Consider the following 56,787-nt stretch of genomic DNA (forward strand, 5'->3'; position numbering starts at 1 on the left):
CACCCGTTTCGGGTGATCAAGCGTCAGTTCGGCTTGGCAAAGGTGAGATTCAAGGGATTAGCCAAGAACACTGCGCACGTGATCACGCTGTTTGCGCTGTCGAACTTGTGGATGGTCAGAAGGAAACTGATTGCGATGATGGGACAGCTGCGCCCGCAGGCAGCGTGAAGGGGGCATAGAAGCCCTCAAACGCATCGGATGCTCGGTGCAACGAGCCTGCGAGTGCAGCGGGACCGCACGCACCCTCTTCAGCCGGCCAATTTACGACTTGATCAGACGTTCCCTAACGATGAACCCGGACATGCTCGGGCTGGTGTAAGCGATCGAATCGTTCCACACGCTGTCGCCGGTCACCGTGCCGCTTCTGTAGTAGTGCCGAATGGTTGGTGAGTAGCCGAACGATCCTTCTACTGCATTGAACAGGACGGAGTTGGAAAACAGCGAGGTCGCGCTTCGGCCGAAGGTCAATCGACCCCATTTCGGGTTCGAGATGCCGACAAAGCTGCTGCGGCTCCAGAAGGCGTCGCCTGCGTATCGCCCTTGTTCACCGTCGTCGGCCCGAAAAAAGGTCTCGAGCTGGAAGATGGCCGCCCAACCGCCGCCAAGGTCTTCTGCGCCCTTGAGGCCATACCAGCTGGTCGTCAGGCTGCCGCTTGAAACATTGCTTGTAGCGTGCTTCGATCCGGCCGCTCGGGTGCTTCCGATACTGATGTCGACAAGCCCGTTGAACGTAACTGACGACTGGGCGCTTGAGGAGTTCGCATGAAGCAGCGATGCCGCACACAGGGCGAGGGCGGCGGATGCGCGCGATGGGATGAAGGCGCAGGGCTTGGGGGTAAGCGGGTTGGAAGTGTGGCGCATGAGGCATTCAAGGTCGTTGAGCCGCGGATGCTAGGAACAACGCATCGCCCGCGATAGCAGCAAATTCGTTCCATCCCGTTGCGCATTTCGCATCGGGCACGAATATCGCGGAGCCGGTGAATCGCGCGCACGGTCGCGCCTACGCTCCCGAGCCCAATGCCATGCACATCCACGCAAGAACCCTCAAATACTTCGACATGATCCGCCGGTGCAAATCCATCAGGGAGGCCGCTCGACACCTTCATGTCTCGGCGTCCGCGGTCAACCGCCAGCTACTTCAGCTCGAGCAAGAGATCGGTTCGCCGCTTTTCGACCGGCTGGTCGGCGGAGTCCGGTTGACCGCCGTGGGCGAATTGTTTGCGCGCCATGTGACGACGGTTCTCCAGGACCAGAACCGACTCCTCAGCGAACTGGACGCACTGCGCGGAATTCGCAGGGGCGAGGTGAAGATTGCAGCCGTCGAGGGCGTGAATGCCGACGTACTTCCGAATGTCCTGGAAAAAATGGCGACCCTGCATCCCATGGTCAAGATATCTGTCGTGACCGGAGGGTCGAGCCAAGTCGCGCAGGCGGTGGTTGATGGCGATGCCGACCTGGCTCTTGGTTACAACGTCCAGCGATCCGAGCTGCTGCGCCAGTATGCGGTTGGCAAGTTCAAACTTGGCGTCATCATGCCGACCGCACATCCACTTGCGACGCGCAAGAGCGTGACGTTTTCCGACTGCTCGGGCTACCCATTGATCCTGCCCGGCCAGTCGTTATCGATGTACCCCCAGATGCGCTCCTTACTCATCAATCACAAGCGGCCACTGACGGTGGTGCTGGAAAGCGCCTCGATCGAGCTTGCCAGAACAATGGCTGTCAGGGGTGTCGGCCTTGCTTTCCAGACCCGGATCGGTATCGAGAAGGAGATGATGGAAGGCTCCATGGTGCACGTTCCCCTGGCCGGGCCCAATCCGGTTTTTTCGGAGCTCGGCGTGTATGCCCGTGAAGGACGATGGATTCCCCCGGCCCTGGATGCTCTGCTTCGCGTGCTCTCGGAGGAAATCGTCCGGTGCGAGGCCGAGGAGGTTCGACTGCCGAGTTCGCTCGATGGTGCATCGGCGCGGTGAGATTTGCCAAGAAAGCCCTGGGCTGGTGCATTTTTATCAGATGGCGTTGCTCTCGCGCACCTGTCTGGTGGTCGGATTTTTCGACCCGCTGGTGTTGCGCATCAGGCAACGCCACGAGCGATATTCAGTGCTATCTGATGCACCGAATCGTTCCTAGGATGGCGGCACGTTCCATCCTCACAGGCAATCATGAATCAACCTATCGACCATGCCACGGTCCCCCTGATTGATATCGGGGGGCTGCATTCGCATGACATCGCTCAGCGCAGGGCGGTTGCACAGAACCTGCGCAAGGCGTGCGAAAACAGTGGCTTCTTTTACATCAAGAATCACGGGATCGAGGCTGAACTGATCCGCAAGGTTCTGGCGGAGACCGCGACGTTCTTCGACCAGCCGGAACCGAAGAAGCTTCAGGTATCGAAGGCGCTTTCTCGATGCAATCGAGGCTACGAGCCTCTGCGTGCGCAGACGCTGGAAGCCGGCGCGCCTCCGGACCTCAAGGAAAGCTATTACCTGGGCATCGAACTTCCCGATGACCACCCATCGGTGATAGCCGGCAAGTTCAATCACGGACCGAATCAATGGCCTGCCGACCTGCCGAACTTCAGGGCGGTCGCTACCGATTACTTCAGTGCCTTGTATCGCCTCGGGGGCGTCATGATGCGCGGATTGGCCCTTTCGCTGGAGCTGCCCGAAGACCATTTCGACGGCTTTCTTGATGGTGCGGCCGCCAATCTGCGGTTGCTTCACTATCCGCCACAGCCCGCCGTAGCGCAGCCGGATGAGAAAGGTTGCGGTGCGCATACCGACTTCGGTGCCTTGACCTTCCTCCTTCAGGACGAAGCAGGCGGGCTGCAGGTGCAACCCGCGAACACGGGCAGATGGACCGACGCACCGCCGATACCTGGAACCTACGTCGTGAACATCGGCGACCTGATCGAACGCTGGACCAACGGCCGCTACAAGTCGACCCTGCATCGGGTCATCAACCGGTCGGGCCGGGAGCGGCACTCTGTCCCGTTCTTCTTCACGGGCAACTACGACTGGGTCGTCGAGTGCATCCCTGCTTGCCTGAAGGATGGCGAGGCACCGAAGTACGCACCGATCACGGTCGAGCAACATCTCATGAACTGCTACAAGCGCACGTGCGGGTGAGCATGCACCACCATCTCGTACTTATCCACGGCGCTTGGCAGGGAAGCTGGGCGTTCGACGCCTGGTTGCCATATCTGCACGCCAGAGGTTGGCATGCACAGGCACTGGATCTGCCGGGCAACGGCTGGGGAACGCCTGGCCCGGCAAGCCTGCCTGCGTACGTCGACCATGTCTGCGCAACGGTCGATTCGGTCGGGGAACGGGTCGTTCTCGTGGGCCATAGCGGAGGCGGGCTGATCGCGACCGCGGTGGCCGAGCGCATCCCCGGGAAAATCCAATGCCTCGTATACCTCGCGGGCATGATGCTGCCGTCGGGCTTGAGCTACGCAGAGCTGCTCAGACACGCAGCCTGTGATTATCCCGGGCAAGATCTTCGTGGCATCGGACCCCACCTGGTATGGACGCCAGATCGCCGCTTCAGCTGCGTGCCCGAGGCGGCTGCGCTTTCCTTCTTCCTGCAAGACTGCGAAGAAGGCGCTGCCCGAAGGGCCGCTTCCTTGCTCAGGCCGCAGGCGGAGGCCGGCCGGGCAATCTCCGTGGACTGGACTGCCCAACGTGCAGGACAGGTGCCCCGCGTCTATGTCGAAGCGCTGCGGGATCGCTCCATCCCGCTTGTGATGCAAAGGCGCATGCAAGCACTTGTGCCGGGCGCACGTCGTATCGAACTGGATTGCGGGCACGTCCCCCAACTTGCGAATCCCGAAGAACTGACGCTACAGCTGGCGGCGACCCTCGCGACCGTCCCTGCGATCACGCGCACTTAGCTTAGATACACGATATCCCACCGAAAGCTCTCTCATGCACTTCAAGACATTCCTTACGGCGGCTTCTATTGCGCTGGCGTCCGTCACAGCCGGTGCTGCCGAGCGGCTCACCTTTCAGCTGGACTGGCTGCCCAACGGTGACAAGGCCTTTGCATACGTGGCGCTCAAGCAGGGGTTCTACGCGGCGGAAGGCCTGGATGTATCGGTCGTTCCCGGCCGGGGATCTTCGGACGCAATCACGAAAGTTGCGACTGGCGCTGCGGACGTTTGCAACGGTGCCATTGCGTCATTGATGATGGCGGCCGCCGAGTCGCCGGTCCCCGTCAAGGCTGTGATGTCGGTCTACTCCGTGCAACCCGACGCGCTCTTCACCATCGCCGGAAGCGGAGTGAACGAACTCAAGGACCTGACGGGAAAGACCGTGGCGATGCCCACGTTCTCGTCCTCCAACGTGCTGTGGCCCGTCATTCTTCGGGCCAATGGCATTGACCCCGGCAAGGTGAAGACGGTCAAGGTCGACCCGAGCGCACAGGCACCTATGCTCGCGCAGGGGCGGGTTGATGCCACCATCAATTGGACCACCGTGGTCCCGCAGTTCGACGAAGCCCTGAAGCAGGCCAACAAGAAGCTCTCGGTCATCGAGTGGTCGAAGTACGGGTTGGACGGCTATGGCATGAGCATCTTCGCTTCGGACAAGCTGATCAGGGAACGCCCTGAGGTTCTCGCGAAGTTCCTGCGGGCGACGGCCAAGGCCATTCGCTTCTCGATCGAGAATCCCGACAAGGCGGCGGCCGATCTCAAGGCGGCAGTGCCTGAGACGGACATCAAGGTGGCTGCGGCGATGTTTCGCGCCTCCATTCCGCTGATCGACAACCCAATCTCGAAACGCGATGGTTTTGGAGCATTCGAGCCGAAGCCCCTCGAGGCAACCTGGACCTGGGTGTACAGGTCCATGAACTACCCTGCGGACAAGGTGAGGCCGGAATCCCTGGTCGATCGCTCGTTCCTTCCGAAGCTCGGCCGATGAACGACGTCATCAGCGTCCACGGTGTTGGACAGACTTTCGTCGGCCGCGACGGTTCCAAGGTGACTGCGCTGCAGAACGTCGACCTGAAGTTGCGCCGCCATGAGTTCGTTTCTCTTATAGGTCCATCGGGCTGCGGAAAGTCGACGATCCTGCGCTTGATCGCCGGACTTCTGCAGCCTTCGGAGGGGGAGGTCAAGATCTACGGCATGCCGGTCCTGGAACCTCGCGATGAGATCGGCATGGTTTTCCAGCGACCTACGCTGCTTCCATGGGCCAATGTGGTCGACAACATCACTTTTCCCATGAAACACAAGCATGGGCGAGTCGATGACCGCGACCGCAAGCGCGCACGCGAATTGCTGTCGATGACAGGCCTGGCTGATTTCGCCGAGCGAAACCCCAGCGAGCTGTCTGGTGGAATGCAGCAGCGCGTTGCCATCGCGCGCTCCTTGCTGCACGACCCGGACATCCTGTTGATGGACGAACCATTCTCTGCACTGGACTCCTTGACTCGTGACGAGATGAGTCTGGAGCTGTTGCGTATCTGGACGGAGCGTCCGAAGACGGTCGTCTTCGTGACGCATTCGATCCAGGAAGCCTTGCTGCTGTCGGACCGCATCGTGGTCATGAGTGCCCGGCCGGGGCGAGTCTCGGAGATCATCGACGTGCCCTTCGCGCGTCCAAGAACCATCGACACGCTTGCCGATCCTGCATTCAATGCCATGGCAAACGAGATGCGGATCAAACTTTTCAGCCGCAGCAAGGAGTGACCATGACCGAACGCAGAAATAATCTGCTGCTTGCAGCCATGGACCGGCATCTCGCAATCGTCGTGTTCATTGGCGTCGTGGCGGTGTGGGAGATGATCTGTCGGACGCTGCAAGTACCCCAGTTCATACTGCCTGCGCCCAGTGCGATCGGCGCAAGCATGGTCGAGATGAGTTTGCATCGATGGATCGAGCACGCCTGGACGACGCTGTCGGTCGCATTGACCGGCTACTTCTGCGCGATCCTGATTGCACTTCCTTTGGCCATTGGAATCGTCAAGTCGAGGTTGCTGTCCCGTCTTGTCCTTCCTTGGCTGGTGGTAATTCAATCCACGCCCATCATCGCCGTCGCACCTATCCTTGTGGTCACTCTTGGAACTGGCAGCTTGCCCAAGGTCGTGATCACCATGCTCATCACCTTTTTTCCGATCGTGATTGCAACGGCAACCGGATTGGCGGCTGTTCCTCCCGAGTTGGTGGAGTTATCCCGGTCCCTGCGGGCGCCAGTCCGCCGCCAATACCTTCAGATTCGCCTTCCCTATGCGGCCCCCTTCATATTCGCTGCGCTCAAGGTTGGGGTGACGCTGAGCATCATTGGTGCCGTGGTCGCGGAGTTCGTTGCCGCTGAGACGGGGTTAGGCTACCTGATCCTTTTCTCGACGTCTTCGTTCAAGGTTCCCACTGCTTTCGCTTCTCTCACTATCCTGGTCGTAATTTCTCTTTTGCTCTACGGATTGGTCGATCTTCTGCATCGTCGACTTGTCTCCTGGCAGTGAGGACTCACGAAATCACCAGTTGGGCTGGAGGGTATTCGGGGCTTCAAGCCAGTCGTGATCGTCAGGCTGGCCCGGTTCGCTTTTCGTAAGCGGCTGGGTATCCCCTCTTGACCGAACGTCTGCATGTCGCCGCATGGACTAGACTTCGGCGCCGGGGATTACGCGCTCTATGAGTGAATCGCGAGGTCCGATGGAAACGGAGTCAACATGAATATCGCGTTCGCTTTCCTTGTCGGTACGCTGCTATGGATCCCCACTTTGATGCTGGTTGTCTCTGGTGTATCAGGGCTTGGACCTGGTATGGGGTGGCCTGATCAACTGTCTGCGTGGGCACCTCTTGTCTTCATTGCAATTCCGACTGTTGTGCGGAGCCCATCAGCGGCATCTGCTTGGTGGATCGCCCTAGCGCCCTTGCTCATCTGGGCGAGCATCCTTGCCACACAGGTTCTCCATAGGGCCTTGTTCAATGGTCGGTACGTTGCTGGCGGTGACCTTATCTGCAATTTGATTGCCGTCGCGTTCTGGGCGGCTATCGGAGGCTGGACACTATTTCATGCGACCAGGGCACGCAGGCTTGCAAAGACCACCTCCTCCCAGTGACCGTGCATACGCAACACATTTACGTTTGCAGGGAGTGCCTAGCACGCAATGGGATGAATGCCCCCACGCATCGGCATCAACACGTCAAAGTGAACACCACTTGGACCGAGAGGACGTGAGTATCTTGTCATTTCGACTTGATCGAGCTCTAACTCGTGATCAGCTTTGACAGCTGCCGCCCTGCAGGAGGTATGGCCTGCTTCAGGCCAAGAGTGCGCAGATAGAACCGATAGGAGTCGAGATGACTGGTTACTTTGAGATGGAGGTGATCGAACGGAGTGAAGAGGCCTGTGATGCCCTGAAAGTGCTTTTCCGGTTCATCGTGAATAGCGTCGACAAAGCAGAAGTGGTAGCGACCACGTTCGACAAAGCGCTGGGCAACTCCACTGCCGAGACTCTTGTCGTGCCAGATGCGGAGCAATTCGACCGCCTCGAAGCCGCACTCCGAGCACTGGACACATTGCGTCAACCGGCGGCGTACGGGGCGGAGGAAGATAGGCCGCCGCTTTTAAGACTGACCTGCTACCGCGATCAACGCTCAAGCAGGCATGCAGTAAGCGAGGACGACCTCGCCATTGAATACTTCAACGCCCGCCCCCACAGCGACAACTTCATGTTCCACAGCGACAGTGCGGCGCGACTAACTCACGAGGCGACGGGCATCACCACAGTCAGCGATGGGGCGCGATCACGGCATCGCAATCTCGCCCAGGCACGTGACATGCTCAACGCGAAGCTTGCGGAGAATCCTGCTCCCCTGCATCTAAACGAGCGCTCTGTCCGAGCCCTTCGTATGCGGCTGGCCACCCTATCTTGACGTTGGGCGCAGACGGTCCGAGATGAGGTGATCGCCGACGCTCAGGCCATCCGCTGCCAGCGATGAGGCAGCAGCTCGTCAATGCAGCTGTTCAGGTGCGTCGGAAGCCGCTGCAGCACATCGCGCAGGTAGGCATGAGGATCGTGGCCATGCAGCTTGGCCGAGTGCACGAGGCTCATAACCACGGCGGCGCGCTGGCCCGCCAGTTCGCTGCCCGCGAACAGCCAGGCCTTCCTTCCCATGGCCCATGGACGCAGCAGGTTCTCCAGATGGTTGTTGTCCACGCTGACTTGGCCATCGGTGAGATGGTGCGCGAGCGCGTCCCAACTGTTCAGGGTGTAGTCCAGCGCACGGGCCGTGGCGCTGCCGTCAGGGACACGGCGACGCTCGACGTGCAGCCACTCATGCCACTGCTCCCACAGCGGCTGCGTGCGGCGCTGCCGCTGGGCTAGCCGCTGGTCGCCGTCCAGGACTGCAATCTCGCGCTCGACGCGGTAGAAGGCCGCGATCCGGGTCACTGCCTCGGCCGCCACGGCGCTCTTGCCGCCGTCTCGCAGCAACTCATCGAACTTCCTCCTTGCGTGGGCCAGACACCCTGCCGCCAAGCGCCCGGGCACCGAGCGCACCACCTGGTCGTACGCAGCGTATTCGTCCCGGATCAGCGTACCCACCCATGGCGGGCGCTCGTGTTCGCCGGCAAGGAAGGCCAGCGGATACTGCGCGCCGCGCCCTAGGCAGAAGTCGTACACCACGCCCGGCGTTGCATCAAAGGCGCCGCGTGCATACCCCCAGACATAGGCCCGCTTGGTCTTGCCTGCGCCAGGGTCGAGCATGGCCACCGGGGTCTCGTCGGCATGGAGGTAGCGAGCCTGCAGCACGAAGTGCCGGTGCGCGTCGTACAGCGGCTGCAGTGCAGCACCGGCCTGGCCCGCCCACTGCGCCAGCGTCGAGCGCGGCGTGTGCACGCCCGAGCGTGCGTTGATCGCCTCCTGTCGGTAGTACGGCAGGTGGTCTACGAAGCGGCTGATCAGCGTGTGGGCGACGAGCCCGCTCGCTGGGATGCCGCCTTCGATGATCGAGGGCTCGGCCGGTGCCTGCGTCAAGGTCTGACAGCAGCGGCAGGTCCACTTGCCGTAAACATGACGGTGCACGAAGAATTCGGCCGGCACGACGTCCAGCCGTTCGCTGATGTCCTCGCCCACACGCACCATCGGCTGGCCGCAGCCGGGTTGGGCGCAGGTTGTGTGGTCGGGTTCATGCCGGTGCTCGATGCGCCGCAAGTGGTCGGGCAGCTTCTCGCGCCGCGGCGTGCGCCGCCTCTCGCTGGCTTCGGCGGGCGGCGCCTCGCCTTACAGTGCCTGCAATTGCGCCTGCAGGTCGGCTTCGTCTTCGGCACAGGTCTCCTCGAACAGGCGCCTTTGCTCGGCGCTCATCGCCTCGGCCTTGGCGCCGAACTTCCAGCGCTTCAGGCGTACCAGCTCGAAGGTGATCTTCTCGATCTTGGCGTCCTTGAGCTTGATCGCCTGGTCGCGCTGCTCGATCTCGCGGGCCTTGTGAGCCAGAGCCTGTTCCTGCTCGCGCAGCCGCTGGAGCATCTGTTGGGCGAGTGCCGCGACGGCCTCTGGGCCGAGGCCCTTGAGCGTGTCGTCGGTCAGGTCACCCAGATGCAGCATGTGCGCATCACGCCGCCGACAACACGCAAGCTCACCCGGACTTGCGCTGTCAACGCGCTGATGAAGTTACAGGCGCGTGATCTCGCACATCTGGGCCAGGCGCTGCCAGGGCAGGCCGACCACCAACGCGTCGAACTGCGCCTGCGTCAGTTGCAGCGGTGTGGTCGCGTCGGCCTCGGTCGGCCAGGCGAAGCGGCCGCTGTGCAGGCGCCGCGCGGCGCACCACACGCCGAAGCCGTCGTGCACGAGCAGCTTGACGCGGGTGGCCCGGGCGTTGGCGAAGAGGTAGCCGTGGTGAGTCTGGGCGCGGCCCAGTGCATGGACGACCTGCCTCAACAGGCGCTCGGCGCCTGCGCGCATGTCCTGCGGCTGCGCACACAGCCACAACGCATCGATACGAATCAACGTAGGACCTCGCGCAGCCAGGCCGCACACTCGGTGGCGGCCGACATCGGCCACGTCACGCTGACCTGCACAGCGCCACGTTTGAAGTCCAGGTGGATGTCGCCGGTGGTAACCGGCGCCACGGTGCCCTGCTCGGGCGCAGATGGCAGCGCTGGCAGCGGCAGTGCGATGAACTGCGCTGCAGCTTGTGGCGCACCGAGTCCGCGACCACGACGCCATTGGTGCACGAGGTTGTCGTTGAGTCCGAACTCGCGCGCCACCGCCGCCACCGAGGCGCTCGGTTGCTCGCATGCCCGCAGCACCTGCGCCTTGAACTCCGCGCTGTGCCGCCGCCGCTGCTTCGTATTGCTATCCATAGATGTCCAGCTATCGTTTAGCTGGACATCATCGGAAAACCCCTGCTCTGGATACAAGGTGGGATAGGCAGCCGCTTACCGCTTTTCATCTCCCCCAGCATCCATTCCCGAAACGCCACGACCCGCGCGTCTTCGCTGCTCTCCTGCGGATACACCAGGTAGTACGCATACGGCCGCGCCATGCGCACGCCGACGTCGAACAGCCGCACCAGCCGCCCCTGCGCCAGGTCGCCCGCGATCAGGTCCAGGTCGGCCAGCCCCACGGCGCCGCCTTCGAGCACGGCCTGCACCACGAAGCTCGAATCGGCAAAGCCCACGAAACGGCTGTCGTCGATGTCCTCGTCGTCCACGCCGGCCGCGGCCATCCACATGCGCCAGTCGGGCCAGGTCATGGTGTCGGTCTTCCAGTCGACAAAACAGAGCGTGAGGTTGTGGCGCAGAAGGTCGCGCGGCTCGTTCAGCGGCGGGCCGTTCTCGATGAGCCTGGGGCTGCACACGGGGACGATGAGGGTGTCGAAGAGCCGCTCGGCGTGCGCGCCTTCATAGCTGCCGGTGCCGAAGCGGATGGCAATGTCGATGTCGTCGGCCTCGAAGTCGCGCAGCTCGTCGGTGATGTCGAAGCTGAGCTCCAGCCCAGGGTTGGCGGCCCTGAACTTCGGCAGTCTGGGCAGCAGCCAGTTGGTGGCGAAGCGCGCGCTCAGCGACACGCGCAGTTGTGCCGCGCTGCGCGCCAGTCGGCGGGCGCGGCCGGTGGCGCGGTGCAGGGTGTCGAGCGCATCGGCGGTCGCCTCGAAGAGCACGGCCCCGGCCGGCGTGAGCTGGATGCTGCGGCTGTTGCGCGTGAAGAGCGCCAGGCCGAGCTGGTCTTCGATCTCCTTGATCTGGTAGCTCACGGCCGCGGGCGTGAGCCCCAGTTCGTCGGCCGCACGCGTGAAGTTGCGGTGCCGCGCGGCCGCCTCGAAGGTGCGCAGCGCGCGCGTGCCGGGCAGGGGCATGCCACGGTTCGTGGCGGGGGCGGTGCTTGTCGTCATGGTCGTGGCGTTGGTGTTGACGTTGGCGTGCGTGGGCATGGGCGAGCGGTCTGGCGGTGCATCCATCGATCGACGATCAGCTCGATCTTCAAGTCTTGCTTGATGCTCCGTTGAGAACTACTCGTTTCCCAAGCCGCAAGCGGCGCGGGAGGATTGGCCGAATCAGCCGATCAACCAATGAACAAGCGAGCGAGTGAACCAACGATGTCTGCCAGCCAGATGAACAACCCGGGCGGGGCCTGCCCCGTGACCGCGGAGAGCAATCGCAACAGCAACAGCAACAACCACGATCCCCTGCACTGGCCTGCGCGCATGTGGATCGCGCTGCTCATTTTCAGCGGCGTGATTCTGCTCGACGGGCTCGACATCTCGATGATCGCGGTGGCAATCCCCGAGATCCAGCAGGCCTTCGGCATCGGCGCGGCCACGGCGCAGTGGCTGGTCAGCGCGTACATCCTGGCCTTCGGCGGCTTTCTGCTGCTGGGCGGGCGCTGTGCCGACCTGTTCGGCCGCAGGCGCGTGCTGGTGGCGGGCCTGGCGGTGTTCGCGCTGGTGTCGGTGGGCGGCGCCTTCGCCACCGACGCGGGGCTGCTGATCGTCTCTCGCTTCGTCAAGGGCATGGCCGCGGGCTTCACCGGGCCGGCTGCGATGTCGCTGCTGACCACCACCTTTGCCGAAGGGCCGGCGCGCAACAAGGCCTTCGGCATCTTCAACCTGTTCGAGGCCTCGGGGTACTCGTCGGGCCTGCTCATCGGCGGGCTGCTGGCGGCATTGAACTGGCGCTACATCTTCGTGCTGCCGATTCCGGTCGCGGTGCTGCTGTTGCTGGCCGCGCTGCGCTACCTGCCGCCCGATGCGCCGCGCGTGAGAGGGGAGCCGCGGCAGCGGCTCGACATCGCCGGCGCCGTCACGCTGGTGGCGGGCATGCTGCTGATGGTGTTCACCGTGGTATCGGTGGAGGAGGTGGGTTGGTCTTCACTGCGCACCGTCATCGGCTTTGCGGTGGCTGCGGCGCTGCTGATGGCTTTCGTCGCCATCGAGCGCACGGTGAAGGAGCCGCTGGTGCGGCTGGGCATCTTCCGCAACCGCGGACTGGTGGCCGCCAACATCAGCGCCGCGCTGCTGTACGGCGGTGCGATGGGTTTCCAATTCTTGATCGCGCTGTACCTGCAGAACATCCAGGGCTGGAAGCCGTGGCAGATGGCGCTGGTGCTGCTGCCGGCGGGGCTGATGGTGGTGGTGATCGGCCCGAAGATCGGCGCTCTCATCAGCCGCTTCGGCGTGACGCGCGTGCTGATGGTCGGCCTGCTGGCCTTCGTGCCGTGCTACCTGCTGATGCTGCGAATCGGACCCGAGCCCGACCTGTGGGGCGTACTGCTGCCGGCTTCGGTGCTGTGGGGTCTCGGGTTTGCGCTGAGCATCTCGGCGCTGATGGTGGCGGGGACGAACGGCGTGGACGACGACGAGCAGGGGCTGGCGGCCGGGTTGCTGAACAGTTCGCTGCAGGTGGGCGGTGCTTGCGGGTTGGCGGTGTTGACCGCGGCGATTGCGCCCGGAACGGAGCTGGGGATGCTCTATTCAGGAGTGTGGGTGATTCTTGGGTTTGCCGTGTTAACGTTGGTGGGGCAGGGGGTGAGGGCAGGTCGGCGATAGCGGGTCGCTTGGCGCCGCAGCGGGGGGCGATGCGACGGGTTGCCGAAGCCCGGGGAGTCGCCACCGGATCGATGTCCGGCAGCTTCTGCGAAGCGCATGCGATCCCGGGCTCGCTGCCCCCCATCAAAAAAATCTTCCACCCCCTGCATCCAAATCCGCCACTGGCGTGTAGACCCCTCAGCAGCGAGGAGCTGCTGACCTTCTACAACCCAGGAGAAATTCCATGCACACCTCCCGTCCCGCCCGTTCGCTCGCCGTTCTCGGCGCCGTCAGTGCCGCTGCTGCGGTGCTCACCGCCTGCGGCTCGATGTCGATGACTCCCGCCTTCAACCAGTCCAGCCTGCCCCCCACCATCCAGGTGCCGGCCGGCAACAAGGTCGCGATGGAAACGGTGGGCAAGGGCGACATCACCTATGAATGCCGCGACAAGGCCAATGCCCCGGGCCAGACCGAGTGGGTGTTCGTCGGCCCCGACGCCAAGCTGCTGGATCGCAGCGGCAAGCAGGTCGGCAAGTACTACGGCCCGCCGGCCACCTGGGAATCGAACGACGGTTCGAAGCTCACGGCCACGCAGCTGGCGGTCGCGCCCTCGGGCCCGACCAGCCTGCCGTACCAGCTGGTGAAGGCCAACCCTGCCACGGGCAGCGGCGCGATGACGGGCGTCACCTACATCCAGCGCGTGGCGCTGCAAGGCGGCGTGGCTCCCACGACGGTGGCCTGCACGCCGGCCAACAAGGGCCAGAAGCAGATCGTGCAGTACCAGGCCGACTACATCTTCTGGAAGGCGTCCTGACCGGGGGGCGATTCGGCGGCGGGGCCGCGGGCTCCACTACCATCGGGCCGTGCAGAACCCGCCACCCACACCGCCCTTCGACTACGACGCCGCCCTCATGGCCTGCGCACGCGGCGACCGTCAGGCCCTGCAGCAGCTCTACCAGCGCGAAAGCCGGTACCTGCTGGGTGTGGCGTTGCGCATCGTGCGCCAGCGCCAGCAGGCCGAAGACGTGCTGCACGACGCCTTCATCAGCATCTGGCAGCGCGCGGAAACCTTCAACCCGGCGCGCGGCGAGGGCCGGGGCTGGATCTACAGCGTGGTGCGCAACGCCGCATTGAACATGGTGCGCAGCGGCGCACGCCAGGTGGACGTGAGCGAAGACGCGGCAGAGGCCATCGACGACCAGGCCGCGCTCGCGGCCTATGCCACCTCCGTCGATCCTTTCGAGCTGCGCGCGGACCTCGGCAGGCTCGAAGGCTGCCTGGGCGGGCTGGAGCCGGCGCGGCGCGACTGCATCCTCTATGCGTATGTGGAAGGCTGCTCGCATGGCGAGATCGCCGAGCGGCTGCAGACGCCACTGGGCACGGTCAAGGCCTGGATCCAGCGCGGCATGCGCGCGCTGCGGGAGTGCATGGCATGAGCGGCGGCGCTTCTTCCAGCTTCGGCAATTTCGAAGAGATCGACGCGCTGGCCGGCGAGTACGTGCTGGGCACGCTGTCGGCCAACGCTCGCGCTGCGGTGGAAGCCCGCATGCGCGGCGAGCCCGCGCTGCGCGATGCGGTGCAGGCGTGGGAAGCACGGCTGCTGCCGCTGGCCTCGCTGGCGCCGCCGGCCGATCCGTCGCCCGCGCTGTGGTCGCGCATCGAGCGCACGCTGGCCGGCGCTGCCGCCGTGCCGAAGGCGGGGCAGCCGGCGCGCGCATCGGGCTTCGCGCGCTGGTGGAACAACCTGCAGCTCTGGCGCGGCCTGGCCGCGGGCGGGTTTGCCGCCGCGGCGCTGATGATGGCGGTGCTCGTCACCCGCGCGCCGCCCACGCCGCAATACATGGTGGTGCTGGTCGCCCCGCAGGACAAGTCGCCGGGCTGGGTGATCCAGACCACGTCGTCGCGCCAGCTGAGCCTGGTGCCGCTGGGCACGATCGAGGTGCCGCCGCAGAAGACGCTGCAGTTCTGGACCAAGGCCGATCAGTGGCGCGGCCCGGTGTCGCTGGGGCTGGTCAAGCAGGGCCAGACGCTGCGCATTCCCATCGACAAGCTGCCGCCGCTGGAGCCGAACCAGCTGTTCGAACTCACGCTGGAGCCCGAGAACGGCTCGCCGATCGACAGGCCGACCGGGCCGATCCAGTTCATCGGGCGCGCGGTCAAGGTGTTGTAGCGGCACGGCGTGCGGCTGGAGGCTCGGTGCTGCGGATAATCCGCGCATGATCGCGCTCGACTGCTACTACAGCCTCTCCTCCCCCTGGGCCTACCTCGGCGGCCCGCAACTCCAGGACATCGTGCGCCGCCACCACGTGCGGCTCACGCTCAAGCCCTACGACTTCCAGGCCGTGGTGCCGCAGACCGGCGGCATCCCGCTGAAGACGCGCCCCGAGCCGCGCCGCACGTACCACGCGCTCGAACTCGCGCGCTGGCGCGACTACCTCGGCATGCCGCTCAACCTGGAGCCCGCGCACTACCCCAAGGGCGCGCCCACCGACCCGAACTGGAACAAGTACCCCGGCTGGATGGTGATCGCCGCCCAGCTGCAGGGCCTCGACGCCCAGCCGCTGTCGCATGCGCTGCTGCGCGCCCTGTGGGCCGAGGAGCGCGACACGTCGAAAGCCGAAGTGCGCATCTCCGTGGCCGACGAGAACGGCTACGACGGCGCCTCGCTGCAGGCGATGGAGCAGTCGGCCGAGGTGCTGGCGATGTACCGCGCCAACAGCGCCGAGGCTGTCGAAGCAGGCGTGTTCGGCGCGCCGACCTTCATCCTGAACGGCGAGCGCTTCTGGGGCCAGGACCGGCTCGCGTTTCTCGACCGGGCGCTGGACAGGCTGCGCGCAGCGCGCTGAGCGTACCTGCCCTCAGGCGGTGCCTTGCTCGCCGAGGCATTGGCGGGCGGCTTCACGCACGCGCTCTTCTGCATCGTGCCGTGCGGCGTGCCGCACAGCGGCCTGCCATGGCAGCGCCGCGCGTCTCCAGGCCATGAGTCCGCGAACGGCTTGCCAGCGCACGTCAGCGTTCTCGTCATGCGCAAGGCGATCGGCCAGCGCCGGCAGGATGCGCTCACCGGCTTCGGCGCCGAGCCCTCTTTCCTCCAGCAGGCTGGCCGCATGCCGGCGAACCAAGGCGTGCGGCGACGCCAGGCCGCGCAGTGCCTCGTCGATTTCTGCAGCGCGCAATGTGCAGTAGCCGCTGCCGGGCCTGAGCTTTTCGTGCACGACGGCGACTTCGGTGGCGGGGCCCGAGAGCAGGGTTTCCAGCGGTCGATAGTCGAGCGTCACGGGTGTCGGGTCGCGAAAGGACGAGTACGGAGCGCACAGCCCGCGGATGGCGACCGCTGCTCGGTCGGGCTCGCCGCGCCACTCGGCGAGCCGTTCGAAAAGCCATCCGCTGTCGTCGAGGTAGGCCAGGGTCGCTGCGCACCAGGCATGCGTGGGTTTGTCTGCCGGCGCAAGCAGCTTGCTGCGCAGCGCGGCCAGCACCTCGGGCGTCGCAAGCCCGATGCGCCCGAGCATCCTGGCGGCTTCGCAGCCGAACCTTCCTCGCGGTCGGGCCAGCTGCTCGATCAGTGCCGGCACCGCGGGTGCGCCGAAGTCGATCAGCCATTTCTCCGCCTCCTCGGCATCGACCGGCTGGCCGTCGAAGCGGCCGAGGCGTCCGACCAGCCAACGCACCCGTTCTTCGGCGGGCAGGGCCGCGACGCGCATGCGCTCCCGCTGCGCCAGCGCTTCCTTGGGAAAGAGCGAGTGGAATGCGGCATCGCCGATGCAGCGGCAGGCCAGTTCGAGGCTGTTCTCCTCGTCGTGCAGGAAGAGCACGAAGTCCGGCGTGAGCTGGGGCGCGTCGCCCAGCGCGGCCCGGACCTTTCGTGCGGCCGAGACGAGCATGTCGATGCATTCCTGCTGTGCGAGAAGCCACCCTTCGCGGGTGTCGTTGCGGGTGATCTCGCATGCGGCATCTGCTGCCGCGTCCAGGGCCGCGCTCGAGAACTGGATCTCGTCCCAACGCCAGTCGGCCGGGTTCCATTCCGCTGACCAGAAGTCGCCCGAGGGCTCGTCGCCTTCGCGGGCGCCCACGCTGTTCGCGCAGAGCGAGGGCAGGTAGATCGGCCCGTCGAGCTCGCGGTACATGCCGTGGAAGGCGGCGGCGTAGAACTGCTCGCCAGGGTTCTCGTCGAGCAGTGCGCGCAGCGCGCGGGTGGCGTCTTCGACGATCAGAGGCTCCAGCGCTTTCCAGTGGGTCATGCGGGCGTGTCTTTTCCTGCTTGAGATTCTGTGCGGCGGTCGGGGCTCAGCTCGACCGCGGCAGCAGCGCCGGTATCAGCTTGCGATTCATCCGCTCGCGCCACCAGCGCAGCGCCTGCCCCTGCGCGCCGGTCTTCCAGGCGAGCCAGAAGGCTTCGGGCGGGCGCGGTTCCTCGGTGGCCAGCTCGACCAGCGTGCCGCGCTTCAGCTCTTGCGTGATGCAGGCGCGCGGCAGGAAGCCGTGGCCCAGGCCGGCCACCTGGCAGGCGATCTTCGCGGGCATCGACGGCACGGTGATGCGCGGCTGGCCGGCCATCAGGCCGACGGTGCGTTCCGAGAGCGTGCGGGCGCTGTCGCCCACCACGATGGCGTTGCATTCGATCAGGTCGCCGCGCTGCAGCGGGCGGCCCAGGCGCGTGAGCGGGTGCGTGGGCGCCACGCAGAAGGCGAAGTCGAGGCTGCCCACGGTCACGGCCTGGTAGCCGCCGCCGGCGGGGCCGTCGCCCGCGGCGATGACGATGTCGGCGCGGCCCTCGCGCAGCGCCTCCCAGCTGCCGGTGAGCGCCTCGCAGCCGATGCGCAGCCGCGTGCCGCAGCGCAGGTCCTCGAAGGCGCGGATGTCGCCGATGAGGGCCTGGGTGGGAATGAGCGAGTCGTGCACCAGCCGGATCTCCGACTCGTAGCCGGTCGCGATCTGGCGCATGCGCGATTCGAGGTCGCTCGCGGCGCCGAGCAGCCAGCGGCCCTCCTTGAGCATTTCTTCCCCGGCCGCGGTGAGGCTCACGCGTGGGCCGTTGCGATCGAAAAGCAGCATGCCGAGCTGCTCCTCCAGCTTGCCGACGGCATAGGAGATGGTCGAGGGCACCTTGTTGAGATGCGAGGCGGCTGCGGCGAAGGAGCCATGGCGCGCGATGGCGTCGACGATCTCGATGGCTTCCAGGCTGAGTTTGAGCATGCGTTGGCCCGAGGGGTTGGGAGGGGATGGAGGGGGACCGAAAGAGGGCTGGAAATCAACGTTCAAAAAATTCGATCATTGAGGATGAAAAGTTTCGTCGATGACTGCCTCGAGGCCCCCGATGATTCGTTCCATGCCAAGGAGATTCCTCTCCGGAAGCGATTGTGAATCAGATCGAACATTCAACCAACCCGCAGGAGTTTTTCACATGTCCCTCAAAGCCACCCCCACCGCCGGTTCCAAGCTGCTCAAGCCCACCGATCACACGCTGGTGATGATCGACTTCCAGTCGCAGATGGCCTTCGCCACGCACTCGATCGATGCCGTGAACCTGCGCAACAACGCCGCGCTGGTGGCGCAGGCGGCGGCCGGCTTCGGCGTGTCGACCATCCTCACGACGGTGGCCGAGAAGAGCTTCTCGGGCCCGATGTTCAGCGAGATCACCGACGCCTTCCCGGGCGAGAAGATGCTGGACCGCACCTCGATGAACACCTGGGAAGACGCCGCCGTGATCGAGCGCGTGAACCAGATCGGCAAGCCGCGCATCGTGCTGGCGGGCCTGTGGACCAGCGTGTGCATCGTGGGCCCGGCGCTGTCGGCGCTGGACCAGGGTTTCGAGGTGTACGTGATCGCCGACGCCTGCGGCGACGTCTCGACCGAGGCGCACAACCGCGCGATGGAGCGCATGGTGCAGGCCGGCGCGCAGCCGATGACCTCGCTGCAATACCTGCTCGAGCTGCAGCGCGACTGGGCCCGCGGCGAGACCTATGAGCTCACCACCGGCATCGCGAAGAAGGTCGGCGGCGCCTACGGCCTGGGCGTGACCTACGCCAAGACCATGTTCGGCGCCCACGAAGGTTGATCGAGGCACGAATAAACCTACTGCGCGCCCCGATCTCGCACCTGCGGTCCTCGGCGCGACCTCGGAGCGCTCGCTACGGTTTTCTTCACGCCTCGCGCCGTGCTCTCGACAACTTTCCTCAAAGACAAGCTGACCATGAAGCCCTATGTCCTCTCGCTTGCGCTCGGCCTCCTGGTCGGCGTGATCTACGCACTCTTCCAGGTGCGCTCGCCGGCGCCGCCGGTCATCGCCCTGGTGGGGCTTCTGGGGATCCTGCTCGGCGAGCAGATCCCGCCGCTCATCAAGAGCGTGATCAAGCCCGAAGCGGTGGCCACCTCGTGGCTGCACCACCAGGTCAAGCCGCACGTGTTCGGCGAGCTGCCCCAGTGCGCGCAGCCTGAATCCACCGCGGCCAACAAGGCGCACGCCCCGTCCTCCGAAAGGCACGACGCATGAACCAGTCCTCAGACCCCAGCCGCCGCCGCCTCCTTGGCTCCCTCGGAGCGCTCGGCGCCACCCTCGCAGCCCCCGGCCTCGCGGTCGCCTCTCTTTCCAGCAACATGACCAACACCGAAACCCCCGACCTGATCCTGCACAACGGCCGTTTCACCACCCTGGACCGCGCCAACCCGGTGGCCGACGCCGTGGCCATCAAGGACGGCCGCTTCACCCGCGTGGGCCGCGCCGAAGACGTGCTGCCGCTGGCCGGCGGCGCCACCCGCGTGATCGACCTGCAGGGCAAGCGCGTGCTGCCGGGGCTCATCGACAACCACCTGCACATCATCCGCGGCGGCCTGAACTTCAACATGGAGCTGCGCTGGGACGGCGTGAGGAGCCTGGCCGACGCCATGAACATGCTCAAGCGCCAGGCGGCGATCACTCCCGCGCCGCAGTGGGTGCGCGTGGTGGGCGGCTTCACCGAGCACCAGTTCGTGGAAAAGCGCCTGCCGACCATCGAGGAACTGAACGCCGTCGCGCCCGACACACCGGTCTTCATCCTGCACCTGTACGACCGCGCGCTGCTCAACGGCGCCGCGCTGCGCGCAGTGGGCTACACCAAGGACACGCCCGCGCCGCCCGGTGGCGAGATCGTGCGCGACAGCGCCGGCAACCCCACCGGCCTGCTGCTGGCCAAGCCCAACGCGGCCATCCTCTACGCCACGCTGGCCAAGGGCCCGAAGCTGCCCTTCGACTACCAGCTCAATTCCACGCGCCACTTCATGCGCGAGCTCAACCGCCTGGGCGTGACCGGCGCCATCGACGCGGGCGGCGGCAACCAGAACTACCCCGACGACTACGAAGTGATCCGCAAGCTTGCCGACGACGGCCAGCTCACCATCCGCCTGGCCTACAACCTGTTCACGCAGAAGCCCAAGCAGGAGAAGGAAGACTTCCTGAACTGGACCGCCAACTCAAAGTACAAGCAGGGCGACGACTACTTCCGCCACAACGGCGCCGGCGAGATGCTGGTGTTCTCGGCTGCCGACTTCGAGGACTTCCGCCAGCCGCGCCCCGAGATGGCGCCCGAGATGGAAGGCGACCTCGAAGGCGTGGTGCGCATCCTGGCGCAGAACCGCTGGCCCTGGCGCATGCACGCCACCTACGACGAGACCATCAGCCGTTCGCTCGACGTGTTCGAGAAGGTCAACAAAGATACGCCGCTGGCCGGCCTGAACTGGTTCTTCGACCATGCCGAGACCATCTCCGAGAAGTCGATGGACCGCATCGCCGCGCTCGGCGGCGGCGTGGCCGTGCAGCACCGCATGGCCTACCAGGGCGAATACTTCGTGGAGCGCTACGGCGCCGCCGCTGCAGAGGCCACCCCGCCGGTCAAGCGCATGCTGGAGCGCGGCCTGAAGGTCTCGGCCGGCACCGACGCGACCCGCGTGGCCTCGTACAACCCGTGGGTGTCGCTGTCGTGGCTGGTCACGGGCAAGACCGTGGGCGGCCTGCAGATCACGCCGCAGCGCAACCTGCTCGACCGCGAACAGGCGCTGCGCATGTGGACCGAGAACGTCACCTGGTTCTCGAACGAGGAGGGCAAGAAGGGCCGCATCCAGGCCGGCCAGCTCGCCGACCTCGTGGTGCCCGACCGCGACTTCTTCGCCTGCCCCGAATCGGACATCGCCGACACCACCGCGCTGCTGACGATGGTGGGCGGCAAGGTGGTCTACGGCGCCGGGCCCTTCGCCTCGCACGACGAGGGCTCGGTGCCCCCGGCCATGCCCGACTGGTCGCCCGCGCGCACCTTCGGGGGCTATGCCGGCTGGGCCGACAAGAAGGAGGGAGCGCCGCTGCAGAAGGTCATGCGCAATGCAGCCATGTCCTGCGGCTGCGCCAACAACTGCAATGTGCACGGCCACAGCCATGCCACGGCCTGGAGCAGCAAGCTGCCCGTGGGCGACCTGAAGAGCTTCTGGGGCGCCCTCGGCTGCGCCTGCTGGGCGGTGTGAGGATGACCATGCGCTGGACCACTTCCCCCGTGCTGCGCTGGGTCGCCTTGCTGCTGCTGTGCGCGGCCTACCTGCAGGGCGGCCTGCAGAAGGCCTTCGACTTCCCGGCGGCCATTGCCGAGATGAACCACTTCGGCCTGTCGCCTGCCGGCCCGATGGCGATCGCCGTGATCGTGCTGGAGCTAGGCGCCGCCGCGATGATCCTCACGGGTCGGCTGCGCTGGCTCGGTGCGCTGGCCCTGGCCGGCTTCACGCTGATGGCGACCTTCGTGGCGCTGCGCTTCTGGCAGATGCCCGTGGGGCAGGAGCGCTTCATGGCGGCGAACTCCTTCTTCGAGCACCTGGGCCTTGTCGGCGGCTTCCTGCTCGTCGCCTGGCTCGACCTGAAGGAGCGTGCACATGTCTGACACCTCGCATGGCGCGGCCACGCCGCCGCATCCGTCACCTCTGCCGAACCAGCCCGGCGCCTTCGCGCCGCTACGCCAGCCGGTCTTCGCGGTGCTGTGGGCAGCCACGGTGCTGGGCAACATCGGCAGCTTCATGCGCGACGTGGCCAGCTCCTGGCTGGTGACCGACCTGTCGGCCAGCCCGACGGCGGTGGCGCTGATCCAGACGGCGGCCACGCTGCCGATCTTCCTGCTGGCCATTCCGGCCGGCGTGCTGTCGGACATCCTCGACCGCAGGCGCTTCCTGATCTTCGTGCAGCTGGTGCTCGCGGCGGTCAGCGGCACGCTGCTGGTGCTCTCGCACACCGGCGCGCTCACGGTGCAATACCTGATCGCGCTGACCTTCGTGGGCGGCATCGGCGCGGCGCTGATGGGGCCGACCTGGCAATCGATCGTGCCCGAGCTGGTGCCAAGGTCCGACCTGAAGGGCGCCGTGGCGCTGAACTCGCTGGGCATCAACATCGCGCGCTCCATCGGGCCGGCCGCGGGCGGGCTGATCCTCGCGAGCTTCGGCGCGGCGGCGACCTATGGCGTCGACGTGCTGAGCTACGTGTTCGTGATCGCGGCGCTGCTGTGGTGGAAGCGTCCGCCGGCCGAAGACACCGCGCTGTCGGAGAACTTCCTGGGTGCCTTCCGTGCCGGCCTGCGCTACACCCGCGCCAGCAAGGAGCTGCACGTGGTGCTGCTGCGCGCGGCGGTGTTCTTCCTGTTCGCCAGTTCGGTGTGGGCGCTGCTGCCGCTGGTGGCGCGCCAGATGCTCGGCGGCTCGGCCGGCTTCTACGGCGTGCTGCTCGGTGCGGTGGGCGCGGGCGCCATCGGCGGTGCATTGGTGATGCCACGGCTGCGTGCCCGGCTCGATGCCGACGGCATGCTGCTGCTGGCCGCGCTGCTCACGGCGGCCGTGATGGGCAGCCTGGTCTTCGCGCCGCCGAAGTGGCTGGCTGTCGTGCTGCTGCTGGTGCTGGGCCTGGGCTGGATCGTGGCGCTGACCACGCTCAACAGCGTGGCCCAGTCGATCCTGCCGAACTGGGTGCGCGGTCGCGGCCTGGCGGTGTACCTGACGGTGTTCAACGGCGCGATGGCCGCCGGCAGCCTGGGCTGGGGCCTGGTGGCGCAGCAGATCGGCGTACCGATGACGCTGGTGGCCGGCGCCATCGGGCTGGTGGTGGCGGGCCTCGTCTTCCACCGCGTGCGGCTGCCGGCGGGCGAGGCAGACCTGCAGGCCTCGCACCACTGGCCCGAGCCGCTCCTGGCCGAGCCGGTGGCGCACGACCGCGGGCCGGTGATGATCCAGGTCGAGTACCGCATCCGCAAGGACGACCGCGAGGCCTTCCTGCAGGCGATGAAGCGCCTGTCGATGGAGCGCCGCCGCGACGGTGCCTACGCCTGGGGCGTGCACGAGCACACGGCCGACCCGGAGCGCGTGATGGAGTGGTTCCTGGTCGAGTCGTGGGCGGAGCATTTGCGCCAGCACCACCGCGTGTCGCACGCCGACGCGGACCTGCAGAGCGAGGCGCTGCGATTCCACATCGGGCCCGAGAAGCCGCAGGTGCATCACTTCCTGGCGCTTTGACGCGGGCGATCAGGTCAGCGCCGATCTGCCGGCGTTCATCCAGGCCTGATCGTTCGCCCGATACCCGGGGCGTCCGCGGCGCGTGCGCCCACGGACGCCTCCCTTCCCAACCGAGACTCTCTTCATGACCACGCCTTCTTCCCCCGTTGTTCAGGACAATCCGTCGAAGCACCGTTTCGAGTTCGCGTCGCAAGGCGAACGCGCGGTCGCGATCTACTCCCTCGAGGGCGACGTCATCACGTTCGTCCACACCCTGGTGCCCGAGGCGCTGCAGGGCCAGGGCGTTGCCAGGCAACTGGTGCTGGCGGGGCTGGCCTCCGCGCGCGAGCGCGGCCTGCGCGTCGTTCCGAAGTGCCCGGTGTTCGCCGCCTACATGCGCACGCATCCCGAAACCCACGACCTGCTGGCCGACGAGGGCCGCACGCTGCTCGGTCTCTGAGACGGCCGGCGCCTGGTCATCCAGGCCGGGGGCACCTCCGGGCCCTGCAGTGGACGGCTTGGGCCTGCGGTCGCCAGGGGCGATGCCCGTGGCGATAATCCCCGGATGCGAATCCGCTTTACCAAGATGCAGGGAGCCGGCAACGATTTCGTCGTGCTGGACGAAACACGCGGCACGCTGGGCCTCAGCGCCGCGCAATACCGCTTTCTGGCCGACCGCCACTTCGGCGTCGGCGCCGACCAGATCCTCACGGTGCGGCCCTCGCCGGGCGAAGGCATCGACTTCCAGTACTTGATCCACAACTCCGACGGGGGCGAGGTGGAGCAGTGCGGCAACGGCGCGCGCTGCTTCATGCGCTACGTCAGCGAACATCAGCTGACCGGGAAGAAGCAGGTGCGCGTGCAGACGCTCTCCGGCGTGATCGAGCCCCGCATGGGCGCCGACGGCCGCGTCACTGTCGACATGGGCGCTCCCATCTTCGAACCCGCCCGCGTGCCCTTCGACCCCGCCGGGCTCGACCCCCAGCCCGAGGGCGGGTGGCACAAGTGGCACCTGGCCCTCGGCACCCACGCCGGCAGCGCTATCGTTTCCGTAGCTGTGCTCTCGATGGGCAACCCGCATGCGGTGCAGGTGGTGGACGACGTCGACACCGCGCCCGTGGCCGAGCAGGGCCCGCGGATCGAGCACCACCCGCGCTTTCCGCAGCGGGTGAACGCCGGGTTCATGCAGGTGGTCGATCGTTCCAACATCCGGCTGCGGGTGTTCGAGCGCGGCGCCGGCGAAACGCTGGCCTGCGGCACCGGCGCCTGCGCGGCGGTGGTTGCGGGCATCCGCCTGGGGCTGCTGGAGCGACGCGTGGACGTGCAGACGCACGGCGGCGTGCTGACGATCGAGTGGCAGGGGGAGGGCCAGCCGGTGCTGATGACCGGGCCGGCCGTCACGGTCTTCGAGGGAGACATCGAGGTGCCGGAGCTGCCATGACCCAATTCACGAGCAACAACAACGACGCCAACGCCATGAATCCGATCACCGAAGACGACATCGCCAACTACCTGGCGAACACGCCCGACTTCTTCGAGCGCCATGCTCAGCTGCTGGCGCAGGTGCAGCTCACCAGCCCGCACGGCAACCGCGCCGTGAGCCTGCAGGAGCGCCAGGCCGAGATGCTGCGCGAGAAGATCAAGGCGCTGGAGCATCGCCTGATGGACATGATGCGCCACGGCACCGAGAACGTCGTCATCGCCGACCGCCTGCAGCGCTGGACCACGGGCCTGCTGACCACGCGCGACCCGCGCAGCCTGCCGTACCGCATCGCGGTCGACCTGCAGTCGCTCTTCCTGGTGCCGCAGACGGCCATCAAGGTGTGGGACTGCAGCGGCGAGTACCTCAACGAGGCCTACGCCCAGTGGGTGAGCGACGACGTGAAGGCGCTGGCCACCTCGCTGACCTCGCCGTACTGCGGGCTGAACTCGGGCTTCGAGGCCTCCAGCTGGCTGCCGGAGCCGCAGTCCGCGATGTCGATCGCGCTGATTCCGCTGCGCCCCGGCCCCGAGGCGCCGGCCTTCGGGCTGCTGGTGCTGGCCTCGCCCGACGCCCAGCGCTTCAACTCCGAGATGGGCACCGACTTCCTCGAGCGCATCGCCGAGCTGGCCTCGGGCGCGCTTTCGCGGCTGCGTCCTTGAAACGCCCGCGCTGGTTGCGTCGGCCCTGGCAGGTCGTGCTGGCCTGCGGGCTGGCGGGCGTGCTGCTGGTGTATGCGGCCATCGGGGCGTTCAACTGGCGGCATTCCGAAGACCTGCTCGCGAATCCGCCCCGGCGCCAGGCCGACGCGGCGCTGGTGCTCGGCAGCCGCGCGTACCTCGACGGCAAGCCGCACCCGTGCCTGACCGGTCGTGTCGATACGGCCCTGGCGCTGGCGAAGGCCGGACTCGTGAGGCAGCTGGCCTTCTCGGGCGGCGTGGATTCCGAGGACAGCCGCATCGAGGCCATCACGATGGGCGAGCACGCCATCGCCTCGGGCTTCACCGGGCCGATGGTGCTGGAGCCCGCATCGACCTCCACGAGGCTGAACCTGTCGCTGTCGCGCCCGCTGCTGCTGGCCGCGGGGGTGCGCCGCGTGGTCATCGTGTCGGAGCCCTTCCATCTGTGGCGCGTCGAGCGTCTCGTGAAGATGAGCGGCTTCGACAAGAGCTTCGACGTGCAGTACGCGGCAGCGCCCACGTCCTGCTGGCAGGCGCTCGGGCCCTTCTCCAAGGGCGCGTTGCGCGAGCCGGCGGCCATCATCAACAATGCGGCCCATGGCTACCTCTTCTAGTGCGCCCCCAGGCTTCGCGCACTTCGTGTCGCTCCGCCTAACCCCTCGCCGGGCGCGACACCTGCGCTGAGCAAATGGACTGGATCGAGAAATACCTGGAGCACGTGCGCGTCGAGCGTCGGCTCGCGGCGCGCACGGTGGAGCTCTATGCCTTCCACCTGCAGTCCCTGCGCGAGCACGCCGCCGAGGCGAAGCTGCCGCTGGACCGCGTGCAGACCGCCCACGTCCGCCGCTGGATGGCGCAGCTGCACGGCGCAGGGCGCGAGCCGCGCGGCATCGCGCTGGTGCTGTCGTGCTGGCGCAGCTTCTACCGCTGGCTGGGGCACGAAGGGCTGGTCGGCTTCAACCCGGTGCAGGACGTGCACGCGCCCAAGGCTGGCCGGCCGCTGCCCAAGGCGCTGGGCGTGGACGACGCGGTTCGGCTCGCAGAACTGTACGACCCCGAGGCCGACCCCTGGACCGAGACGCGCGACGGCGCCATCGTCGAGGTGCTCTACGGCTGCGGCCTGCGCGTGAGCGAGCTCACCGGGCTCGACGCGCAGGCCAGCGCCACGGCGCGCGGCTGGGTCGATCTCGATGCGATGGAGGCCAGCGTGCTCGGCAAGGGCAGCAAGCGCCGCATCGTGCCCATCGGCAGCAAGGCGGGCGAGGCGCTGCGCGACTGGCTCGCGGTGCGCGGCGACTGCCCCGGGCTCACCACCGCCCGGCTGCGCGACCCCCAGGCCGCGGCCGCGCTCTTCATCAGCGCCAAGGGCATGCGCATGTCGTCACAGGCGGTGTGGAAGCTGCTGCGCGAGCGCAGCCTCAAGGCCGGCCTCTCGGCGCCGGTGCATCCGCACATGCTGCGCCATTCCTTCGCGAGCCACGTGCTGCAGTCCAGCAGCGACCTGCGCGCGGTGCAGGAACTGCTTGGCCACGCCAGCATCGCGACCACGCAGGTCTACACGCGGCTGGACTTCCAGCACCTGGCCAAGGTCTACGACGCGGCGCATCCGCGGGCCAAGGCCCGCGAAGACAAAGACAAGTAAGCGACAAGAAACAATGAAAACCCTTCGCCTCAAGCCCGGCAAGGAGCGCTCGCTGCAGCGCCGCCATCCCTGGGTGTTCGAATCCGCCATCGCGCGCGGCGGCGCCGACTCCGGCGAGACGGTGCGCGTCGAATCGCACGACGGCACCTTTCTCGCATGGGCCGCCTTCAGCCCTCTTTCCAAGATCCGCGCGCGGGCCTGGAGCTTCACCGAGGCGCAGCGCATCGACGCGGCCTTCCTCGCCTCGCTGTGCGCCCGCGCGGTGGCCGCGCGAGGCCTGTTCGACCTGCAGAGCGACGGCGTGCGGCTGGTGCACGGCGAGGCCGACGGACTGCCGGGGCTGATCGTCGACCGCTACGGCGACACGCTGGTGGCGCAGTTCCTCTCGGCCGGCGTGGAGCGCTGGAAGGGCGCGCTGGCCGATGCCCTGCTGAAGGCCACGGGTCTTTCGAAGCTCTACGAGCGCTCCGACGCGAGCGGCCGCGAGCGCGAGGGCCTGAAGCCGGTCACCGGCTGGCTGCGCGGCGAAGGGCCGACCGAGATCGTGATCCGCGAGCACGGCTGGAAGCTGTCGCTGGACGTCGCCACCGGCCACAAGACCGGCTTCTACCTCGACCAGCGCGACAGCCGCCAGCGCTTCGCCGAGCTGGCGCAGCACCGGCGCTTCAGGCGCGTGCTGAACTGCTTCTGCTACACGGGCGGGTTCACCGTGGCGGCACTGGCGGGGCTGAAGGCCGCGGGCGCGCTCGAGGGCGCGCAGCTGGTGTCGGTCGATTCGTCGCTGCCGGCGCTGGAGCGGGCGAGGGGGCATCTGGCGCTCAACGGCTTCGATGCCGCCGGCGGGCAGGGCATCGAGGCCGAGTTCCTCGACGCGAACGTCAACACGGTGCTGCGCGAGTTCATCGACCAGGGCCGCACCTTCGACGCCATCGTGCTCGATCCGCCCAAGTTCGCGCCCACCGTGGCGCATGCCGAGCGGGCCTCGCGGGCCTACAAGGACATCAACCGGCTGGCGCTGAAGATCCTGGAGCCGGGCGGGGTGCTGCTGACCTTCTCGTGCTCGGGCGGCATCAGCGCCGACCTGTTCCACAAGATCGTGGCCTCGGCGGGACTCGATGCGGGCGTGGACGGCTACATCGCCGAGCGGCTGGGTGCTGCGCCCGACCATCCGATGACCATCGAATTCCCGGAAGGCGAATACCTGAAGGGGCTGGTGGTGGTCAGGAAGCCTGCCTGAACGGCGCTTGACCCTGCCGGCAACGCAACTCAGTGGCATTGGCTAAACTGCCGGGCCGCGCCTTCCACGGCCCCCATTTCCCGTTTTCCGCTTCCGGAGCACTTTCCCCATGGCCCTCATTCCCGCGACCATCCTCACCGGCTTTCTCGGCTCGGGCAAGACCACGCTGCTCAAACGCATCCTGACCGAGGCCCACGGCCAGAAGATCGCGGTCATCGAGAACGAGTTCGGCGAGGAGAACATCGACAGCGACATCCTCGTGACGGAGTCGAAGGAGCAGATCGTGCAGATGAGCAACGGCTGCGTCTGCTGCACCATCCGCGAAGACCTGCGCGAGGCGCTGCAGCTGCTGGCCGCCAAGAAGCGCCAGGGCCTGCTCGACTTCGATCGCGTGGTGATCGAGACCACCGGCCTGGCCGACCCCGGCCCCGTGGCCCAGACCTTCTTCATGGACGACGAGATCGCCGAGAGCTACCTGCTCGACTCGATCCTCACGCTGGTGGATGCCAAGCACGCGCCGCAGCAGCTCAACGACCGCCAGGAAGCGCGCCGCCAGGTGGGCTTCGCCGACCAGATCTTCATCAGCAAGAGCGACCTGGTCTCGGCCGAGGAGACCGACGCGCTGATCCACCGCCTGAAGCACATGAACCCGCGCGCGCCGCAGCAGAAGGCGCATTTCGGCGAAGTGCCGCTCAAGGACATCTTCGACCTGCGCGGCTTCAACCTGAACGCCAAGCTCGACATCGACCCCGACTTCCTCAAGGAAGACGACCACGATCATCACCACCATGACCACGAGCACGGCGAGCACTGCGACCACCCCTCGCACAAGCACGACGGCCATGGCCACCATCACCACGTGGACGACGACGTGAAGAGCTTCGTCTACAAGGCCGACCGCGCCTTCGACCCGGCCAAGCTGGAAGACTTCCTGGGCGCGATCGTCAACATCTACGGCCCGCGCATGCTGCGCTACAAGGGCGTGCTGAACATGAAGGGCACCGAGCGCAAGGTGATCTTCCAGGGCGTGCACCAGCTCATGGGCAGCGACCTGGGCCCGGAATGGGGCAAGGACGAGGCGCGCCAGAGCCGCATGGTGTTCATCGGCATCGAGCTGCCGCGCGAGATCCTGGAACAAGGCCTGGAGCAGTGCCTGGTCTAGGCTGACCCCCAGGCTGCGCGCACTTCGTGTCGCTGCGCCAACCCCCTTTCAGGGGGCAACACCGGTGGCCCGGCAAAGCCGGTTCCACGGTGTTTCCCGACGAACCCGGCTACTTGCCCGAGCCGTTCATGCCGGGCGCCTCGCCCAGCGGCTTGCCGTTGACCTTCAGGGCGCCTTCGCTGAACTCCACCTGGGCGGTGACGTCGTCGCCGTCGCGCTTCACGAAGCCGCTTTGCTCGCCCTGTTCGACCAGGCCGGCCACCATTTCGGGCGGGGGCGTCTGGCCGCTCTCTGCACCGGTCTCGGCCAGCTTCTCGAGCCACTTCATGGGCAGCCGCGCGTGGGCCTTGAGCACGCCGCGCTTCATCATCAGCGCCGTGCCCGGCAGCTGCAGGTCTTCGTCCGTCACGCCGGCCATGCCGGCCGAGTAGCCGAGCTCGGCGCGCTTGCCGTCGATCTCGACCAGCATCTTGTCGATGCCGGCCTCGGGCGCGTACTTGGCCATGGCCTTGAGGTCGGGCGTGAGCTGCTCGACCAGCGCCTGCATGGCCGCCTGGGAAGCCTTGCTGCCACCCTTGCCGCAGCTGTTGGCGGCGCTGGACTGCATCCAGGCGTCGGCCAGCTTCCTGTAGCCGGCGCCGTGGATGCGGCGCGCGCCGCTGGTCAGTTCGAACTTGTCGATCTTCGTATTACCGATCTTGCCGGTGCCCCTGAGCGTGCCGGTGGAGGCGTAGAGGCCGTCCTTGATGCTCGCGTCGCCCACCAGGTCGATGCCCTGCAGAACGACGGGCGGCAGCGCCTTCGGCGGTTCGGCGCCGTCCTCGGCCGCCTTCTTCGAGACGGTGAATTCCAGGGTGTCGAGCCGGCCCTCGGTTTTGCCGGTGGCCAGGAACCAGCCGGCGCTGCTGTCCAGGTCGGCCTTGGCGACGAGCTTGCCCATCTTCATGGTCACGCCGCTCTTCGCGTCGCTGAAGTCGAGGCCGGGCATGCTCAGGTCGTAGCGGGCGTGGGTGCGCGCGGCATTCACCTCCACGCGGGCCTGCACGCCCTGCCAGTCGAGGCGGCCCTTGCCTTCCTCGGCCAACTTGGCGGGCGCGACCGTCAGGTCGGTGGTGAAGGCGCCATCGAAGCCGACCTTGGTGCGCGCCGACAGGGGCCTGGCCTCGCCGAACAGCTTCTTCGCCTCGGCCCGGGCCTTGTCGTCGAGCACCAGTTCGCTGTCGATGGTGGCGGCCGCCAGCGTGCCGCCGGCCAGCGGGCCGTGGTGGATGGTGTCGCGGATGGTCAGGCGCAGCTGCTTCGGCGGCTTGATGGCGGAGTCGCCGTCTTCCTCGGCCTGCTCTTCTTCGTCTTCGGCCGGGTCGGCGGCGGGCTGCTGCGCGCTTGCCGCGGCATCGGCCGCGCAGCCGATCTCCAGCGTGACGGTGCTGACCGCGCCCAGGAAGCCGCGCTCGTACTTGCGCTCGGTCACGCGCACCAGGGCGGTCTGCTTCGGCAGCTCGTCCAGTGCGGCGTCGTAGCGCGACTTGATCTGCGAACCGGCCCACCAGGTGCTGCCGCCGTAGGCGACGGCGATGGCTGCGGCCAGGACTCCCAAAACTGCTTTCTTGTTCAAGGCTTGTGCTTTCTTGTATGTCTTGCGATCGATCGGAGTGATCGGATAGGCCCCCGGCGCCATATGGACAAGGCGCCGGAGCCGCGCGCCGCCCCCTCCGGCGGCGCCGCGCGATGCTAACGGAGTCGGACGGCACGCCGAACATGTCCCGCGCCTTCGAGTTCTCTATACAATCGCGCGCCTGTTTCGCAAGCCACGTCCTGATCCCAGGGACAAGATGTGACTTCCGGCATGGGGCGCCGTACGTTTCTGGCGGGCTTTCGGGGGTATAACCCCGGGGTTCGCCACATGGCGGGCACCCCGACAACGGGGGCCTGTGCGGCCGGAGGCCGCAAGGGCGCCCATGGGAGGAGGCACCCAGTGAAAGCGCGTTCCAGTTCGTCCAAGGAGCCAGTCACCGTGAAGAAACCCGCCGCCAAGGCCACGCCAGCAACCAAGCCCGCCGCCAAGAAGGCGCCGGCTGCGAAGCAGGCTGTACCTGCGGCCGCGAAGGCTTCCGGTTCCGCGACCAAGGAGAAGAGCGAGAAGAGCGCCCCGTCCAAGAAGCCCGCAGCGCCGCCGGCCAAGGCCGCGACCGCTGCGACAAAGAAGTCCGCCAAGCCTGCAACTGCCGCCACGAAGAGCGCGGACGCGGGCGCATCGTCATCCAAACCTGTCGGCCGTCCTGCGGCTGTTTCTTCTGTTCCCCCGATCCCCATGAAAAAAACGGCTGCCGCCTCCACTTCCGCTCCGGCGACACCCTCGATGCCCGCCCAAACCCCCACGCCAGCTCCCGCCGCGCGTGGCGGCCGCGTGTCCCGGCTGTCGCAACTGACCGTCCCCTCGATGCCGCAGTCGGTGGCGTCGACGGCCGCCAAGTCCACCTTCTCCCCGACCCATTCCAACGCGCTGGTGCCTCCGCCGCCCCTCGCCATCAAGAAAGATCCGAAACTGGCCAACAACTGGAAAACCAAATCGCCCGCCGAACTGACCGATGCCGAAGTCATCGCGATGCCGGACGACGAGTACATGAACGAAAAGCAGATGGCGTTCTTCCGCCTGAAGCTCGAAGCGCTCAAGCGCGGCATCCTCGAGAACGCCGGCGAGACCACCGAGCACCTGCGTGAAGACACGGTAGTCGTGCCCGATCCGGCCGACCGCGCCACCATCGAGGAGGAACATGCCCTCGAACTGCGCACCCGCGACCGCGAGCGCAAGCTGCTCAAGAAGATCGAGCAGTCGATCCAGCGCATCGACGCCGGCGACTACGGCTACTGCGACGAGACCGGCGAGCCCATCGGTGTCGGCCGCCTGCTGGCCCGCCCGACGGCGACGCTGTCGCTCGAGGCGCAGCAGCGCCGCGAGCTGAAGCAGAAGATGTTCGGGGACTGAAGCACTCCAAGGTAGATAAGAGCCAGCGTCTTCGATAGCCTTTTCCGAATGCCAAAGGAAGATACGGGCCGCCTTCTGTCCAAGGTGGCCAAGTTTGTCCGCAATCCCCTCAAGGATTGGTCGGAGCTGGACGCGCCTTCCTCCTCCAATGCGGCCTCGGACTCCTCGCTGCCCGCGCAGACCTACAGCCGGGAGATGCTCAAGGAGATGATCGAGCGGCGCCAGCGCAACGATTTCGTGCGCCGGCGCGAGTTCGACATGCTGCGCAAGCTGCGCCAGCGCGAGGCCGCCGCGCATGCCTTCGAGGCGACGGTCACGCCGTCCTCCTTCAACGTCAACAGTTCCTCCGAGAGGCTGGAGGGCCGCGCGCTCACGCTCAAGAAGATCGACGAGATCGAGCAGCAGATGTCGCAGCAGTGGTGGAAGGGGCGCGGGCCGAATGGCGAGACGCTGGTGAATCCGCCTCCCGAGGCCGGCGCCGAGACCCTGCCGCCGGTGGACACCGACGAACTGCTGTCGGAGCCCGCGCCGCCGTCCCTGGCGGTGGAGGCGCCGCAGGGTGGCGCCGAGCCCGATGCCGCGCCGGCCGTGGCGCCCGGTGTGCCGCTGATGTCGTCCCGCCTGGCCCATGACGGCGCGCTCGAGGAGGCCGTGATCCGCTTCGCCCACGGCGACGACACCGGCGCCGAGGCGATCCTGCTGCAGGCCCTGGCTTCCCCGCCCGACAGCGTGTCGCCTGTCGAGAGCGCGAGCGACGCAACCAACGAGCGCGACGACAACCGCTGGCGCGCACTCTTCGACCTGTACCGTGCCACCGGCGATGCCGCCAAGTTCGCCGCCGCGCGCATGCGCTATGCGCAGCGCATGCGCCGCATGGGGCCCGACTGGGTCTCGCTCGAGGAACTGGCGCGCAGCGTCAAGGCCGTCACCGCCAGCGAGGAGGCTGCCGGCCTCACCGAAGGCGGCGCTTCCGCCGACTGGACCTGCCCGGCCCGCCTGGCGCGCGAGGGCCTCATCGAGCTGACGCGTGCGCTGTCGAAGGCGGGCCCCGTGTGGACGCTCGACTGGCGCGGCCTGCAGGCCATAGAGCCCGAGGCTGCCGCGCCGCTGCGCGTGCTGTTCAATCACTGGGCCGATTCGCCCGTGCAGCTTCGCTTCATGGGTTCGGCGCAACTGCTGGCGGTGCTGTCCGAAGCGGCGCCCAACAACGAGCGCAGCACCGACGACGTCTGGTGGCAGCTGCACCTGGCAGCGCTGCGCCTGATGCACCTGCCCGACGACTTCGAGCTGGTGGCGCTCAATTACTGCATCACCTACGAGGTGTCGCCGCCCGCCTGGCAGGACCCGAAGGGCGAATGCACCACGCTGGCTGCACCGCCTGCGAGCCGGCCGAGCTCAGTCTGGTCGCTGCTGTCGGTCGGCGGCGATTCCGAGAGCTTTCCTTCCACCGACAGCGGCTTCGCCGCGCTGGCAGGCGATCTGCGCGGCGAGTCGCTGTCGTGCTGGCAGCGGCTGGACCACGACCTGCGCCACACCACGGCGCCCGTCATCTCGTGCGCGGCGCTGCTGCGCATGGACCTCGCCGCCGCGGGCACGCTACTGAGCTGGGTGCGGGCGCGCGACGCCAACGGCGAGCGCGTTCAGTTCGTCGATGCGCACCGGCTCATCGCGGCGCTGTTCAACCTGGTAGGCATAGCTGATCACGCCACCGTGGCGGTTAGGAAAAACTAAAAAGCGCGCCGCCTTGCGGCGGTTGCATTGCCGTCGCGCACCCCCAGATGGCTGCGATGGAACAGTTTCACGGCACCACCATCGTGAGCGTGCGCCGCAAGACCCCCCAGGGCGACCAGGTCGCCATCGGCGGGGACGGGCAGGTCACTCTCGGCAACATCGTCATCAAGGGCTCGGCGCGCAAGGTGCGCCGCCTGTATCACGGCAAGGTGCTTGCCGGCTTCGCGGGCGCCACGGCGGACGCCTTCACGCTCTTCGAGCGTTTCGAGGCCAAGCTCGAGAAGCACCAGGGGCACCTGACCCGCGCCGCAGTCGAGCTCACCAAGGACTGGCGCACCGACCGCGTGCTGCGCAAGCTCGAAGCGATGCTTGCCGTGGCCGACGCCACCACCTCCCTCATCATCACCGGCAACGGCGACGTGCTGGAGCCCGAAGACGGCGTGATCGCCATCGGCTCGGGCGGCGCGTATGCCCAGTCGGCGGCCAAGGCGCTGATCGAGAACACCGAGCTTTCGGCCGAGCAGATCGTGCGCAAATCGCTGGCGATCGCCGGAGAAATCTGCATTTACACGAACATGAACCACACGGTGGAAGCGCTCTGACCATGTCCATGACCCCCCAGGAGATCGTCTCCGAGCTCGACAACCACATCGTCGGCCAGCCGGCCGCCAAGCGCGCGGTGGCCATCGCGCTGCGCAACCGCTGGCGCCGCCAGCAGGTCGACGAGAAGCTGCGCCACGAGATCACCCCGAAGAACATCCTCATGATCGGCCCCACGGGCGTGGGCAAGACCGAGATCGCCCGCCGCCTCGCGCGCCTGGCCGACGCGCCCTTCATCAAGGTCGAGGCCACCAAGTTCACCGAAGTGGGCTACGTGGGCAAGGACGTCGATTCGATCATCCGCGACCTGGCCGAGATCGCCGTCAAGCAGACCCGCGAGGCCGAGAGCATCAAGGTGCGCGCGCGCGCCGAGGATGCCGCCGAAGAGCGCATTCTCGACGTGCTGCTGCCCCAGGCGCGCAGCGCCGACGGCACCTCCACCGCGACCGACACCAGCAACGCCACCCGCCAGGCCTTCCGCAAGAAGCTGCGCGAGCACCAGCTCGACGACAAGGAGATCGAACTCGACCTCGCCGAGACCCGCGCCCCGCTGGAGATCATGGGCCCGGCCGGCATGGAGGAAATGACCGAGCAGCTGCGCGGCATGTTCGGCCAGCTTGGCGGCGGCAAGCGCAAGACGCGCAAGCTCAAGATCGCCGAGGCGATGCGCCTGCTGACCGACGAGGAAGCAGCCAAGCTGGTCAACGAGGACGAGATCCGCACGCAGGCGATCGCCAATGCCGAGCAGAACGGCATCGTCTTCATCGACGAGATCGACAAGGTTGCAACCCGCAGCGAAGCCCAGGGCTCCGATGTGTCGCGCCAGGGCGTGCAGCGCGACCTGCTGCCGCTGGTGGAGGGCACTGCCGTCAGCACCAAGTACGGCGTGGTGCGCACCGACCACATGCTGTTCATCGCGAGCGGCGCCTTCCACCTGAGCAAGCCCAGCGACCTCATCCCGGAGCTGCAGGGGCGTTTTCCGATCCGCGTGGAGCTGCAGTCGCTCTCGGTGGCGGACTTCGAGAGCATCCTCACGCAGACGCGCGCATCGCTAGTCAAGCAGTACCAGGCGCTGCTTGCCACCGAAGGCGTGACGCTCGAATTCACGCCCGAGGGCGTGAACCGGCTGGCCACCATCGCCTTCGAGGTGAACGAGCGCACCGAGAACATCGGCGCACGGCGCCTGTCGACCGTGATGGAGCGCCTGCTGGATGAGGTAAGCTTCGACGCGACCCGCCTCGAAGGGCAATCGATCCGCATCGATGCTGCCTACGTCGACCAGCGCCTTGCGGCACTAAGTCACGACGAAGACCTTTCGCGCTTCATCCTCTGAAGCCGCTTCTCTTCCCCCTGTAACGGGGGAATCCTTCACGCATCACTTTCATTGCGTGAGCTAAGTACTTCATTTTCAACGAAATTCGCCGGTTCCAAGGATTTGGAATCGGCGCTAAGTCGTTGATTCCATTACAAAAAATAGCCCAAACGGCCAGTTGCTTCCGAAGTGTTTCCTGCTACAGTGCAAAAAAGTGCAGTTAAGTGGGAAAAAGTGCGATTAGTGCCCCTTCCGGGTGCCGCAGCACTCCCAACACAGGGGTTTCGTGGTCGTGTTTCAAGGCGCTTCATCGCTCAGTCTGGATGCCAAGGGGCGGCTCTCCGTGCCGACCCGGCATCGTGACGTCCTGAGCGCGACGGCAGGCGGCCAGCTCACGATCACCAAGCATCCGCACGGATGCCTGATGGTGTTCCCCCGTCCCGAATGGGAGAAGTTCCGTGAGCGCATCGCCGCGCTGCCGATGTCGGCGCAGTGGTGGAAACGCGTCTTCCTGGGCAATGCCATGGACGTCGAGATGGACGGCACCGGCCGCGTCCTCGTCTCCCCCGAGCTGCGCGCGGCCACCGGCATCACGCGCGAGACGCTGCTGCTGGGCATGGGCAACCACTTCGAACTCTGGGACAAGGCCACCTACGAGGCCAAGGAGGCCGAGGCCACCCAGGGCGAGATGCCGGACGTATTCCAGGACTTCGCGTTCTGAGGGGCACCGTGAACACGCCCTGGACCCACACGACCGTCTTGCTCGGCGAGGCGGTGGAAGCTCTTCTATCCGGCAGCTCCGCGGCTGCCGGCACCTACGTGGACGCCACCTTCGGAAGAGGAGGTCACGCGCGCGCGATCCTCGCGCGGCTGGCGCCGGAAGGCAGGCTCATCGCGTTCGACAAGGATGCGGAAGCAGTGGCCGAAGCAGCGCGCATCTCCGATGCGCGTTTTTCCATCCGGCACCAGGGATTCCGTTCGATCGGCGAGCTGCCCGAGGCGAGCATCGCGGGCCTGCTCATGGACCTGGGCGTGAGCTCGCCGCAGATCGACAACCCGGTGCGCGGTTTCAGTTTTCGTTTCGATGGCCCGCTCGACATGCGCATGGACACCACGCGCGGGGAGAGCGTGGCCGAGTGGCTGGCGACGGCCGAACTACAGCAGATTGCAGAGGTGATCCGTGACTATGGCGAAGAACGGTTTGCTGTTCAGATTGCAAAGGCGATTGTTGCTCGCCGACAAGAACGGGGCCCAATTTCAACCACCACCGAACTGGCCGAGCTCGTGGCTGGCACGGTCAAAACCCGCGAGCCGGGCCAGAACCCTGCAACGCGCACATTTCAGGCTTTTCGGATTTTCATCAACGCCGAGCTTGAAGAGCTGCAACAGGCGCTAGAAGCCAGCCTTTCGGTGCTGAAGCCCGGCGGACGGCTCGCGGTCATCAGCTTCCATTCGCTGGAGGACCGCATCGTCAAGCAGTTCATCGCGAAGCATTCCAAGGAGGTCTACGACCGCCGCGCGCCTTTCGCCGCGCCCAAGGCCATGAAGCTGCGCGCGCTGGAGCGCATCAAGCCCTCCGAAGCCGAGGTGAGCGGGAATCCGCGGGCGCGCAGCGCCATCCTTCGCGTCGCAGAACGCACGGAGGCTGCATGAAGCCCGTCTCCAGCCTTCGCGCGCTTCGTGTCGCATCGTTGACCCCCTTCCGGCGGAAGCACCAGCGGCCCGGCAAAGCTGGTTCCGCGGTGTCCCTCGAAAGAAAGGGACGCTGACATGGCCCGGATCAACCTGCTCCTGCTGCTGGCCGTCATCGCGACGGCTTTGTACCTTGTGCACACCCAGTACCTGTCGCGCCAGCTCTACACCGAGCTGGACCGCGCGCAGCAGGACGCCCGCCGCCTCGAAACCGAGCGCGACCGCCTGCAGGTCGAGAAGCGCGCGCAGGCCACGCCGCTGCGCGTGGAGAAGCTCGCCAAGGAGCAGCTGCAGATGCGCACCACCTCGCCGGCGATCACGCAGTACGTGCGCCCCGACGGCTCGGTGATTCCCGCGGTCGCGCCCGTGGCGCCGGCTGCACCGGCGACCGCCACCACCAGGCCGGCGGCCAAGCCGGCCGCCGCCGAAGCGAGGGCCGCACGATGAGCCGAGGCAACCGCAGCGTGCGCTACACCACCAGCCCCCTGCTCGCGAGCAAGACGCCGGTGTGGCGCAGCAAGCTCATCGTCGCTGGCATCGCCTTCGGCTTCCTGGTGCTGGCCGGGCGTGCGGCCTACGTGCAGGTGATCGGCAACAGCTTCTTCCAGCGGCAGGGCGAGGTGCGCTTCGCGCGCACGCTGGAGCTGCCGGCCAACCGCGGCCGCATCCTCGACCGCAACGGGCTCATCCTCGCCTCGAGCGTGGTGGCGCCCAGCATCTGGGCCATCCCGGAGGACATCGAGCGCGACGACCCCGAGGTGCGCGCCAAGCTCAAGCAGGTGGCCAAGCTGCTGGAGATGCCGCAGAAGGAGTTCGACAAGAAGCTGGAGGACGAGGACAAGACCTTCGTCTGGATCAAGCGCCAGGTCGACGAGCCCATCGCCAAGCAGATCGCGGCGATGAACCTCAAGGGCATCTACCAGCGCAAGGAATACAAGCGCCAGTACCCCGAGGGCGAGGCCGCCGCGCACGTGGTGGGCTTCACCAACGTGGAGGACAGCGGCCAGGAAGGCATCGAGCTGGCCTTCAACAAGGACCTGGCGGGCAAGGCCGGCTCGCGCCGCGTCATCAAGGACCGCCTCGGCCGCGTGGTCGAGGGCGTGGGCGAGACCGTGCCCCCGGTCGACGGCAAGGACATCCAGCTCAGCGTCGACAGCAAGGTGCAGTTCTTCGCCTACCAGAAGCTGCGCGACGCCGTGACCGCGCGCAAGGCCAAGGCCGGCAGCGTGGTGGTGCTCGATTCGGTTACCGGCGAGGTGCTGGCGCTGGCCAACTACCCGAGCTACGTGCCCGACAAGCGCCAGAACCTCACCGGCGAGCAGCTTCGCAACCGCGCGATCACCGACACCTTCGAGCCCGGCTCGACCATGAAGCCGATCACGGTGGCCATGGCGCTGGAAGCCGGCCGCGTGAAGCCCTCGACCCTGATCGAAACCGGCCCCGGCCGCTACCAGATCGGCGGCTTCACCATCAGCGACACGCACAACTACGGCACGCTCACGGTCGAGGGCGTCATCCAGAAGTCGAGCAACGTTGGCGCGCTCAAGATCGCCCAGAAGATGAGCCCGCACGAGATGTGGGACACCTACACGGCGCTGGGCTACGGCCAGAAGCCGCAGATCCAGTTCCCTGGCGCCGTCACCGGCCGCCTGCGTCCCTGGAAGACCTGGAAGCCGGTCGAGCAGGCCACCATGGCCTACGGCTACGGCCTGTCGGCTTCGCTGTTCCAGATGGCGCATTCGTACACCGCCTTCGCGCACGACGGTTCGCTCATCCCGGTGACGATCCTGAAGAACGCCGAACCGCCGAACGGCGTGCGCGTGTTCTCGCCGTCCAATGCACTGGCGGTTCGCAAGATGCTGCAGATGGCCGCCGGCCCCGGCGGCACCGGCACGCGTGCGCAGACGGTCGGCTATTCGGTCGGCGGCAAGTCGGGCACGGCCCACAAGCAGGTCGGCAAGGGCTACGCCAGCAACAAGTACCGCGCGTGGTTCACCGGCATGGCGCCGATCGAGAAGCCGCGCATCATCGTCGCGGTGATGATCGACGAGCCCAGCGACGGCCAGTATTTCGGCGGCCTGGCGGCCGCTCCCGTGTTCAGCGAGGTCGTGCAGCAGACGCTGCGCATGATGAACGTACCGCCCGACCTGGCGGTCAAACCGCTTGTGATGACGCAGGGCGTCGACGAGAGCTTCTGAACATGCTGACCTTCACTTCCCCCCAACTGGCCGCCGCCTGGCTGAAGGAGCGTGCGCCGCAGGCCGACCTGCACGCCGACAGCCGCGCCGTGCGCGCGGGCGACGTGTTCATCGCCTGGCCGGGCGCCGCCACCGACGGGCGCAAGCATGTGGCGTCCGCGCTCGCGCAGGGCGCCGCCGTGTGCCTGGTGGAGCACGAGGGCGTCGAGCCCTTCGGCTTCGACGGCGATGAGCGCATCGTGAGCTACCCCGGCCTGAAGGCCGCCACCGGCCCGATCGCCTCGGCCTTCTACGACAACCCCTCGGCCATGCTCGAGCTGCTGGCCGTGACGGGAACCAACGGCAAGACCTCCACCGCCTGGTGGCTGGCCGAATCGCTTTCCACGCTGCGCGTGGCCGGCGGCGTGCGCGTGATGAAGCCCGACGGCACCATGCAGCGCGACGCCCCGTCGCCCTGCGCGGTGATGGGCACGCTGGGCATCGGCGTGCCGCCCGAGCTGACCTACACCGGCCTCACCACGCCCGACCCGGTGATGATGCAGCGCGAGCTGCGCTCGCTCGTCACGCGCGGCTTCGGCGCCTGCGCCATCGAGGCCTCGTCCATCGGCATCGCCGAGCGCCGCCTCGACGGCGCGCAGATCGCGGTGGCCGTGTTCACCAACTTCACGCAGGACCACCTCGACTATCACGGCAGCATGGATGCCTACTGGCAGGCCAAGGCAGAGCTGTTCCGCTGGCCCGGCCTGCGCGCCGCGGTGATCAACATCGACGACACCCACGGCGCCAGCCTCTGCGCGAACCTGATCGACGCCGGCATCGGCGCGCTCGACGTCTGGACCGTCTCGGCCGGCGGGAAGCCGGCCCGCCTCATGGCGCGCGACATCGGCTACGACGCGCAGGGCCTGCAGTTCTCGGTGGCCGAGCACGGCACGGCCGCCGTGGAGCGCCTGTCGACCGGGCTCATCGGCCAGTACAACGTCTCGAACCTGCTGGGCGTGCTCGGCACGCTGCGCGCGCTGGGCCTCACGCTGGCCCAGGCCGTGGCCGCCTGTGCCAACCTCACCAGCGTGCCCGGCCGCATGGACCGCGCGGGCTCCGGCGAAGGCGCTCCGCTTGCCGTGGTCGACTACGCCCACACGCCCGACGCGCTCGACAAGGCGCTGATCGGCCTGCGTCCGCTGGCCAAGCAGCGCGGCGGCGCGCTGTGGTGCCTGTTCGGCTGCGGCGGCGACCGCGACCCGATCAAGCGCCCGATGATGGCCGCCGTCGCCGAGCGCCAGGCCGATCGCGTGATCGTCACCAGCGACAACCCGCGCAGCGAGAAGCCCGACGCGATCATCAGCCAGGTGCTGCGCGGTTTCTCGCGCCCCGACGCGGCGCGGGTGCAACCCGACCGCGCGGCCGCCATCGCCGACGCGATCGCTCAGGCTGCGCCGCAGGACGTGGTGCTGATCGCGGGCAAGGGCCACGAGGCCTGGCAGGAAATCGCCGGCCAGCGCATCGAGTTCTCGGACAAGGCCCATGCGCTGCAGGCGCTGGCGAAGAGGGGGGGCGCGGCATGACCGGCATCACGACACCGCTGGACATCACCCTGGCCCGAATCCAGCAATGGATTCCGGGTTCGCGCCTGGTGGGCAGCGGCGACATCGTCATCGCCCGCGTGCACACCGACACGCGCACGCTCGCACCCGGCGACCTGTTCGTCGCGCTCAAGGGCGAGCGCTTCGACGCCAATGATTTCCTCCTGGAAGCCAAGGGGCAGGGCGCCGTGGCCGCCATCGCGCACCACGGCCTGGAGGCCGCGGGCCTCGCCGGCCTCGAAGTGGCCGATTCGCTGGCCGCGCTGGGTGCCCTCGGCGCCGGCTGGCGCGCGCAGTTCGACCTGCCGCTGATCGCCGTGACCGGCAGCAACGGCAAGACCACGGTCACGCAGATGATCGCGGCCGTGCTGTTCGCCTTCCGGGCCGAGCGCTCGCTCGCCACCGCGGGCAACTTCAACAACGAGATCGGCGTGCCGCTCACGCTGCTGCGCCTGCGCGCGCAGCACCAGCGCGCGGTGCTCGAGCTGGGCATGAACCATCCGGGCGAGATCGCGCGGCTGGCGGCCATCTCGCGCCCGACCATCGCGCTGGTCAACAACGCGCAGCGCGAGCACCAGGAATTCATGGCCACCGTCGAGGCGGTGGCCATCGAGAACGCCGCCGTGTTCGCGGTGCTGACGGAAGACGGCACGGCCGTCTTCCCGTACGGCGACGAGTTCACCCCCCTGTGGACCGACATGGCCCACGCCGGCGGCCCGCGCCGGTGCCTGACCTTCGGCGAGCACGAGGATGCAGACATCTCGCTGCTGGGCGCCGAATGGAAGCAGGGCGCCTGGGCCGTGAGCATCCGCACGCCGGTAGGCGCCTTCGATGCGCGGCTGCACATCGCGGGCCGGCACAACGTCGTCAACGCGCTCGCCGCCACGGCCTGCGCGCTCGCGGCGGGCGTGCCGCTGGAAACCATCGGCGCCGGGCTGTCGGCCTTCGAGCCGGTCAAGGGCCGTTCGCGTGCCAGCGAGCTCGCGCTGCCGGGCGGCCATGCGATCACGCTGGTCGACGACAGCTACAACGCCAACCCCGATTCCGTGATCGCCGCCATCGACGTGCTCGCCGCGCTGCCGGGCCCGCGTCTGCTGGTGCTGGGCGACATGGGCGAGGTGGGCGACCGCTCGCCCGAGTTCCACGCCGAGGTGGGCGAGCATGCCCGCCTGCGCGGCATCGAGTCCGTCTACACGCTGGGCGCCGCGACGGCGCATACCGTCGCCGCCTTCGGCGGTGCCGACGGGCGCCATTTCGAAGAGTTCGACGCGCTCGCCGCGGCCGTGCTCGCACGCCTGCCGCAGGCCGGCAGCGTGCTCGTCAAGGGATCGCGCTTCATGAAGATGGAGCGCGTGGTGCAGGTCGTCGAGCAGGCACGACAACAACAACCACAACAACAAGAGGAGGGCGGCCATGACGCATGAGCCGCGCGAAACCACATGCTGCTGACACTGGCCCAATGGCTGCAGACGCTGTCGCCCGAGTTCGGGTTCCTGCGCATCTTCCAGTACCTCACCTTCCGCGCGCTGATGGCCGCGCTGACGGCGCTCGTGGTCGGCCTGGTGGCCGGCCCCTACGTGATCCGCCGCCTCGCCGCGCTCAAGATCGGCCAGCCGGTGCGCGGCTACGGCATGGAGACGCACCTCACCAAGAGCGGCACGCCCACCATGGGCGGCGTGCTGGTGCTGTTCTCGATCGCCTTCGCCACGCTGCTGTGGTTCGACATCTCCAACAGATTCGTGTGGATCGTGCTGTGGGTCACCATGGGCTTCGGCGCCATCGGCTGGGTGGACGACTGGCGCAAGGTGGTGCGCAAGGACCCGGAGGGCATGCGCTCGCGCGAGAAGTATTTCTGGCAGTCGGTGGTGGGGCTGATCGCGGCCTTCTACCTGCTCTTCAGCATCTCGGAGAGCTCCAACTGGCGCGTGGTGCAGCTGTTCTTCGCGTGGGTGCAGTCGGGCTTCGACCTCGACTTCCCGCCCAAGATCAACCTGCTGGTGCCCTTCTTCAAGGAAGTGAGCTATCCGCTGGGCGGCATCGGCTTCGTGATCCTCACCTACCTGGTGATCGTGGGCGCGAGCAACGCCGTGAACCTGACCGACGGCCTGGACGGGCTGGCGATCATGCCGGTGGTGATGGTGGGCTCGGCGCTGGGCGTGTTCGCCTACGTCACGGGCAGCGCGGTGTATTCCAAGTACCTGCTGTTCCCCAACATCCCCGGCTCGGGCGAGCTGCTGGTGTTCTGCTCGGCCATGGCCGGCGCGGGCCTGGCGTTCCTGTGGTTCAACACGCATCCGGCGCAGGTGTTCATGGGCGACGTGGGCGCGCTGGCGCTGGGCGGCGCGCTGGGCACCATCGCGGTCATCGTGCGCCAGGAGATCGTGTTCTTCATCATGGGCGGCATCTTCGTGGTCGAGGCGATCTCGGTGATGGCGCAGGTCACCTACTTCAAGTACACGAAGAAGCGCTTCGGCGAGGGCCGTCGCGTGCTGAAGATGGCGCCGCTGCACCATCACTTCGAGAAGAGCGGCTGGCGCGAGACGCAGGTCGTGGTGCGCTTCTGGATCATCACGATGCTGCTGTGCCTCGTGGGCCTTTCGACGCTGAAGCTGCGGTGAAAGAGAAAAGAAGAAGAAAAGCATGCGGCACCTGAAAGACCTCCCCGTCCTCATCCTCGGCCTCGGCGCGTCCGGGCTGGCGATGGCGCGCTGGTGCGCGCGCCACGGCGCGGTGGTGACCGTGGCGGACACGCGCGAGGCGCCGGCGCTGCTGGCCACGCTGCGCGAGGAACTGCCCGAAGTGACCTTCGTCGGCGGACCGTTCTTGGCCGCGCTGGTCGAAGGCACGCCGATCCGCGCCGTGTATCGCTCGCCGGGCCTGTCGCCCGCGACCATCGCGCCGGTGGCCGATGCCGCGCGTGCCGTGGGCCTGCCGGTCGGCGGCGAGCTGGATCTTTTCGCGCGTGCGCTGCTGGATCTGCGCACGGTCGAAGTGCCGGTGGTGGAAGCCGAGGCGGAACCCGAGGTCGCACCCGGGACGCAGACGCCGGCCGAGCCCGTGGCCGAAGCCCCTGTCGAAGTTTCAGAACCCGAGCCTCAGGCGCAACTGCCGCTGGACGAACCTGCAGCTGTCGAGCAGGCAGCCGTCGAAGCCGAGCCGGTGCAGCCGCCTGCCGCTCCTGCCGAAACCGAAGCGCCTGCCGCAGAAGTAGTCGCCGAACCCGCTCCCGAGCCGACCGTGCCCGCGCAGGCCGAAGCCATGCCGCGCGATCCGTCGATGAGCGTCGCCGTGCCGCAGCCGCAGGCCGAAGAATCGCCCGCGCCTGCCGAAGCCACGGAAGCCGTCGTGCAGCCGGCGACAGAACCTGCACCGGAAGCTGCCGACGCAGCGGCCACGGCCGAAGCGCCGCTGGCCCCCGAATCCGCCGCTTCCGAAGCGCCCGAAGCTCCGGCAGCTGCCCCCGCACCCGCGCCCGCCACCGTGTCGCGCCTGCCCACCACCGGCAAGCCCTACGTCCCGACCGCAGCCAGGGAAGCCGCGGAGTTCGTCGCGCGCCTCGCAGAGCTCGCCGCCACCAACCCGGCCTCCGCCGCCGTGGAGGAAGAACCCTCGCCGCAGCGCGAACTGGCCCCGCCCGTCGAGCCCGAGGCGCCCAAGGGCTACACGCCCGCCGTGCTGGCCATCACCGGCACCAACGGCAAGACGACCGTCACCTCGCTCACCGGCCAGCTGGTCGAGCGCGCGGGCAAGACCGTGGCCGTGGCCGGCAACATCGGACCGACGCTGCTCGACACGCTCGCGGCGCACATGGATGCCGACACGCTGCCCGACGTGTGGGTGCTGGAGCTGTCCAGTTTCCAGCTCGACGGCGTGCAGGGCTTCGAGCCCACGGCCGCCACGGTGCTCAACCTCACGCAGGACCACCTCGACTGGCACGGCGACATGGCCGCGTACGGTGCAGCCAAGGCGCGCATCTTCGGCGCGCGCGGGCTGATGATCCTCAACCGCGACGACGCCGGCGTGATGGCCATGCTGCCCGCGCCAGTCAAGGTCAAGCTGCAGCGTCCGCAGGTGCGCGCGCACATCACCTTCGGCTCCGCGATGCCGCAGCGCCCGGGCGACTACGGCATCGAGCGCGTCAACGGCATGTCGTGGCTGGTGCGCGCGCTGGAAGCCGACGAAACGCAGAAGCGCAAGCGCGGCGCCGTGGTCGAGGAAGAGATCTTCCTGCAGCGCCTGATGCCCGCCGACGCGCTGCGCATCCGCGGCCGCCACAACGCCATGAATGCGCTCGCGGCCCTGGCGCTGGCCAGCGCCGCCGGCTGCCCGCTGAACGCCATGCTCTACGGCCTGCGCGAGTACCAGGGCGAGCCGCACCGCGTGGAGCCGGTTTCGATCATCGACGAGGTCGAGTACTTCGACGACAGCAAGGGCACCAACGTCGGCGCCACCGCTGCAGCCCTGACGGGGCTGGGCGAGGAGCGCCGCGTGGTCGTCATCCTCGGCGGCGAAGGCAAGGGGCAGGACTTCGAGCCGCTCGCCGCGCCCGTGCGCCAGTACGCGCGTGCCGTGGTGCTCATCGGCCGCGACGCGCCGGTCATCGAGGCCGCGCTGGCATCGACCGGCGTCTCGCTGTTGCACGCCGCCTCGATGGACGAGGCTGTGAAGCTCGCCTCCGCGCGCGCCAACCCCGGCGATGCCGTGCTGCTGTCACCGGCCTGTGCGAGCTTCGACATGTTCAAGGACTACGCGCACCGCGCCGAGGTGTTCCGCGAGGCCGTGCAGGCCTACGCCGACAGCCCGCGCGGACTGGGCGATTCGACGACGGAGGAGCAGCTTTGAACTCTGCCGCATCGGGCGCCACGCCCAACGCACGCACCAGCCGTTTCGGGGGCTGGTTCAGGCGCGCGCGCAGCGGGATCGACTCGCTGCCCGTGCACCTGCCCGTGCGGCTGGGCGGCGCAGGCATCGCGCAGACCAAGGCCACGCCGATGCGCGTGCTGGGCTTCGACCAGGCGCTGGTCTGGGTCACGGTGGCGCTGCTGACCTGGGGCCTGATCATGGTGTATTCGGCCTCGATCGCGCTGCCCGACAACCCGCGCTTCGCGCGCGCCGGCTACAGCGCCTCCTACTTCCTCACGCGGCATGCGGCGTCGATCGTGTTCGCCTTCGTCGCCGCGCTGCTGACCTTCCAGATCCCCATGAAGACCTGGGAGCGCGCGGCGCCCTGGCTCTTCGTGGCCTCGCTGCTGCTGCTGGTGGCGGTGCTCATTCCGCACATCGGCATCAACGTGAACGGCGCGCGCCGCTGGCTGCCGATGGGCTTCATGCGCTTCCAGCCCTCGGAGCTGGCCAAGCTTGCGATGGTGCTCTACGCCGCCAGCTACATGGTGCGCAAGATGGAGATCAAGGAGCGCTTCTTCCGCGCGGTGCTGCCGATGGGCGTGGCGGTGGTGGTGGTGGGCATGCTGGTGATGGCCGAGCCCGACATGGGCGCCTTCATGGTGATCGCCGTGATCGCCATGGGCATCCTGTTCCTGGGCGGCGTGAACGCGCGCATGTTCTTCCTGATCGCCGCGCTGGTGGTGGTGGCCTTCGGCACCATCGTCGCGAGCAGCCCGTGGCGCCGCGAGCGCATCTTCGCGTACCTCGATCCGTGGAGCGAGGAGCACGCGCTGGGCAAGGGCTACCAGCTGTCGCACTCGCTGATCGCCATCGGCCGCGGCGAGATATTCGGCGTGGGCCTGGGCGGCAGCGTCGAGAAGCTGCACTGGCTGCCCGAGGCGCACACCGACTTCCTGCTGGCCGTGATCGGCGAGGAATTCGGCCTCGTCGGCGTGCTGCTGATCATCGGCCTGTTCCTCTGGCTCACGCGCCGCATCATGCACATCGGCCGCCAAGCCATCGCGCTCGACCGCGTGTTCTCGGGCCTCGTCGCCCAGGGCGTGGGCGTGTGGCTGGGCTTCCAGACCTTCATCAACATGGGCGTGAACCTCGGCGCACTGCCGACCAAGGGCCTGACGCTGCCGCTGATGAGCTTCGGCGGCTCGGCCATTTTGATGAACATGGTGGCGCTGGCGATCGTGCTGCGCATCGACTACGAGAATCGCGTGCTGATGCGCGGAGGCCGCGTATGACCGGCCGCACCGCACTCGTCATGGCCGGCGGCACCGGCGGCCACATCTTTCCCGGACTCGCCGTGGCCGAGGCCCTGCGCGAGCGCGGCTGGAAGGTGCACTGGCTCGGCGCGCCCGGCAGCATGGAAGAAAAGCTGGTGCCGCCGCGCGGCTTCGCCTTCGAGCCGGTGCAGTTCGGTGGCGTGCGCGGCAAGGGCCCGCTCACGCTGTTCCTGCTGCCGCTGAAGCTGCTGCGCGCCTTCTGGCAGAGTCTGGGCGTGGTGCGCCGCGTGAAGCCCGACGTGCTGGTGGGCCTGGGCGGCTACATCACCTTCCCTGGCGGGATGATGGGTGTGCTGGTCGGCAAGCCGCTGGTGCTGCATGAGCAGAACTCGGTCGCAGGCCTCGCCAACAAGGTGCTGGCGGGCGTGGCCGACCGCGTGTTCACCGCCTTCCCCAACGTGCTGAAGAAGGCGCAATGGGTGGGCAACCCGCTGCGCGCGGCCTTCACCTCCAAGCCCGGACCGGCCGAGCGCTTTGCGGGCCGCACCGGTCCGCTGAAATTGCTGGTGGTGGGCGGCAGCCTCGGCGCGCGCGGCCTCAACACCGTGGTGCCGCAGGCGCTGGCCCGCATCGAGCCGGCCTCGCGCCCGCAGGTGCTGCACCAGAGCGGCGCCAAGCAGATCGACGAACTGCGCGCCAACTACGAGGCCGCTGGCGTCGAAGGCGAGCTCACGCCCTTCATCGAGGACACCGCGCAGGCGTACGCCGACGCCGACATGATCGTCGCGCGCGCGGGCGCCAGCACCGTCACAGAAATCGCGGCCGTCGGCGCAGCAGCGCTGTTCGTGCCTTTCCCCTCGGCGGTCGACGACCACCAGACCACCAACGCGCGCTTCCTCGTGGACGCGGGCGGCGGCTGGCTGGTGCAGCAGGCCGACCTCACTCCTGAATTGCTGGCTGACTTGCTACAGAAAACCGGGCGCGATGCGCTGATAGAGAAGGCCGCTAAGGCCAAGACCATGCAGAAGACCGAAGCCGTCGAGGCGGTCGTCCGCGCCTGCGAGGAGCTTGCAAGATGAAGCACGCGATTCGTCATATTCATTTCGTGGGCATCGGCGGCTCGGGCATGAGCGGCATCGCCGAGGTGCTGCTGAACCTGGGCTACAGGATTTCCGGTTCCGACCTGGCCGACAGCGCGACGCTGCGCCGGCTCGCGGGCCTGGGCATCGGCACCTTCGTGGGCCATGCCGCCGCGCACATCGAGGGTGCGGACGCGGTCGTCACTTCGACGGCGGTGCAGTCCAACAACCCCGAGGTGCTGGCCGCGCGCGAGAAGCGCATTCCGGTCGTGCCGCGCGCACTCATGCTGGCCGAGCTGATGCGCCTGAAGCAGGGCATCGCCATCGCCGGCACGCACGGCAAGACCACGACCACCAGCCTGGTGGCGAGCGTGCTCGCGGCCGCCGGGCTCGATCCGACCTTCGTGATCGGCGGGCGCCTCAACAGCGCCGGCGCCAACGCGCAGCTCGGCTCCGGCGACTACATCGTGGTGGAAGCCGACGAGTCGGACGCTTCGTTCCTGAACCTGCTGCCGGTGATGGCGGTGGTCACGAACATCGACGCCGACCACATGGAGACCTACGGGCACGATTTCGCGAAGCTCAAGAAGGCTTTTGTCGACTTCCTGCACCGCATGCCGTTCTACGGCGTCGCCATTCTCTGCACCGACGATCCGGCGGTTCGCGAGATCGTGGCCGACGTGACCTGCCCGGTCACCAGCTACGGCTTCGGCGAGGACGCCCAGGTGCGCGCCATCGACGTGCGCGCCGTCGGCGGCCAGATGCACTTCACCGCGCAGCGCCGCAACGGCGTGACGCTGCCCGACCTGCCCATCGTGCTGAACCTGCCGGGCGAGCACAACGTGCTCAATGCGCTGTCGGTGATCGCGGTGGCGGTCGAGCTCGGCATTTCCGACGAAGCGGTGCAGCGCGGGCTGGCCGGCTTCAAGGGCGTGGGCCGCCGCTTCCAGAGCTATGGCGAGGTCGCGGTGCAGGGTGAGGGCGCTTCGGGCACCTTCACCGTGATCGACGACTACGGCCATCACCCCGTGGAGATGGCCGCCACCATCGCCGCCGCTCGCGGCGCGTTCCCGGGCCGCCGGCTGGTGCTGGCCTTCCAGCCGCACCGCTACACCCGCACGCGCGACTGCTTCGAGGACTTCGTGAAGGTCATCGGCACGGCAGACGCGGTGCTGCTCGGCGAGGTCTATGCCGCCGGCGAGGCGCCCATCGTCGCAGCCGACGGCCGCACGCTGGCGCGCGCGCTGCGCGTGGCGGGCAAGGTCGAGCCGGTCTTCGTCGACGACATCGCCGCGATGCCGCGCGCCATCCTCGACAACGCCCGTCCGGGCGACGTGGTGCTCTCGATGGGCGCGGGCTCCATCGGCGCGGTGCCGGCCAAGGTGGTCGAGCTCGGCGCGGCGGCCGGTCCGGCCACCGCCCCTTCAACATCGGAGCGCGCCTCGCGCAAAGGGAGGGCCTCATGAGCCTCCAGGACCCCAAGCTCTTCGGCAAGGTCGCCGTGCTGTTCGGCGGCAGTTCGGCCGAACGCGAAATCTCGCTGATGTCGGGCACCGGCGTGCTCGAGGCGCTGCGCTCGCGCGGCGTGGATGCGCATGCCTTCGACCCGTCGCAGCGCGACCTGTCCGAACTCAAGCGCGAAGGCTTCGCGCGCTGCTTCGTCGCGCTGCACGGCCGCCACGGCGAGGACGGCACCGTGCAGGGCGCGCTGGAGCTGCTCGGCATTCCCTACACCGGCTCGGGCGTGATGGCCTCCAGCGTGGCGATGGACAAGGTCATGACCAAGCGCATCTGGCAGGCCGACGGCCTGCCCACGCCCAAGTACGTGCGCCTGGCCTTCGACCAGCAAAGCCGCGAGCAGGTCATGGCGGTGCCCGACGTGCTGGGCCTGCCGCTGATCGTGAAGCCGCCGCGCGAAGGCTCGTCGATCGGCGTGACCAAGGTGCAGGGCTATTCGCAGATGCAGGACGCGGTGGCGCTGTCGGCCAAGTACGACGCCGACGTGCTGTGCGAGGAATTCATCGAGGGCGAGGAAGTGACCTGCGCCGTGCTCGGCCACGGGCTCGATGCGCGCGCGCTTCCGGTGGTGCGCATCGCCGCGCCCGAGGGCGCCTACGACTACCAGAACAAGTACTTCACCGACGACGTGAAGTACCAGTGCCCGAGCGGCCTGCCGGAAGCCGAGGAGCACGAGATCCAGCGCATCACGCTGGCCGCCTACCGCACGCTCGGCTGCCGCGGCTGGGGCCGCGCCGACGTGATGATCCGCGCCAGCGACCGCAAGCCCTTCCTGCTGGAGATGAACACCTCGCCCGGCATGACCAGCCACTCGCTGGTGCCGATGTCCGCGCGCGCCGCGGGCATTCCGTACGAGGAGCTGTGCGTGCGCGTGCTGGCTTCCGCCACCCTGGACGCAACGGGAGGCTCGCTATAGCCATGGCCGACAGCATCCCAGCGCCTTTCGACGTCAAGCTCATGAACATCGTCGCCAACCTTGCGTTCGCGGCGGTGGCGCTCATGCTGCTTGCCGCGGGCGCGTGGTGGGTACTGCGCCAGCCTTTCTTCCCGATCGCCGGCATCAAGGTGGACGGCGAGGTCACGCACAACAACGCGGTCACGCTGCGCGCCAACGTGGCGCCGCAGCTGTCGGGCAACTTCTTCACCATCGACCTGGCGCGCGCACGCGCGGCCTTCGAGTCGGTGCCGTGGGTGCGCAGTGCGGTGGTGCGCCGCGAGTTCCCGAACAAGCTGCGCGTGACGCTGACCGAGCAGGTTCCCGTGGCCACCTGGGGCGACGAGGCCGGCTCGAAGCTGATCAACGGCTTCGGCGACGTGTTCGAGGCCAACGTGGCCGAGGTGGACGACAGCCTGCCGCGCCTGGACGGCCCGATCGAGCAGGCCGGCCAGGTGCTGGGCATGTACCGCGTGCTGCAGCCGCAGTTCCAGCCCTACGACCTGAGCATCGACGAGCTCACGCTGTCGAGCCGCGGCAGCTGGAAGGTGGTGCTCGACAGCGGTGCCGAGATCGAGCTCGGCCGCGGCCAGAGCGAAGAGGTGACGGCCCGCCTGCAGCGCTTCCTGAAGACCGTGACCCAGGTCGCGGGCCAGTACCGCCGCAGCATGGCCGACGTCGAAGGCGCGGACCTGCGCCACAACGACGCGTATGCCCTGCGCCTGCGCGGCGTCACCACGGTCTCGCCCGAGGCCCCAAGAAAAATCAAGTAGCGAATACCGAGGAATCGAGGACATATCCCAATGCCCAAAGAATACAAAGACCTGGTCGTAGGACTCGACATCGGCACCTCCAAGGTGATGGTGGTCGTGGCCGAGGTGCTGCCCGGCGGCGAGCTCAAGCTGGCCGGCCTGGGCATCGCGCCGAGCAATGGCCTCAAGCGCGGCGTGGTGGTGAACATCGACGCCACCGTGCAGAGCATCCAGCAGGCGCTCAAGGAGGCCGAGCTGATGGCCGACTGCAAGATCAGCCGCGTCTACACCGGCATCACCGGCAGCCACATCCGCGGCATCAATTCGAGCGGCATGGTGGCGGTGAAGGACAAGGAAGTGACGCCCGCCGACGTGGCCCGCGTGGTGGAGACGGCGCGCGCCATCAACATCTCCAGCGACCAGCGCCTCTTGCTGGTGGAGCCGCAGGAGTTCGTGATCGACGGCCAGGACGTGAAGGAGCCGATCGGCATGAGCGGCATGCGGCTGGAGGCCAAGGTGCACATCGTGACCGGCGCGCAGAGCGCGGCCGAGAACATCATCAAGTGCGTGCGCCGCTGCGGCCTGGAGGTCGACCAGCTGATGCTGAACCCGCTGGCCTCCAGCCAGGCGGTGCTGACCGAGGACGAGCGCGAGCTGGGCGTGGTGCTGGTGGACATCGGTGCGGGCACGACCGACGTTGCGATCTTCACCAACGGCGCGATCCGCCACACCGCGGTGATCCCGATCGCGGGCGACCTCATCACCAGCGACATCGCGATGGCGCTGCGCACGCCGACGAAGGACGCGGAAGACATCAAGGTCGAGAACGGCTTCGCCAAGCAATTGCTGGCCGACCCCGAGACGCAGGTCGAAGTGCCGGGCCTCGGGGACCGCGGCCCGCGCATGCTGAGCAAGCAGGCGCTGGCCGGCGTGATCGAGCCGCGCATCGAGGAGATCTTCTCGCTGGTGCAGCAGGTGGTGCGCGAGTCGGGCTATGAAGAAGTGCTGTCGTCTGGCGTAGTGCTCACGGGCGGCAGCGCCGTGATGCCCGGCATGGTCGAGCTCGGCGAGGACATCTTCCTCAAGCCGGTGCGACGCGGCATTCCGAAGTACTCCAGCGCGTTGTCCGACATGGTTGCGCAGCCTCGCGCCGCTACAGTCATGGGCCTTCTCGAGGAAGCACGTTTCGCGCGCATGCGCGGCTTCAAGGTCGCACAGAAGAATGGGTCGGTAAAGACTGCATTCGGACGTTTCAAGGACTTCATCGTGGGGAATTTCTAGCCATGATCAAGTCCCCACTCTGGCTCGCGCGCGGCAGCCCTCCGATGCATTTCAGCGAGCGATGGCGACGCACAGGTCCACCATCGCGGCGCGCTCATCGTTGAGCCTCTCAACACACAAGAAATATTCACAGACACATAACGGCAACTGCAAGATTCAAGGAGCTAGAAAATGACCATCGAAATGATCGAAGTCGAAGAGTTCAACCAGGGCACCCAGATCAAGGTGATCGGTGTCGGCGGTGGCGGCGGCAATGCGGTCGCCCACATGATCGAGCGCGGCGTGCAGGGCGTCCAGTTCGTCTGCGCGAACACCGACGCGCAGGCCCTGCAGCGCAGCAACGCACACAAGATCATCCAGCTGGGCACCAGCGGCCTGGGCGCCGGCAGCAAGCCCGAGAAGGGCCGTGACGCGGCCGAGGCTGCGGTGGACGACATCCGCGCGGCCATCGACGGCGCGCACATGCTGTTCATCACCGCCGGCATGGGCGGCGGCACCGGCACCGGCGCCGCTCCCGTGATCGCGCGCGTGGCGAAGGAGATGGGCATCCTCACCGTGGGCGTGGTGACCAAGCCCTTCGACTGGGAAGGCGGCCGCCGCATGACCAACGCCGACTCCGGCCTGGCTGAGCTCGAAGCCAACGTCGACTCGCTGATCGTCGTGCTCAACGAGAAGCTGCTCGACGTGCTGGGCGAGGACGTCACGCAGGACGAAGCCTTCGCACAGGCCAACGACGTGCTCAAGAACGCCGTGGGCGGCATCTCGGAAATCATCAACGAGTACGGCGGCGTGAACGTCGACTTCGAGGACGTGCGCACCGTGATGGGCGAGCCCGGCAAGGCCATGATGGGCACGGCCGCGGCCGCAGGCCCCGACCGCGCGCGCATCGCCGCCGAACAGGCCGTGGCCTGCCCGCTGCTCGAAGGCATCGACCTCTCCGGCGCCAAGGGCGTGCTGGTGCTGGTGACGGCTTCGAAGGGTTCGCTGAAGCTGAACGAGTCGAAGCTCGCGATGAACACCATCCGCGCCTACGCATCGCCGGACGCGCACGTGATCTACGGCGCCGCCTACGACGACAGCCTGGGCGACGAGATGCGCGTGACCGTGGTGGCCACCGGCCTCTCGCGTCCCGATGCTCGCCGCCAGCAGCCGACGCTGGAAGTCATCCGCACCGGCACCGACAACATCCCGTTCACCGTGCCGACGCTCGGTGGCGTGGGTCATGCCGGCGGCGTGGGTGCGGGCGGCAGCCAGCCCAACTACGACGGCATGGCGGTTCCCAGCGTGTGGCGCACCAACCGCACGATGGCCGCCGCGAAGGTCGACGCGCTGTCCTCGGGCGGCATGGACGACTTCGAGATCCCCGCGTTCCTGCGCCGTCAAGCTGATTGAACCTCGCTCGCGCCCCAGGCTGCGCGCACTTCGTGTCGCTTCGCCAAGCCCCCTGCCGGGGGGGGCAACACCTGAGGCCCGGCAAAGCCGGTTCCTCGGTGTTTCGCGAAGGGACCAGCCAGACGCAGAGGGCACGAGGGGGCGCAAGGGGCACAGGGGCGACCTGAAAGGGACGTCCGCTGGCTCTACGCGCTGCGCTCGCCTCGTGCCCTTTGCGTCCATTTCGGGCCAATTCCCAGGAATTGCATAGAACCCATGTCTATCGGTGCCATAGCGAGGGGCATAGGCCGCCATGCCCGCCGCGCGCCTAAAATCCCGGCCGTGCTGCAACAACGAACCCTCAAGTCCATCAGCCGCGCCGTGGGCGTGGGGCTCCACAGCGGCCAGCGCGTGGAGCTGACGCTGCGGCCGGCACCGGCCGACACAGGGATCGTGTTCCGCCGCGTCGACCTTCCCGAACCAGCCGAGATCCGCATGACGGCCGAGTCGGTCACCGACACGCGCCTGGCCTCCACGGTCTCCACCGGCGGTGCCAAGGTTCAGACCGTCGAGCACATCATGTCCGCCTGCGCGGGCCTGGGCATCGACAATCTCTACATCGACATCACGGCCGACGAAGTGCCGATCCTCGACGGATCGGCTTCCTCGTTCGTGTTCCTGCTGCAAAGTGCAGGCATCGCGCTGCAGAAGGCGCCGCGCCGCTTCATCCGCGTGACCCGCAAGGTCGAGGTGCGCGAAGGCGAGGGCGCCAATGAGAAGTGGGCGAGCCTGGAGCCCTACCACGGCTACAAGCTGAGCTTCGAGATCGACTTCGACCACCGCGTCGTCAACTCCACCGGACAGCGCGTGGAGTTCGACCTCGGCACCGGCTCCTACAGCCGCGACATCGCGCGCGCGCGCACCTTCGGCTTCACGAAGGAGGTCGAGTACATGCGCAGCAAGGGCCTCGCGCTCGGCGGCGGCCTCGACAACGCCATCGTGATGGACGACACCAAGGTGCTGAACGAAGGCGGCCTTCGCTACGACGACGAGTTCGTCAAGCACAAGATCCTCGACGCGATGGGCGACCTCTACATCATCGGCAAGCCATTGCTGGCCGCGTACAAGGCGTTCCGCTCGGGCCATGCGCTCAACAACAAGCTGCTGCGCGAACTGCTCTCGCATAGCGACGCCTACGAGGTCGTGACCTTCGAGGACGAGAAGCACGCCCCGCGCGGCTTCGGCGAAGTCGCGCGCGCCTGGTAGGCCTTCCGCACTTCCTCACATGCTCCTGTTCCGCTGGGCCATCCTGCTGCTCCTGCTGGTGGCCGGCGTGTGCTTCGCGTTCTATGCGGGCACGGGACAGGTCAAGTACCGCCGCATCGGCTGGATCGTGCTGAAGTGGACGCTGCTGGCGGCCTTCGGCTTCTTCGCGGTGCTGATCGCCGAGCGGGTGGCCTGACCAAGTTCGCCCCCAGGCTGCGCGCACTTCGTGTCGCTTCGCCAACCCCCTTCCGGGGGGCAACACCAGCGGCCCGCCGAGCCCGCTTCCGCGGTGTTTCCCGAATTTGCTTTCAGACCGACAGGGTTTGCAGGGCCTGCACCTGGCGCGTGAGCAGCGGTCCCTTGCGGTGCGCGGGCACCAGCAGCACAACTGTGTCTCCCAGCGCTTTGGGCCTTCCCCACGGCGCGTGCAGCTTGCCTTGCGCCAGCAGCGGCGCGACGAGATGCTCGCGGCCCATCAGCACGCCTTCGCCATCCACTGCGGCCTGGAGTGCCAGGCTGTAGAGCGAGAAGTCGGGCCCTGCGGCGAGCGCCTCTGCCTCGGCCGCCGTGGTGGCGGGCCGCACGGCCTGCAGCCAGCGCTGCCAGTCGTCGCGCCAGACGGTGTCGTGCAGTCCGCCGCTGCGCTGCAGCAGTTCGGCCAGGTCTTCGAGCGTGCGTGGGCGGCCGCTGGGCAACGGCTCTC

At 67.4% G+C, this 56,787-nt stretch carries 54 protein-coding genes and 2 pseudogenes (1 of these 56 only partly in view); 46 read left to right on the top strand and 10 right to left on the bottom strand.

The window, feature by feature from the left end:
- A pseudogene (locus tag G369_RS38300) lies at positions 1-168 on the top strand (IS5/IS1182 family transposase); the annotation flags it as partial.
- Positions 169-261: 93 nt separating this feature from the next.
- On the opposite strand, the gene G369_RS36275 reads toward G369_RS38300, so the two are convergent.
- Positions 262-861 (bottom strand): porin, encoded by a 600-nt coding sequence (locus G369_RS36275; RefSeq protein ID WP_019656714.1) that lies wholly within the window; start codon positions 859-861, stop codon positions 262-264.
- Between the two features lie 161 nt (positions 862-1,022).
- On the opposite strand from G369_RS36275, the gene G369_RS0124635 reads away from it, so the two are divergent.
- The 7 genes from G369_RS0124635 to G369_RS39930 all read left to right on the top strand — a co-directional run bounded on the left by G369_RS0124635 (position 1,023) and on the right by G369_RS39930 (position 7,879).
- Complete coding sequence (locus G369_RS0124635) at positions 1,023-1,973, top strand: LysR family transcriptional regulator (protein WP_019656715.1); 951 nt, start codon at positions 1,023-1,025, stop codon at positions 1,971-1,973.
- A gap of 189 nt (positions 1,974-2,162) precedes the next feature.
- Positions 2,163-3,128 carry an isopenicillin N synthase family dioxygenase gene (locus G369_RS36280; protein ID WP_019656716.1) on the top strand — a complete coding sequence of 322 codons (966 nt, stop codon included), beginning with the start codon at positions 2,163-2,165 and terminating at the stop codon, positions 3,126-3,128.
- A 2-nt stretch (positions 3,129-3,130) separates the two neighbouring features.
- Positions 3,131-3,892 carry an alpha/beta fold hydrolase gene (locus G369_RS0124650; RefSeq protein WP_026346596.1) on the top strand — a complete coding sequence of 254 codons (762 nt, stop codon included), beginning with the start codon at positions 3,131-3,133 and terminating at the stop codon, positions 3,890-3,892.
- Between the two features lie 34 nt (positions 3,893-3,926).
- Complete coding sequence (locus G369_RS0124655; RefSeq protein WP_019656718.1) at positions 3,927-4,919, top strand: ABC transporter substrate-binding protein; 993 nt, start codon at positions 3,927-3,929, stop codon at positions 4,917-4,919.
- A complete protein-coding gene (locus G369_RS0124660; protein ID WP_019656719.1) occupies positions 4,916-5,689 on the top strand; it encodes an ABC transporter ATP-binding protein in 774 nt (257 codons plus the stop codon). The genes G369_RS0124655 and G369_RS0124660 overlap by 4 nt, the downstream gene beginning before the upstream one ends.
- A 2-nt stretch (positions 5,690-5,691) precedes the next feature.
- Positions 5,692-6,462, top strand: coding sequence for an ABC transporter permease (locus G369_RS0124665; RefSeq protein ID WP_020723239.1), 771 nt, complete (start codon positions 5,692-5,694; stop codon positions 6,460-6,462).
- An 841-nt stretch (positions 6,463-7,303) separates the two neighbouring features.
- Entirely contained in the window at positions 7,304-7,879 is a 576-nt protein-coding gene (locus tag G369_RS39930) for a peptide chain release factor family protein (protein WP_020723240.1), read from the top strand.
- A gap of 41 nt (positions 7,880-7,920) precedes the next feature.
- On the opposite strand, the pseudogene tnpC reads toward G369_RS39930, so the two are convergent.
- From tnpC to gcvA, 5 genes and pseudogenes are all read right to left on the bottom strand, one after another.
- A pseudogene (tnpC, locus tag G369_RS36285) lies at positions 7,921-9,186 on the bottom strand (IS66 family transposase); the annotation flags it as partial.
- 42 nt (positions 9,187-9,228) lie between these two features.
- A complete protein-coding gene (locus G369_RS39935) occupies positions 9,229-9,552 on the bottom strand; it encodes an IS66 family transposase (RefSeq protein WP_418150744.1) in 324 nt (107 codons plus the stop codon).
- A gap of 66 nt (positions 9,553-9,618) precedes the next feature.
- The gene (gene tnpB, locus G369_RS0124680; protein WP_019656722.1) at positions 9,619-9,957 is read right to left on the bottom strand and encodes an IS66 family insertion sequence element accessory protein TnpB; all 339 of its coding nucleotides are present in this window, start codon (positions 9,955-9,957) and stop codon (positions 9,619-9,621) included.
- Positions 9,954-10,313 carry an IS66-like element accessory protein TnpA gene (gene tnpA, locus G369_RS0124685; RefSeq protein WP_019656723.1) on the bottom strand — a complete coding sequence of 120 codons (360 nt, stop codon included), beginning with the start codon at positions 10,311-10,313 and terminating at the stop codon, positions 9,954-9,956. The genes tnpB and tnpA overlap by 4 nt, the downstream gene beginning before the upstream one ends.
- Positions 10,314-10,330: 17 nt before the next feature.
- Positions 10,331-11,308, bottom strand: a complete 978-nt coding sequence (gene gcvA, locus G369_RS36290; RefSeq protein ID WP_157773780.1) for a transcriptional regulator GcvA — start codon at positions 11,306-11,308, stop codon at positions 10,331-10,333.
- Between the two features lie 240 nt (positions 11,309-11,548).
- On the opposite strand from gcvA, the gene G369_RS0124695 reads away from it, so the two are divergent.
- The 5 genes from G369_RS0124695 (at position 11,549) to G369_RS0124715 (ending at position 15,822) form a co-directional block, all read left to right on the top strand.
- On the top strand, positions 11,549-12,997 hold the full coding sequence (locus G369_RS0124695) for an MFS transporter (protein ID WP_019656725.1): 1,449 nt from the start codon (positions 11,549-11,551) through the stop codon (positions 12,995-12,997).
- A gap of 223 nt (positions 12,998-13,220) precedes the next feature.
- Positions 13,221-13,790: a DUF3455 domain-containing protein gene (locus tag G369_RS0124700; RefSeq protein WP_019656726.1), complete on the top strand. Its 570-nt coding sequence runs from the start codon at positions 13,221-13,223 to the stop codon at positions 13,788-13,790.
- A 97-nt stretch (positions 13,791-13,887) separates the two neighbouring features.
- Complete coding sequence (locus tag G369_RS0124705; RefSeq protein ID WP_051127641.1) at positions 13,888-14,412, top strand: sigma-70 family RNA polymerase sigma factor; 525 nt, start codon at positions 13,888-13,890, stop codon at positions 14,410-14,412.
- Positions 14,409-15,146: an anti-sigma factor gene (locus tag G369_RS0124710; RefSeq protein ID WP_019656728.1), complete on the top strand. Its 738-nt coding sequence runs from the start codon at positions 14,409-14,411 to the stop codon at positions 15,144-15,146. Before G369_RS0124705 ends, G369_RS0124710 begins: the two co-directional genes overlap by 4 nt.
- A gap of 46 nt (positions 15,147-15,192) precedes the next feature.
- Positions 15,193-15,822 (top strand): 2-hydroxychromene-2-carboxylate isomerase, encoded by a 630-nt coding sequence (locus G369_RS0124715; protein ID WP_019656729.1) that lies wholly within the window; start codon positions 15,193-15,195, stop codon positions 15,820-15,822.
- 12 nt (positions 15,823-15,834) lie between these two features.
- Here G369_RS0124715 and G369_RS0124720 read toward each other — a convergent pair whose 3' ends face one another.
- Complete coding sequence (locus G369_RS0124720; RefSeq protein ID WP_019656730.1) at positions 15,835-17,217, bottom strand: DUF4303 domain-containing protein; 1,383 nt, start codon at positions 17,215-17,217, stop codon at positions 15,835-15,837.
- A gap of 46 nt (positions 17,218-17,263) precedes the next feature.
- Positions 17,264-18,172, bottom strand: coding sequence for a LysR family transcriptional regulator (locus G369_RS0124725; protein ID WP_026346599.1), 909 nt, complete (start codon positions 18,170-18,172; stop codon positions 17,264-17,266).
- Positions 18,173-18,380: 208 nt separating this feature from the next.
- Here G369_RS0124725 and G369_RS0124730 point away from each other — a divergent pair, with 208 nt between their 5' ends.
- From G369_RS0124730 to G369_RS0124785, 12 genes are all read left to right on the top strand, one after another.
- Entirely contained in the window at positions 18,381-19,034 is a 654-nt protein-coding gene (locus G369_RS0124730) for a hydrolase (RefSeq protein ID WP_019656732.1), read from the top strand.
- A gap of 135 nt (positions 19,035-19,169) precedes the next feature.
- A complete protein-coding gene (locus G369_RS0124735; protein WP_020723241.1) occupies positions 19,170-19,469 on the top strand; it encodes a DUF1427 family protein in 300 nt (99 codons plus the stop codon).
- 104 nt (positions 19,470-19,573) lie between these two features.
- On the top strand, positions 19,574-21,466 hold the full coding sequence (locus G369_RS0124740) for an amidohydrolase (protein ID WP_019656734.1): 1,893 nt from the start codon (positions 19,574-19,576) through the stop codon (positions 21,464-21,466).
- 8 nt (positions 21,467-21,474) lie between these two features.
- A complete protein-coding gene (locus G369_RS0124745) occupies positions 21,475-21,873 on the top strand; it encodes a DoxX family protein (RefSeq protein WP_038115773.1) in 399 nt (132 codons plus the stop codon).
- Positions 21,866-23,485 (top strand): MFS transporter, encoded by a 1,620-nt coding sequence (locus G369_RS0124750; RefSeq protein WP_020723243.1) that lies wholly within the window; start codon positions 21,866-21,868, stop codon positions 23,483-23,485. Before G369_RS0124745 ends, G369_RS0124750 begins: the two co-directional genes overlap by 8 nt.
- A 124-nt stretch (positions 23,486-23,609) precedes the next feature.
- Complete coding sequence (locus G369_RS0124755; RefSeq protein WP_019656737.1) at positions 23,610-23,924, top strand: GNAT family N-acetyltransferase; 315 nt, start codon at positions 23,610-23,612, stop codon at positions 23,922-23,924.
- 105 nt (positions 23,925-24,029) lie between these two features.
- Positions 24,030-24,905, top strand: coding sequence for a diaminopimelate epimerase (dapF, locus tag G369_RS0124760; RefSeq protein WP_019656738.1), 876 nt, complete (start codon positions 24,030-24,032; stop codon positions 24,903-24,905).
- On the top strand, positions 24,902-25,606 hold the full coding sequence (locus G369_RS0124765) for a DUF484 family protein (protein ID WP_019656739.1): 705 nt from the start codon (positions 24,902-24,904) through the stop codon (positions 25,604-25,606). Before dapF ends, G369_RS0124765 begins: the two co-directional genes overlap by 4 nt.
- Positions 25,603-26,238, top strand: a complete 636-nt coding sequence (locus G369_RS0124770) for a YdcF family protein (protein ID WP_019656740.1) — start codon at positions 25,603-25,605, stop codon at positions 26,236-26,238. The genes G369_RS0124765 and G369_RS0124770 overlap by 4 nt, the downstream gene beginning before the upstream one ends.
- Positions 26,239-26,312: 74 nt before the next feature.
- Positions 26,313-27,266, top strand: a complete 954-nt coding sequence (locus G369_RS0124775) for a tyrosine recombinase XerC (RefSeq protein ID WP_019656741.1) — start codon at positions 26,313-26,315, stop codon at positions 27,264-27,266.
- Positions 27,267-27,279: 13 nt separating this feature from the next.
- Positions 27,280-28,503 carry a class I SAM-dependent rRNA methyltransferase gene (locus G369_RS0124780; protein WP_019656742.1) on the top strand — a complete coding sequence of 408 codons (1,224 nt, stop codon included), beginning with the start codon at positions 27,280-27,282 and terminating at the stop codon, positions 28,501-28,503.
- A gap of 109 nt (positions 28,504-28,612) precedes the next feature.
- Positions 28,613-29,665 carry a CobW family GTP-binding protein gene (locus tag G369_RS0124785; protein WP_019656743.1) on the top strand — a complete coding sequence of 351 codons (1,053 nt, stop codon included), beginning with the start codon at positions 28,613-28,615 and terminating at the stop codon, positions 29,663-29,665.
- 109 nt (positions 29,666-29,774) lie between these two features.
- On the opposite strand, the gene G369_RS0124790 is transcribed toward G369_RS0124785, so the two are convergent.
- The gene (locus G369_RS0124790) at positions 29,775-31,280 is read right to left on the bottom strand and encodes a YdgA family protein (RefSeq protein ID WP_244164378.1); all 1,506 of its coding nucleotides are present in this window, start codon (positions 31,278-31,280) and stop codon (positions 29,775-29,777) included.
- 219 nt (positions 31,281-31,499) lie between these two features.
- Here G369_RS0124790 and dksA point away from each other — a divergent pair, with 219 nt between their 5' ends.
- The 21 genes from dksA to G369_RS39145 all read left to right on the top strand — a co-directional run bounded on the left by dksA (position 31,500) and on the right by G369_RS39145 (position 56,280).
- Positions 31,500-32,651: an RNA polymerase-binding protein DksA gene (dksA, locus tag G369_RS39560; protein ID WP_405054268.1), complete on the top strand. Its 1,152-nt coding sequence runs from the start codon at positions 31,500-31,502 to the stop codon at positions 32,649-32,651.
- A gap of 48 nt (positions 32,652-32,699) precedes the next feature.
- Positions 32,700-34,382 carry an STAS domain-containing protein gene (locus G369_RS0124805; protein WP_019656747.1) on the top strand — a complete coding sequence of 561 codons (1,683 nt, stop codon included), beginning with the start codon at positions 32,700-32,702 and terminating at the stop codon, positions 34,380-34,382.
- Between the two features lie 56 nt (positions 34,383-34,438).
- Positions 34,439-34,984 (top strand): ATP-dependent protease subunit HslV, encoded by a 546-nt coding sequence (hslV, locus tag G369_RS0124810; protein ID WP_019656748.1) that lies wholly within the window; start codon positions 34,439-34,441, stop codon positions 34,982-34,984.
- A gap of 2 nt (positions 34,985-34,986) precedes the next feature.
- A complete protein-coding gene (hslU, locus tag G369_RS0124815; protein ID WP_019656749.1) occupies positions 34,987-36,315 on the top strand; it encodes an ATP-dependent protease ATPase subunit HslU in 1,329 nt (442 codons plus the stop codon).
- Positions 36,316-36,586: 271 nt separating this feature from the next.
- A complete protein-coding gene (mraZ, locus tag G369_RS0124820; protein WP_026346603.1) occupies positions 36,587-37,015 on the top strand; it encodes a division/cell wall cluster transcriptional repressor MraZ in 429 nt (142 codons plus the stop codon).
- A gap of 8 nt (positions 37,016-37,023) precedes the next feature.
- Positions 37,024-37,947, top strand: a complete 924-nt coding sequence (gene rsmH, locus G369_RS0124825) for a 16S rRNA (cytosine(1402)-N(4))-methyltransferase RsmH (RefSeq protein ID WP_019656751.1) — start codon at positions 37,024-37,026, stop codon at positions 37,945-37,947.
- Between the two features lie 117 nt (positions 37,948-38,064).
- Positions 38,065-38,433, top strand: a complete 369-nt coding sequence (gene ftsL / locus G369_RS0124830) for a cell division protein FtsL (protein ID WP_019656752.1) — start codon at positions 38,065-38,067, stop codon at positions 38,431-38,433.
- Positions 38,430-40,184, top strand: coding sequence for a peptidoglycan D,D-transpeptidase FtsI family protein (locus G369_RS0124835; RefSeq protein WP_019656753.1), 1,755 nt, complete (start codon positions 38,430-38,432; stop codon positions 40,182-40,184). The genes ftsL and G369_RS0124835 overlap by 4 nt, the downstream gene beginning before the upstream one ends.
- 2 nt (positions 40,185-40,186) lie before the next feature.
- Positions 40,187-41,746 carry a UDP-N-acetylmuramoyl-L-alanyl-D-glutamate--2,6-diaminopimelate ligase gene (locus G369_RS0124840; RefSeq protein ID WP_019656754.1) on the top strand — a complete coding sequence of 520 codons (1,560 nt, stop codon included), beginning with the start codon at positions 40,187-40,189 and terminating at the stop codon, positions 41,744-41,746.
- Positions 41,743-43,188, top strand: a complete 1,446-nt coding sequence (locus G369_RS0124845) for a UDP-N-acetylmuramoyl-tripeptide--D-alanyl-D-alanine ligase (protein WP_019656755.1) — start codon at positions 41,743-41,745, stop codon at positions 43,186-43,188. The genes G369_RS0124840 and G369_RS0124845 overlap by 4 nt, the downstream gene beginning before the upstream one ends.
- A 15-nt stretch (positions 43,189-43,203) precedes the next feature.
- The gene (gene mraY, locus G369_RS0124850) at positions 43,204-44,382 is read left to right on the top strand and encodes a phospho-N-acetylmuramoyl-pentapeptide-transferase (RefSeq protein WP_019656756.1); all 1,179 of its coding nucleotides are present in this window, start codon (positions 43,204-43,206) and stop codon (positions 44,380-44,382) included.
- A gap of 22 nt (positions 44,383-44,404) precedes the next feature.
- A complete protein-coding gene (gene murD, locus G369_RS0124855) occupies positions 44,405-46,606 on the top strand; it encodes a UDP-N-acetylmuramoyl-L-alanine--D-glutamate ligase (RefSeq protein WP_019656757.1) in 2,202 nt (733 codons plus the stop codon).
- Entirely contained in the window at positions 46,603-47,901 is a 1,299-nt protein-coding gene (gene ftsW / locus G369_RS0124860) for a putative lipid II flippase FtsW (RefSeq protein ID WP_019656758.1), read from the top strand. The genes murD and ftsW overlap by 4 nt, the downstream gene beginning before the upstream one ends.
- Positions 47,898-48,962 (top strand): undecaprenyldiphospho-muramoylpentapeptide beta-N-acetylglucosaminyltransferase, encoded by a 1,065-nt coding sequence (gene murG / locus G369_RS0124865; protein ID WP_019656759.1) that lies wholly within the window; start codon positions 47,898-47,900, stop codon positions 48,960-48,962. The genes ftsW and murG overlap by 4 nt, the downstream gene beginning before the upstream one ends.
- Positions 48,959-50,428, top strand: coding sequence for a UDP-N-acetylmuramate--L-alanine ligase (gene murC / locus G369_RS0124870; RefSeq protein WP_019656760.1), 1,470 nt, complete (start codon positions 48,959-48,961; stop codon positions 50,426-50,428). Before murG ends, murC begins: the two co-directional genes overlap by 4 nt.
- Entirely contained in the window at positions 50,425-51,396 is a 972-nt protein-coding gene (locus tag G369_RS0124875) for a D-alanine--D-alanine ligase (RefSeq protein WP_019656761.1), read from the top strand. Before murC ends, G369_RS0124875 begins: the two co-directional genes overlap by 4 nt.
- Before the next feature lie 2 nt (positions 51,397-51,398).
- Positions 51,399-52,187, top strand: coding sequence for a cell division protein FtsQ/DivIB (locus tag G369_RS0124880; RefSeq protein WP_019656762.1), 789 nt, complete (start codon positions 51,399-51,401; stop codon positions 52,185-52,187).
- A 30-nt stretch (positions 52,188-52,217) separates the two neighbouring features.
- Positions 52,218-53,447, top strand: coding sequence for a cell division protein FtsA (ftsA, locus tag G369_RS0124885; protein WP_019656763.1), 1,230 nt, complete (start codon positions 52,218-52,220; stop codon positions 53,445-53,447).
- A gap of 171 nt (positions 53,448-53,618) precedes the next feature.
- Positions 53,619-54,839, top strand: a complete 1,221-nt coding sequence (gene ftsZ, locus G369_RS0124890) for a cell division protein FtsZ (RefSeq protein ID WP_019656764.1) — start codon at positions 53,619-53,621, stop codon at positions 54,837-54,839.
- A 321-nt stretch (positions 54,840-55,160) separates the two neighbouring features.
- Positions 55,161-56,084 (top strand): UDP-3-O-acyl-N-acetylglucosamine deacetylase, encoded by a 924-nt coding sequence (gene lpxC / locus G369_RS0124895; RefSeq protein ID WP_026346604.1) that lies wholly within the window; start codon positions 55,161-55,163, stop codon positions 56,082-56,084.
- Positions 56,085-56,103: 19 nt separating this feature from the next.
- Complete coding sequence (locus G369_RS39145; RefSeq protein ID WP_019656766.1) at positions 56,104-56,280, top strand: hypothetical protein; 177 nt, start codon at positions 56,104-56,106, stop codon at positions 56,278-56,280.
- 112 nt (positions 56,281-56,392) lie between these two features.
- On the opposite strand, the gene G369_RS0124905 is transcribed toward G369_RS39145, so the two are convergent.
- Positions 56,393-56,787, bottom strand: partial view of a LysR family transcriptional regulator gene (locus G369_RS0124905; RefSeq protein ID WP_019656767.1) — the final stretch only. Its footprint extends 562 nt past the window's final position; only the last 395 of its 957 coding nucleotides appear in the window; the start codon falls outside the window, past its right edge; the stop codon is at positions 56,393-56,395.

The sequence above is a fragment of the Variovorax atrisoli 110B genome (assembly GCF_000382045.1).
Classification (GTDB): Bacteria; Pseudomonadota; Gammaproteobacteria; order Burkholderiales; family Burkholderiaceae_C; genus Variovorax; species Variovorax atrisoli.

Coding starts and splice junctions, on each gene's coding strand:
- G369_RS0124725 (WP_026346599.1), bottom strand. CDS start 18,172: ATGCTCAAACTCAGCCTGGAAGCCATCGAGATCGTCGACGCCATCGCG.
- G369_RS0124805 (WP_019656747.1), top strand. CDS start 32,700: ATGCCAAAGGAAGATACGGGCCGCCTTCTGTCCAAGGTGGCCAAGTTT.
- G369_RS39930 (WP_020723240.1), top strand. CDS start 7,304: ATGACTGGTTACTTTGAGATGGAGGTGATCGAACGGAGTGAAGAGGCC.
- G369_RS0124705 (WP_051127641.1), top strand. CDS start 13,888: ATGGCCTGCGCACGCGGCGACCGTCAGGCCCTGCAGCAGCTCTACCAG.
- ftsL (WP_019656752.1), top strand. CDS start 38,065: ATGGCCCGGATCAACCTGCTCCTGCTGCTGGCCGTCATCGCGACGGCT.
- G369_RS0124785 (WP_019656743.1), top strand. CDS start 28,613: ATGGCCCTCATTCCCGCGACCATCCTCACCGGCTTTCTCGGCTCGGGC.
- G369_RS0124875 (WP_019656761.1), top strand. CDS start 50,425: ATGAGCCTCCAGGACCCCAAGCTCTTCGGCAAGGTCGCCGTGCTGTTC.
- G369_RS0124715 (WP_019656729.1), top strand. CDS start 15,193: ATGATCGCGCTCGACTGCTACTACAGCCTCTCCTCCCCCTGGGCCTAC.
- murD (WP_019656757.1), top strand. CDS start 44,405: ATGCGGCACCTGAAAGACCTCCCCGTCCTCATCCTCGGCCTCGGCGCG.
- G369_RS0124840 (WP_019656754.1), top strand. CDS start 40,187: ATGCTGACCTTCACTTCCCCCCAACTGGCCGCCGCCTGGCTGAAGGAG.
- G369_RS0124740 (WP_019656734.1), top strand. CDS start 19,574: ATGACCAACACCGAAACCCCCGACCTGATCCTGCACAACGGCCGTTTC.
- G369_RS0124700 (WP_019656726.1), top strand. CDS start 13,221: ATGCACACCTCCCGTCCCGCCCGTTCGCTCGCCGTTCTCGGCGCCGTC.
- G369_RS0124730 (WP_019656732.1), top strand. CDS start 18,381: ATGTCCCTCAAAGCCACCCCCACCGCCGGTTCCAAGCTGCTCAAGCCC.
- hslU (WP_019656749.1), top strand. CDS start 34,987: ATGTCCATGACCCCCCAGGAGATCGTCTCCGAGCTCGACAACCACATC.
- G369_RS0124780 (WP_019656742.1), top strand. CDS start 27,280: ATGAAAACCCTTCGCCTCAAGCCCGGCAAGGAGCGCTCGCTGCAGCGC.
- murC (WP_019656760.1), top strand. CDS start 48,959: ATGAAGCACGCGATTCGTCATATTCATTTCGTGGGCATCGGCGGCTCG.
- G369_RS0124765 (WP_019656739.1), top strand. CDS start 24,902: ATGACCCAATTCACGAGCAACAACAACGACGCCAACGCCATGAATCCG.
- G369_RS0124775 (WP_019656741.1), top strand. CDS start 26,313: ATGGACTGGATCGAGAAATACCTGGAGCACGTGCGCGTCGAGCGTCGG.
- ftsZ (WP_019656764.1), top strand. CDS start 53,619: ATGACCATCGAAATGATCGAAGTCGAAGAGTTCAACCAGGGCACCCAG.
- hslV (WP_019656748.1), top strand. CDS start 34,439: ATGGAACAGTTTCACGGCACCACCATCGTGAGCGTGCGCCGCAAGACC.
- G369_RS39145 (WP_019656766.1), top strand. CDS start 56,104: ATGCTCCTGTTCCGCTGGGCCATCCTGCTGCTCCTGCTGGTGGCCGGC.
- G369_RS0124845 (WP_019656755.1), top strand. CDS start 41,743: ATGACCGGCATCACGACACCGCTGGACATCACCCTGGCCCGAATCCAG.
- mraY (WP_019656756.1), top strand. CDS start 43,204: ATGCTGCTGACACTGGCCCAATGGCTGCAGACGCTGTCGCCCGAGTTC.
- G369_RS0124665 (WP_020723239.1), top strand. CDS start 5,692: ATGACCGAACGCAGAAATAATCTGCTGCTTGCAGCCATGGACCGGCAT.
- G369_RS0124695 (WP_019656725.1), top strand. CDS start 11,549: ATGTCTGCCAGCCAGATGAACAACCCGGGCGGGGCCTGCCCCGTGACC.
- G369_RS0124755 (WP_019656737.1), top strand. CDS start 23,610: ATGACCACGCCTTCTTCCCCCGTTGTTCAGGACAATCCGTCGAAGCAC.
- G369_RS0124650 (WP_026346596.1), top strand. CDS start 3,131: ATGCACCACCATCTCGTACTTATCCACGGCGCTTGGCAGGGAAGCTGG.
- G369_RS36280 (WP_019656716.1), top strand. CDS start 2,163: ATGAATCAACCTATCGACCATGCCACGGTCCCCCTGATTGATATCGGG.
- gcvA (WP_157773780.1), bottom strand. CDS start 11,308: ATGCCCCTGCCCGGCACGCGCGCGCTGCGCACCTTCGAGGCGGCCGCG.
- G369_RS0124880 (WP_019656762.1), top strand. CDS start 51,399: ATGGCCGACAGCATCCCAGCGCCTTTCGACGTCAAGCTCATGAACATC.
- G369_RS0124735 (WP_020723241.1), top strand. CDS start 19,170: ATGAAGCCCTATGTCCTCTCGCTTGCGCTCGGCCTCCTGGTCGGCGTG.
- G369_RS0124710 (WP_019656728.1), top strand. CDS start 14,409: ATGAGCGGCGGCGCTTCTTCCAGCTTCGGCAATTTCGAAGAGATCGAC.
- G369_RS0124745 (WP_038115773.1), top strand. CDS start 21,475: ATGCGCTGGACCACTTCCCCCGTGCTGCGCTGGGTCGCCTTGCTGCTG.
- murG (WP_019656759.1), top strand. CDS start 47,898: ATGACCGGCCGCACCGCACTCGTCATGGCCGGCGGCACCGGCGGCCAC.
- G369_RS36275 (WP_019656714.1), bottom strand. CDS start 861: ATGCGCCACACTTCCAACCCGCTTACCCCCAAGCCCTGCGCCTTCATC.
- dapF (WP_019656738.1), top strand. CDS start 24,030: ATGCGAATCCGCTTTACCAAGATGCAGGGAGCCGGCAACGATTTCGTC.
- G369_RS0124750 (WP_020723243.1), top strand. CDS start 21,866: ATGTCTGACACCTCGCATGGCGCGGCCACGCCGCCGCATCCGTCACCT.
- G369_RS39935 (WP_418150744.1), bottom strand. CDS start 9,552: ATGCTGCATCTGGGTGACCTGACCGACGACACGCTCAAGGGCCTCGGC.
- ftsA (WP_019656763.1), top strand. CDS start 52,218: ATGCCCAAAGAATACAAAGACCTGGTCGTAGGACTCGACATCGGCACC.
- G369_RS0124635 (WP_019656715.1), top strand. CDS start 1,023: ATGCACATCCACGCAAGAACCCTCAAATACTTCGACATGATCCGCCGG.
- G369_RS0124835 (WP_019656753.1), top strand. CDS start 38,430: ATGAGCCGAGGCAACCGCAGCGTGCGCTACACCACCAGCCCCCTGCTC.
- G369_RS0124655 (WP_019656718.1), top strand. CDS start 3,927: ATGCACTTCAAGACATTCCTTACGGCGGCTTCTATTGCGCTGGCGTCC.
- tnpA (WP_019656723.1), bottom strand. CDS start 10,313: ATGGATAGCAATACGAAGCAGCGGCGGCGGCACAGCGCGGAGTTCAAG.
- G369_RS0124660 (WP_019656719.1), top strand. CDS start 4,916: ATGAACGACGTCATCAGCGTCCACGGTGTTGGACAGACTTTCGTCGGC.
- G369_RS0124720 (WP_019656730.1), bottom strand. CDS start 17,217: ATGACCCACTGGAAAGCGCTGGAGCCTCTGATCGTCGAAGACGCCACC.